Source organism: Robiginitalea sp. (assembly GCF_982776155.1).
Window position 1 is genome coordinate 1 of sequence record NZ_CEXZKX010000005.1, and the last position, 56793, is coordinate 56793.

General features: G+C 57.4%; 48 protein-coding genes (1 of these 48 only partly in view). 18 read left to right on the forward strand and 30 right to left on the reverse strand.

Translation table 11 applies throughout. From position 1 onward, the window contains the following. On the forward strand, positions 1–1113 hold a 1113-nt coding region (locus AC3DKS_RS09600; RefSeq protein ID WP_488072726.1), incomplete at its 5' end, for a TonB-dependent receptor domain-containing protein. A 29-nt stretch (positions 1114–1142) separates the two neighbouring features. Here AC3DKS_RS09600 and AC3DKS_RS09605 read toward each other — a convergent pair. After that, complete coding sequence (locus AC3DKS_RS09605) at positions 1143–2693, reverse strand: glycine--tRNA ligase (RefSeq protein WP_015753569.1); 1551 nt, start codon at positions 2691–2693, stop codon at positions 1143–1145. 39 nt (positions 2694–2732) lie between these two features. After that, positions 2733–3629, reverse strand: coding sequence for a hypothetical protein (locus AC3DKS_RS09610; RefSeq protein ID WP_015753568.1), 897 nt, complete (start codon positions 3627–3629; stop codon positions 2733–2735). 167 nt (positions 3630–3796) lie between these two features. On the opposite strand from AC3DKS_RS09610, the gene AC3DKS_RS09615 reads away from it, so the two are divergent. Together AC3DKS_RS09615 and AC3DKS_RS09620 are read left to right on the forward strand one after the other, a co-directional pair. After that, positions 3797–4372 carry a ComF family protein gene (locus AC3DKS_RS09615; protein WP_474732204.1) on the forward strand — a complete coding sequence of 192 codons (576 nt, stop codon included), beginning with the start codon at positions 3797–3799 and terminating at the stop codon, positions 4370–4372. Positions 4373–4423: 51 nt separating this feature from the next. Next, positions 4424–6043, forward strand: coding sequence for an Ig-like domain-containing protein (locus AC3DKS_RS09620; RefSeq protein ID WP_474732207.1), 1620 nt, complete (start codon positions 4424–4426; stop codon positions 6041–6043). Here AC3DKS_RS09620 and AC3DKS_RS09625 read toward each other — a convergent pair. Genes AC3DKS_RS09625 through AC3DKS_RS09640 form a run of 4 tightly spaced genes read right to left on the reverse strand, consistent with a single transcriptional unit; the run spans position 6027 to position 11553 of the window. Next, positions 6027–6797, reverse strand: a complete 771-nt coding sequence (locus tag AC3DKS_RS09625) for a nitrilase family protein (protein WP_474732210.1) — start codon at positions 6795–6797, stop codon at positions 6027–6029. The genes AC3DKS_RS09620 and AC3DKS_RS09625 overlap by 17 nt on opposite strands. A 10-nt stretch (positions 6798–6807) precedes the next feature. Continuing rightward, complete coding sequence (locus AC3DKS_RS09630; protein ID WP_015753564.1) at positions 6808–7284, reverse strand: ankyrin repeat domain-containing protein; 477 nt, start codon at positions 7282–7284, stop codon at positions 6808–6810. 49 nt (positions 7285–7333) lie between these two features. Further along, positions 7334–8755 carry a DUF5689 domain-containing protein gene (locus AC3DKS_RS09635; protein ID WP_474732213.1) on the reverse strand — a complete coding sequence of 474 codons (1422 nt, stop codon included), beginning with the start codon at positions 8753–8755 and terminating at the stop codon, positions 7334–7336. Between the two features lie 29 nt (positions 8756–8784). Continuing rightward, complete coding sequence (locus AC3DKS_RS09640; RefSeq protein WP_474732215.1) at positions 8785–11553, reverse strand: TonB-dependent receptor; 2769 nt, start codon at positions 11551–11553, stop codon at positions 8785–8787. 88 nt (positions 11554–11641) lie between these two features. Here AC3DKS_RS09640 and AC3DKS_RS09645 point away from each other — a divergent pair, with 88 nt between their 5' ends. Beyond that, positions 11642–12805: an endonuclease/exonuclease/phosphatase family protein gene (locus AC3DKS_RS09645; RefSeq protein ID WP_015753561.1), complete on the forward strand. Its 1164-nt coding sequence runs from the start codon at positions 11642–11644 to the stop codon at positions 12803–12805. 56 nt (positions 12806–12861) lie between these two features. On the opposite strand, the gene AC3DKS_RS09650 is transcribed toward AC3DKS_RS09645, so the two are convergent. From AC3DKS_RS09650 to uvrC, 10 genes are all read right to left on the reverse strand, one after another. Then, complete coding sequence (locus AC3DKS_RS09650) at positions 12862–13452, reverse strand: 3-keto-disaccharide hydrolase (protein ID WP_474732217.1); 591 nt, start codon at positions 13450–13452, stop codon at positions 12862–12864. A 44-nt stretch (positions 13453–13496) separates the two neighbouring features. Beyond that, positions 13497–13934, reverse strand: coding sequence for a hypothetical protein (locus AC3DKS_RS09655; RefSeq protein ID WP_015753559.1), 438 nt, complete (start codon positions 13932–13934; stop codon positions 13497–13499). 113 nt (positions 13935–14047) lie between these two features. After that, the gene (locus tag AC3DKS_RS09660; RefSeq protein ID WP_420592840.1) at positions 14048–16759 is read right to left on the reverse strand and encodes a TonB-dependent receptor; all 2712 of its coding nucleotides are present in this window, start codon (positions 16757–16759) and stop codon (positions 14048–14050) included. Positions 16760–16929: 170 nt separating this feature from the next. Further along, positions 16930–18567, reverse strand: coding sequence for a glucose-6-phosphate isomerase (pgi, locus tag AC3DKS_RS09665; protein ID WP_474732221.1), 1638 nt, complete (start codon positions 18565–18567; stop codon positions 16930–16932). Beyond that, entirely contained in the window at positions 18548–19864 is a 1317-nt protein-coding gene (locus AC3DKS_RS09670) for a peptidoglycan DD-metalloendopeptidase family protein (protein ID WP_015753556.1), read from the reverse strand. The genes pgi and AC3DKS_RS09670 overlap by 20 nt, the downstream gene beginning before the upstream one ends. Positions 19865–19869: 5 nt before the next feature. Continuing rightward, complete coding sequence (locus AC3DKS_RS09675; RefSeq protein ID WP_015753555.1) at positions 19870–20835, reverse strand: tryptophan 2,3-dioxygenase family protein; 966 nt, start codon at positions 20833–20835, stop codon at positions 19870–19872. A gap of 9 nt (positions 20836–20844) precedes the next feature. Continuing rightward, positions 20845–21696 (reverse strand): DUF3108 domain-containing protein, encoded by an 852-nt coding sequence (locus tag AC3DKS_RS09680; RefSeq protein WP_474732224.1) that lies wholly within the window; start codon positions 21694–21696, stop codon positions 20845–20847. A 481-nt stretch (positions 21697–22177) separates the two neighbouring features. Then, a complete protein-coding gene (gene hppD / locus AC3DKS_RS09685; RefSeq protein ID WP_015753552.1) occupies positions 22178–23320 on the reverse strand; it encodes a 4-hydroxyphenylpyruvate dioxygenase in 1143 nt (380 codons plus the stop codon). A gap of 189 nt (positions 23321–23509) precedes the next feature. After that, positions 23510–25789 carry a patatin-like phospholipase family protein gene (locus tag AC3DKS_RS09690; protein WP_420592837.1) on the reverse strand — a complete coding sequence of 760 codons (2280 nt, stop codon included), beginning with the start codon at positions 25787–25789 and terminating at the stop codon, positions 23510–23512. Then, positions 25786–27576: an excinuclease ABC subunit UvrC gene (gene uvrC / locus AC3DKS_RS09695; RefSeq protein WP_474732230.1), complete on the reverse strand. Its 1791-nt coding sequence runs from the start codon at positions 27574–27576 to the stop codon at positions 25786–25788. Before uvrC ends, AC3DKS_RS09690 begins: the two co-directional genes overlap by 4 nt. Positions 27577–28090: 514 nt before the next feature. Between uvrC and AC3DKS_RS09700 the strand changes: the two genes are divergently transcribed. After that, on the forward strand, positions 28091–28651 hold the full coding sequence (locus AC3DKS_RS09700; RefSeq protein WP_474732233.1) for a 5-formyltetrahydrofolate cyclo-ligase: 561 nt from the start codon (positions 28091–28093) through the stop codon (positions 28649–28651). A gap of 89 nt (positions 28652–28740) precedes the next feature. Here the strand turns inward: AC3DKS_RS09700 and AC3DKS_RS09705 are convergent, their stop codons facing one another. The 4 genes from AC3DKS_RS09705 to ileS form a co-directional block, all read right to left on the reverse strand. After that, positions 28741–29382 (reverse strand): lipoprotein signal peptidase, encoded by a 642-nt coding sequence (locus tag AC3DKS_RS09705; protein WP_015753547.1) that lies wholly within the window; start codon positions 29380–29382, stop codon positions 28741–28743. A gap of 66 nt (positions 29383–29448) precedes the next feature. Beyond that, positions 29449–30144, reverse strand: coding sequence for a hypothetical protein (locus tag AC3DKS_RS09710; RefSeq protein WP_474732236.1), 696 nt, complete (start codon positions 30142–30144; stop codon positions 29449–29451). Beyond that, positions 30104–30490, reverse strand: a complete 387-nt coding sequence (locus tag AC3DKS_RS09715; RefSeq protein WP_015753545.1) for a TraR/DksA family transcriptional regulator — start codon at positions 30488–30490, stop codon at positions 30104–30106. Before AC3DKS_RS09715 ends, AC3DKS_RS09710 begins: the two co-directional genes overlap by 41 nt. Positions 30491–30494: 4 nt before the next feature. After that, entirely contained in the window at positions 30495–33899 is a 3405-nt protein-coding gene (gene ileS / locus AC3DKS_RS09720; RefSeq protein ID WP_474732239.1) for an isoleucine--tRNA ligase, read from the reverse strand. A gap of 171 nt (positions 33900–34070) precedes the next feature. On the opposite strand from ileS, the gene AC3DKS_RS09725 reads away from it, so the two are divergent. Then, positions 34071–34394, forward strand: a complete 324-nt coding sequence (locus AC3DKS_RS09725) for a hypothetical protein (protein ID WP_272607016.1) — start codon at positions 34071–34073, stop codon at positions 34392–34394. 64 nt (positions 34395–34458) lie between these two features. Here AC3DKS_RS09725 and AC3DKS_RS09730 read toward each other — a convergent pair whose 3' ends face one another. The 4 genes from AC3DKS_RS09730 to AC3DKS_RS09745 all read right to left on the reverse strand — a co-directional run bounded on the left by AC3DKS_RS09730 (position 34459) and on the right by AC3DKS_RS09745 (position 40346). Continuing rightward, positions 34459–36888 (reverse strand): TonB-dependent receptor plug domain-containing protein, encoded by a 2430-nt coding sequence (locus tag AC3DKS_RS09730; protein ID WP_430930913.1) that lies wholly within the window; start codon positions 36886–36888, stop codon positions 34459–34461. Then, positions 36872–37591: a DNA repair protein RecO gene (recO, locus tag AC3DKS_RS09735; RefSeq protein ID WP_272607015.1), complete on the reverse strand. Its 720-nt coding sequence runs from the start codon at positions 37589–37591 to the stop codon at positions 36872–36874. Before recO ends, AC3DKS_RS09730 begins: the two co-directional genes overlap by 17 nt. A gap of 106 nt (positions 37592–37697) precedes the next feature. Further along, positions 37698–39050 carry an NADP-specific glutamate dehydrogenase gene (gdhA, locus tag AC3DKS_RS09740; protein ID WP_272607014.1) on the reverse strand — a complete coding sequence of 451 codons (1353 nt, stop codon included), beginning with the start codon at positions 39048–39050 and terminating at the stop codon, positions 37698–37700. 129 nt (positions 39051–39179) lie between these two features. Continuing rightward, a complete protein-coding gene (locus AC3DKS_RS09745) occupies positions 39180–40346 on the reverse strand; it encodes a cystathionine gamma-synthase (protein ID WP_272607013.1) in 1167 nt (388 codons plus the stop codon). Between the two features lie 122 nt (positions 40347–40468). On the opposite strand from AC3DKS_RS09745, the gene AC3DKS_RS09750 reads away from it, so the two are divergent. Genes AC3DKS_RS09750 through AC3DKS_RS09760 form a run of 3 tightly spaced genes read left to right on the forward strand, consistent with a single transcriptional unit; the run spans position 40469 to position 42567 of the window. Further along, positions 40469–41269 carry a DUF3298 and DUF4163 domain-containing protein gene (locus AC3DKS_RS09750; protein WP_272607012.1) on the forward strand — a complete coding sequence of 267 codons (801 nt, stop codon included), beginning with the start codon at positions 40469–40471 and terminating at the stop codon, positions 41267–41269. Between the two features lie 54 nt (positions 41270–41323). Next, positions 41324–41677 carry an arsenate reductase family protein gene (locus AC3DKS_RS09755; RefSeq protein ID WP_272607011.1) on the forward strand — a complete coding sequence of 118 codons (354 nt, stop codon included), beginning with the start codon at positions 41324–41326 and terminating at the stop codon, positions 41675–41677. Next, entirely contained in the window at positions 41674–42567 is an 894-nt protein-coding gene (locus tag AC3DKS_RS09760; RefSeq protein WP_272607010.1) for a DMT family transporter, read from the forward strand. The genes AC3DKS_RS09755 and AC3DKS_RS09760 overlap by 4 nt, the downstream gene beginning before the upstream one ends. On the opposite strand, the gene AC3DKS_RS09765 is transcribed toward AC3DKS_RS09760, so the two are convergent. Beyond that, a complete protein-coding gene (locus AC3DKS_RS09765; RefSeq protein ID WP_041326986.1) occupies positions 42551–43027 on the reverse strand; it encodes an acyl-CoA thioesterase in 477 nt (158 codons plus the stop codon). The genes AC3DKS_RS09760 and AC3DKS_RS09765 overlap by 17 nt on opposite strands. Positions 43028–43183: 156 nt before the next feature. On the opposite strand from AC3DKS_RS09765, the gene AC3DKS_RS09770 reads away from it, so the two are divergent. Genes AC3DKS_RS09770 through AC3DKS_RS09780 form a run of 3 tightly spaced genes read left to right on the forward strand, consistent with a single transcriptional unit; the run spans position 43184 to position 45675 of the window. Continuing rightward, positions 43184–44164 (forward strand): NAD(P)H-dependent flavin oxidoreductase, encoded by a 981-nt coding sequence (locus AC3DKS_RS09770; protein WP_015753534.1) that lies wholly within the window; start codon positions 43184–43186, stop codon positions 44162–44164. A gap of 3 nt (positions 44165–44167) precedes the next feature. After that, positions 44168–45145 (forward strand): YheT family hydrolase, encoded by a 978-nt coding sequence (locus tag AC3DKS_RS09775; protein WP_272607009.1) that lies wholly within the window; start codon positions 44168–44170, stop codon positions 45143–45145. A gap of 41 nt (positions 45146–45186) precedes the next feature. Next, positions 45187–45675 carry a c-type cytochrome gene (locus tag AC3DKS_RS09780; protein ID WP_015753532.1) on the forward strand — a complete coding sequence of 163 codons (489 nt, stop codon included), beginning with the start codon at positions 45187–45189 and terminating at the stop codon, positions 45673–45675. Between the two features lie 30 nt (positions 45676–45705). Here the strand turns inward: AC3DKS_RS09780 and AC3DKS_RS09785 are convergent, their stop codons facing one another. Further along, positions 45706–47235, reverse strand: a complete 1530-nt coding sequence (locus AC3DKS_RS09785) for a SulP family inorganic anion transporter (protein WP_272607008.1) — start codon at positions 47233–47235, stop codon at positions 45706–45708. Between the two features lie 243 nt (positions 47236–47478). Continuing rightward, positions 47479–48405 carry a nicotinic acid mononucleotide adenyltransferase gene (locus AC3DKS_RS09790; protein WP_272607007.1) on the reverse strand — a complete coding sequence of 309 codons (927 nt, stop codon included), beginning with the start codon at positions 48403–48405 and terminating at the stop codon, positions 47479–47481. 141 nt (positions 48406–48546) lie between these two features. On the opposite strand from AC3DKS_RS09790, the gene AC3DKS_RS09795 reads away from it, so the two are divergent. Beyond that, complete coding sequence (locus tag AC3DKS_RS09795; RefSeq protein WP_041326983.1) at positions 48547–49548, forward strand: NAD(P)H-dependent glycerol-3-phosphate dehydrogenase; 1002 nt, start codon at positions 48547–48549, stop codon at positions 49546–49548. Positions 49549–49568: 20 nt separating this feature from the next. Here AC3DKS_RS09795 and AC3DKS_RS09800 read toward each other — a convergent pair whose 3' ends face one another. From AC3DKS_RS09800 to AC3DKS_RS09810, 3 genes are all read right to left on the reverse strand, one after another. Next, complete coding sequence (locus AC3DKS_RS09800) at positions 49569–51233, reverse strand: glycerol-3-phosphate dehydrogenase/oxidase (RefSeq protein WP_272607006.1); 1665 nt, start codon at positions 51231–51233, stop codon at positions 49569–49571. 179 nt (positions 51234–51412) lie between these two features. Then, complete coding sequence (locus AC3DKS_RS09805; protein ID WP_272607005.1) at positions 51413–51736, reverse strand: antibiotic biosynthesis monooxygenase family protein; 324 nt, start codon at positions 51734–51736, stop codon at positions 51413–51415. After that, positions 51733–52089 (reverse strand): hypothetical protein, encoded by a 357-nt coding sequence (locus AC3DKS_RS09810; RefSeq protein ID WP_015753526.1) that lies wholly within the window; start codon positions 52087–52089, stop codon positions 51733–51735. Before AC3DKS_RS09810 ends, AC3DKS_RS09805 begins: the two co-directional genes overlap by 4 nt. Before the next feature lie 76 nt (positions 52090–52165). On the opposite strand from AC3DKS_RS09810, the gene AC3DKS_RS09815 reads away from it, so the two are divergent. The 5 genes from AC3DKS_RS09815 to AC3DKS_RS09835 all read left to right on the forward strand — a co-directional run. Next, a complete protein-coding gene (locus AC3DKS_RS09815; RefSeq protein WP_272607004.1) occupies positions 52166–52681 on the forward strand; it encodes a CvpA family protein in 516 nt (171 codons plus the stop codon). Between the two features lie 254 nt (positions 52682–52935). Next, positions 52936–53340, forward strand: a complete 405-nt coding sequence (locus tag AC3DKS_RS09820; protein WP_272607003.1) for a CAP domain-containing protein — start codon at positions 52936–52938, stop codon at positions 53338–53340. A gap of 95 nt (positions 53341–53435) precedes the next feature. Further along, on the forward strand, positions 53436–53981 hold the full coding sequence (locus tag AC3DKS_RS09825) for a 3-hydroxyanthranilate 3,4-dioxygenase (RefSeq protein ID WP_015753523.1): 546 nt from the start codon (positions 53436–53438) through the stop codon (positions 53979–53981). 131 nt (positions 53982–54112) lie between these two features. Next, positions 54113–55666 (forward strand): L-piperidine-6-carboxylate dehydrogenase, encoded by a 1554-nt coding sequence (gene amaB / locus AC3DKS_RS09830; RefSeq protein ID WP_272607002.1) that lies wholly within the window; start codon positions 54113–54115, stop codon positions 55664–55666. Between the two features lie 651 nt (positions 55667–56317). Beyond that, on the forward strand, positions 56318–56793 hold the 5' portion of the coding sequence (locus AC3DKS_RS09835) for an NADH-quinone oxidoreductase subunit E (RefSeq protein WP_272607001.1). The gene runs 31 nt beyond the window's last position; only the first 476 of its 507 coding nucleotides appear in the window; it begins with the start codon at positions 56318–56320; its stop codon lies off the right edge, out of view.

Here is a 56793-nt window from a genome sequence, read left to right on the forward strand (position 1 = left end):
GTCCTTGAGACGGGTTTCCGCCTGGGCGGGGGGCCGGTTCGGGCGCGCATCGGGGGGGAACTCTATCGGGACGAGTACTCCTGGGGGACCTACGAAAACCGCTATGAGGAAAACAACGGGCAGGGCAGCCTGCAGGGCGAGCAACTCAGCGACAACAAGGAATTCCGCCGTCAGGACTTCCTGTTCGGCAGCCTGGACTGGCAGGCTACCGGGGCCCTGGGGATCCGGGTGGGCCTGGGCCTGAACGATACGCGGTACGATTTCCGGGACCTGTCCGGGGAGGGTCCCGACAACCGTTCGGCTGCCCGCGACTTCCACCCCGTATTGCTGCCCAGTTTGGACCTCAGGTATTCGTGGCGGGAGGCGTTCTTCACCTACCTGAACGTGAGCCGGGGCTTCAGCAACCCAAGCCTGGAGGAATCCCTCAGCCCGGAAGGGCAGATCAACCCGGATATCGGGCAGGAAAAAGGGTGGAATTACGAAGCGGGGGTGCATTGGACCTCCCGGGACACCCGTATGCAGCTGACGGCGGCCGCCTATACGATGGACATCCGGGACCTGCTGGTTGCACAGCGCGTGGGCCAGGACCAGTACATTGGGAGGAATGCGGGGAGTACCCGGCACAACGGCCTGGAAGTGAGTTGGGAGTACCGTGTCCGACCGGGGGCCGGCTACTCGGTAACCCCTTTTCTTTCCTACACGCTGAATGCGCATAATTTCCGGGATTTTACGGACCAGGATGAGGATTATTCGGGAAACCGCCTGACGGGAGTCCCCAGAAACCGGGTATACGCCGGGGTGCGTCTGGCCGGGGATGCCGGCTGGTATGTAAACGGGAGCTACCAGTATGTGGATCCCATCCCGCTGACGGATAGCAATTCGCTTTTCAGCGATCCCTATGGGCTGGTCAATTTGCAGACGGGGTACACGCTGCCCCTGGGGCGGCAAATCCGGGCGGGCCTGGAATTCGGGGTGAACAACCTGACCAACACCCGCTATGCGAGTTCCGTCCTGATCAACGCCACGGGCTTCGGGGGGTCCGCCCCCCGCTACTACTACCCCGGGAACGACCGCAACTACTATATGGGGATATTGCTCGCCGCCAGTTTGTGAATTATGTGCAACCCCGGGTTTTCAGCGCCCTATGCCCCGGATAGCTTCCGGAGCCACTCCTTCATATCTACTTCCCGTCCGATAAGCGATCCGAGTTGGTCGATGGGCACGCGCTCCTGTTCCATGGAGTCGCGGTGCCGGAGCGTGACCGTCCGGTCTTCGAGCGACTGGTGGTCTACCGTGATGCAAATGGGCGTGCCGGCGGCGTCCTGGCGCCGATAGCGCCGCCCAACCGCATCCTTTTCGTCGTATTGCACGTTGAAATCCCATTTCAGATCGTCCAGGATTTCCCGGGCGAGTTCCGGCAGGCCGTCCCGTTTGATCAACGGCAGGATGGCCGCCTTGGTTGGCGCCAACACCCCCGGGAGCCTCAAGACCGTCCGCGTATTCCCGTCCCCGAGGTCTTCCTCCTGGAGGCAGTGCGAAAATACGGCCAGGAACATCCGGTCCAGGCCGATGGAGGTTTCCACCACGTAGGGCGTATAGTGTTCGTTCAGCTCCGGATCAAAGTACTGGAGCTTCTTTCCCGAATATTTTTCGTGGTTGGCCAGGTCAAAATCCGTGCGGGAGTGGATCCCTTCGAGCTCCTTGAAACCAAAGGGGAACCGGAATTCGATATCGGCGGCCGCGTCGGCGTAGTGGGCCAGTTTCTCGTGATCGTGGAAGCGGTAATTCTCCTCACCCAGCCCCAGGGAAAGGTGCCACTGCATCCGGGCCGCCTTCCAGTGCTCGTACCATTTCTTCTGCTCGCCCGGCCGGATAAAGAATTGCATCTCCATCTGTTCGAATTCCCGCATGCGGAAGATAAACTGCCGGGCGACGATTTCATTTCGGAAGGCCTTCCCCACCTGGGCGATCCCGAAGGGAATTTTCATCCGCCCGGATTTCTGGACATTCAGGAAATTGACAAAAATCCCCTGCGCGGTTTCCGGGCGGAGGTACAGGTCCATGGCGGAATCCGCGCTGGCCCCGAGCTTTGTGCCAAACATCAGGTTGAACTGCTTGACGTCCGTCCAGTTGCGGGAGCCGGATACCGGGCAGGTGATTTCGAGTTCCTCGATCAGCGCCTTTACATCCGCCAGGTCTTCCTGCTCCAGGGAACGCGCCATCCGCTTGATTATCGTATCGGCCTGTTCCAGGTACTTCACTACCCGGGGGTGCGTGGAGACGAATTGTTCCCGGTCGAAGGCGTCTCCAAACCGTTTAGCGGCCTTATCCACCTCCTTTTCCACTTTCGCTTCCAGTTTGGCCACATAATCTTCGATCAGGACATCGGCCCGGTAGCGTTTCTTGGAATCCTTGTTGTCTATGAGCGGGTCATTGAACGCATCCACGTGCCCGGAGGCCTTCCAGGTAGTGGGGTGCATAAAGATGGCCGCGTCGATGCCCACGATATTCTCGTGCAGCTGCACCATGGCCCGCCACCAGTATTCCCGGATGTTCTTCTTGAGTTCGGCCCCGTTCTGCGCATAGTCGTATACGGCGCTGAGCCCGTCGTATATTTCACTCGACTGGACCACGTACCCATACTCCTTGGCATGGGAAATGACCCGTTTAAAGTCGTCTTCTTGTTTTGCCATTGGGCAAAAATAGAATATTCAGGGGAAAATGCGGCCGAATTACTTCAGCTGAAATTCGGTAGTGCTGAGCAGTTTCTCGTCTTCAAAGACATTGAGGGTGTAGATGCCCTCCCGAAGGGACCCCTCGGGCACGGTGATGAAGTCGCAAACATTCAATTCCTCCCCCACGTAAATCAGCTCCACCCGCTTGCTGTAGATATTCCCGTTGACGGAAACGATATTGGCGTTGTCTTCAATAACCCCCATGTCCGGCCCCAGGAACTGGAAGTAGAGGACTTTCTCCTCGGCCCCGGCATTCGGGTCGGCCACAATGGTGACGCAGCCCCGCAATTTCTCGATGGTGGAGGCCTTGTTCGTTTTGATGGGGCGGTTGTTCCGCAGGCGGAACCCGCTGCCTTCCGGGTTTTCCAGAACCAGGTAACTCTTGCGGCGGAGCTCCTGGCTGAGTTGCCGGTTTCGCTCCCGCAAGAGGGCTTCCGCTTCGGCCAGGCTGCTGCTGCGCCCGCGGAGCTCTTCGATCTGCCTCCGGGTTTCCTCGTATTTTTCGGTTATCTGCAGGTTGGTATACTGCAGGTAGTTGTTGCGCAATTTGATGCTGTCAAAACGTGCTTCCAGATTGCGGAGTTCCTTGCGATATTCGCGAAGCTTGGCGATGTCGTAATTCAGGCGACCCACCGAGTCCAGAAGGGTCTGTACGCGTGCGCGGCTGTCCGACAGCTCAATTTCATTGACCTCGTTCAGGGCGGAAAGCCGGTCTACCTCCGTCTGCATGAGCGTCAGGTCCTTAACCAGGAGGTTTTTCTCCTGTTCCAGGTAGTTGATTTCGGTCTGGGATTGCGCATAGCTGTAGTAGAACGCGATCAGGATCCCGACAATAACGGCCACAAGGGCCGCGAATATGATTTTGTAGTTAAATGTCTTCTCCTGGAGGTTCATTCAGAGCGGGCTACAGTAGGTTAACGTTTGACCGGGTTAAAATGTTTGCCAAAGTATCAAAAATAGTAAATGACCTAGAGACCTTCCTGGTACCCTGCCGGTGTTTTGGATGTAATGCGCACTTATATCGGGGAGAGTCCCACCTGTGTGCATTTTGTCGGGATGAATTGCCGCTGACCGAGTACGATTTCCAGTCCGAAAACCCCGTAGACCGGCTATTTTTCGGACAAAGAACCGTTGAAAAAACCTCGGCTTTCCTGTTTTACAGCCCGGGCGGGCTCGTCCAAAAACTCATCCACCAGCTCAAATACCAGGGGAGGGAACAACTCGGGGACCTGTTCGGGGACTGGTACGGGATGCAACTCCGGGCGGAACCGGCCCTGCAACACCTGGATTTTGTCATGCCTGTCCCGCTTCACCCGAGAAAACGACGCCAACGGGGCTACAACCAATGTTCCCGGTTTGCCCGCCGGATTGCCGCCCACCTGGGGGCCCGGTACTCGGAGGGACACCTGGTCCGAACAGCCCATTCCCGGACACAGACCGCCCGGAACCGATGGAATCGCTGGGAGGGAATCCGGGGGGCTTTCTCCCTGCGAAATCCGGAGGAGCTGGAAGGGCACCGCATCCTGCTGGTAGACGATGTAATCACTACGGGGTCTACACTGGAAGCCTGTGCGGAAGCCTTTGCCCCCCTATCCCGGACAACCCTGCTGCTCGCCGCCCTGGCCACGGTTCCCTAGTTTCCCGTTTCGGCATTAAGTTGTTTCTTTGTGGCTGAATAACCCCTGTTTATGGAGATGCTCCGTCGCCTTTCGGCAGCCCTTTTCGCCCTATTCCTGGTCCTGGCGCTTATTCAGTGCGGCCGGCGCGGCACCCCCAGCGGCGGGCCCAAGGACGTTACCCCCCCGGTGCTGGAGCGGGCCGACCCCCCAAACCGCACCACGAATTTTGACGCGGAACGCATCCGGCTGTATTTTGACGAGTATATCCGCGTGGTAGACCTCGATAAACAGCTGATTATCTCCCCTCCCCTGAAATACCCGCCGGAGATTACCCCCCTGGGGAATACGGCCAAATACCTGCAGGTGAAGATCACCGATACGCTCCTGCCCAACACCACCTACACGCTGAACTTTGGCCAAAGCGTGGTGGACAACAACGAACAGAACCCCTACAACCTGCTCACCTATGTGTTTTCCACCGGCGATTACATCGACTCCCTGAGCCTGACCGGGGTGGTGAGCGATGCCTACAATCTGGAGCCGGATCCGTTTATCAGCGTGATGCTCTATGAACTGGACAGCGCCTACACAGATTCCACCATTTATAAAAAACCCCCGTACTACCTCACCAATACGCTGGACAGCGCGGTAATCTTCCGCCTGGAAAACCTCAAGGCGGGCCGGTACAAATTGTTTGCCATCCGAGACGAAGCCAAGAACAATGTCTTTAACCCGAATGCGGATAAAATCGGCTTTGTGGAAGACACCATCACCCTGCCCACGGATTCCACCTATGTGCTGACGCTCTTTCGGGAAACCCCGGCCTACAGCGCCCGGAAACCCACCTATGCAGCAGACAACCGCATCCTGTTCCCCTATACGGGCGGGGAGGCCCCGGAACTCCGGCTGCTGACCCCCGTGCCGGACAGTGTGCGCACGCTCCTTGCCCGGGTACCCGACAAGGACAGCCTGAATTTCTGGTTTACCCCCTGGGAACCGGATTCCATGGTCTTTACCCTGCGCCACCCGCGCCTGGAGGAGCGCATCGACACCTTTTCCGTAAAACCCCTGGACGTCCCCCGGGATTCCCTGCGGGTATCCTGGTCCGGGCGGGGTCAGCTGACCCCGCTGGACTCGGTGTACCTGGAATCCAACCTGCCCTTGGTGGCCACCGATACAAGCCGGCTGGAGCTGGTAGATCAGGACACCGTACCCGTGCCGTTCAGCGCCCGGCTGGACACCGTATACAACCGGCTGTACCTGGCCTTTGAAAAACAACGGGAAAAGACCTACAGCATCCGGGCAAACCCCGGGGCGCTTACAGACTTTTTCGGGGACACGAACGATACGCTGGTGAACCGGTATACCATGGGCAGCCCAACGGAATTCGGGACGCTTCGCCTCCAGCTTGCCGGGGCCACCGCCTACCCGATGCTCGTGGAGATTACCGACAGGTCCGGGAATGTCATCCGCAGCCGGGCGGTGCAGGAAGCGGGGGAGTTGAGCTTCCCCTGGCTCCGGCCGGACACCTACCGGATTCGCGTGGTCTTTGATACGAATGGCAATGGGAAATGGGATACGGGCAGTTACCTGGAACGACGGCAGCCGGAGCGCGTTGCGCACTATCCCGCCCCAGTGGAACTGCGTGCAAACTGGGAAAAAGTAGAAACTTTCACCATCCGGGAGTAAAGGAATCCCGGTCTGCCAGGAAACGCAGTTGCTTCCGGGAAGCCACGAGTTCCTCCCGGTCTATGCGGACCCTGACGATTTCTTCACGCTCCGAGTAGGCCAGCTGCTTGCCAAGCGGATCGTAAGCGACCGAATGCCCCACATAGCTCAGGCCGTTCGGGTCCGAGCCCACCCGGTTTACCCCGATTACAAAGGCCATGTTTTCGATGGCTCGGGCCCTGAGCAGGGTATCCCAGGCGGCTATGCGCGCCTCGGGCCAGTTGGCTACATAGACCAGCATGTCGTAGTCGTCCGTATTGCGGCTCCACACAGGGAAACGCAGGTCGTAACACACCTGGGGCCGGATGGCAAACCCGCGGTAGGAAATTCGGATATTTTTCGTACCCCGTGCGTAGACCTTGTCTTCCCCGGCGAGGGTGAACGTGTGGCGTTTGTCGTAGGTGTGGTACTTCCCATCGGGCTCCACGAAAATGAACCGGTTGGTAAACCGGTCTTCCTGCGGCCATACCAGACTGCCGCACAGGGCGGCCCCGGCTGCGGCAGCTTCTTCCCGCATCCAGTCCAGGGTTTTTGCCGCCTCGCCTTCCTCCATGTGCCTGGGATCCATCGTAAAGCCGCTGCTGAACATTTCGGGCAGGACAATCAGGTCTGTGTTTCCCCTTAAGGGAAGGAGCAACTCCCCGAGCCGTGCCCGGTTCCCGGGCGGGTCTTCCCAGAGGAGGGAGGTTTGTACCAGGGCGATGTCCAATTCCATTTCCGGCAAATCAGCTGTGGGATTCCAGGAATTCCACCAGGCCTTCCCGGCCCTGGTTCCGGGCGTGGTCCAAAGCGGATTCGCCCCGGGCGTCGATGGCGTTGACATCCGCCCCGTTTTCCACCAAAAGGCGTGCAATCCCCTCCTGGTTGAAGGTCACAGCAAAGATCAGGCAGGTCATCCCCATACCGTTGCGCGCATTCACGTCTGCCCCCGAATCTATAAGCAGTTTAGCCGTGTCCGTATAACCCTTGAAACAAACCCCCATCAGGGCCGTATTCCCCGAGCCGTCTTTTTCGTCTATGGGAGCCCCCTTTTCCAGCAGGCAAGCCACCACCTCGTTCTGGTTGTAGTAGGCCGCAAGGACCAGGGGCGTGGAACCCCGCTGGTCCCGGGCGTTGAGCAACTGTGGGTCGGCAGCCAGGGCGCTTTTGACCTCATCGAGGTTGCCCTCCCGGATTTTTTCAAAGAATTGCGTCGTGTCCATAGCTTCAAAAATACAGAATATTGGATAGCCTGATACGCGCTTTCAGGCATTATTCCCAAATCGCAGCTACTGCCCGATTGCATCGTTTTACGTCCTTGGGTAGATCCCCGTGAAGTTTCCCTCCTCGGTTCAGGTTGTGGGAACCGGGTGTGAAGTCTTCCGGTGCCTGCAGTGGCCTCTTTTCCGTGCCATGGCCGCCGCTGTCGTTGTATATCTCCCATTCCCCCGGATTGAACTCCGGATTGGCCCGAAATACCTCGCCCCGGCGGAATGCCCCACCATCCTCGAATTCGTGGGATGTCCCGGACCCGTCCTCCCCCGGGACTCCAAAAATATCCACCCGGTTGCCGAACGGGTCAATAAGGACCAGGTTATCGTCCCCGTTGGAATCGGCAGGTCCATTGGAAGATAACACCGCGTCGGCCGAAAAGCCGTACACGGCCTCAAAAGTTTCGGGATCCGCCGTGCATACAAGCGTGCCCCCGGGTTCTATCCTGAAACCGTCCAGGTTGAACGGGTTCCCGGGTTCCGGATTGGAATTCGTGTACCGCTGCAGGCTCCAGCCCTTGAGGTCGATCGGCTGGTCGCCCGCATTGTACAATTCCAGGAACCGGGCACCTGTTTCATTGTCGGGATCTGCAAGCTCGGAGATAAACAGGCGATCCGAGCTCACGGGTGGGTAACGGTCCGGACACGCAGGGGCCTCCATCTCCAGATCGGATGCGAAACGAAGCAACAAACGGTATTCGGGCGCTTCCCCCAGGAGAATCCCCGTCGCCGTCCCGCTACCCGCGGGCAATTCTTCATCGCGAAATTCGGAATACCCGCTATTGACCAGGCCCAGTCGGGACCCTGTGCAGCTCAGCAGTGGGACCAGGGTTTCTTCTTCCGTTTCGGCAAAGGGCCGTGATTTAAACTCCGGATCGACCTCCACGTCCTGGATTCGGACCAGCGTATGGACCAGGGTTGAATCGAGGCTTTCTGCCCGGACCGCAGTGGGTTGGATCCCCTCGAAATCCCCGCAATCGGGGGCCAGGCGTTCTGCAGTTGCCAAAGCCGGTAAACGATCCATGAAGATATTCCCGAAAACTTCCCTGGGGGTCCCCAGGGCATACCCGGAATCCTGAAGCCCGAGATACAGCCCGGGCAACCAGAGCCTCACGCGGGTTCCCGGCGGGAACAGCGCATCGGAACCCACCAGATCCGTCTTCAGGGCAATGCCTGAACGGGGGTTCTCCGCCAGGTCCTGGATATAGATGGTGCCAAAAATATTGCCTTCCCGGTCGGAGGATGCCACCACGCCGGTCAGGTACCCCTCGACGGTAATTTCCGTTGGGGTCCCCGTATACATTCGAAACAGCTCCGGGAAACCGACAGATGCCTCATTCACGTCCTCGCAATCCGACCCTGTCCCCGGATTCGGATCCGAGGGTTCGCAACCTGTGGATTGGACCAGGGCAAAGATTAACACTACCCTTCCCGATAAATTCCAGATTCGATTTAAAAACTCCATGTCACATTTAAATAATACGTTCTACCATACCCATACCAGTAGCGACTCCCGAAAGAAGGGTGGCCGCTTTGGCGGTCTTCTAGATAATCTGCATAAGTAGCCAGGCGACCCTGCTGGTATCCGCCAGTGAGGTGTCTCGTGTCAAAGGCATTGTTTACCCCGACAAATGCCCCGATATAATGCCCTTCGAACAACCAGGACTTTCCCAGGCTGATATTCAGGAGGTAATATCCCGGAAGCGGCCGTTGCTCCCATATTCTCTGTATTACGGGGTCATCTTCCGATAGAGGGGCTGCGACTCCCTCCGGGTCCCGGCGGAAATCCGGTACATACCGCAGCAGAGCCAGGCTTTCGTACTGGCGCCCCAGGTAATTGGCCCGGACGTCCAGCCACCAGTAGCCCGGGTCCCGGTATCGAACCCCCAGTGAACCCGCCACTGTAGGTCCGCCGGAAATCTGCAGGCCTTCCAGCCGGGCGTTCCCCGCATCCCAGACTCCCGCTCCGGGCAGGTTTGTGGGTTCCCGGGGATCCGGGAAATAGTACATCCGCAATCGCGGCCGGCCCGAATAGGTGAAGGTGCCGAATGCTGAGGCGAAAGTTGCCGTTACGGCCGGCCCCAACTGATACTCCAGGCCGGTTTCAACGCCCCGGTGCAGAGCTGCCAAGCCGGCGGTAATTTCCCGGAAAAAGGCCGAACCAAGGGCTGTTTCGGCATAGTAGGACCGGGCAGACCGCTGGTCGGAAAACCGGGAATAATAGGCGGTAACCCGTCCCTTGATCCTGGGGTACCGCATCCAGTACGTTAGGGCTCCCCCCAGGATTTTCCCGGTCGCTTCCGAGGGAAACGGGCGGTTGTTCTCCCTCGGGTCCACATAGGCTTCGGATAAGAATGGCGGGCGGCGGGACAGGCCGAAAACCCCGTGCATCCCATGTCTCCCCGAAAACCGGTAGCCGGCCCCTGCCCGAACGGACAAGGACTTAAAATCCAGGTTATCTCCTCGGCCCAGTGAAGATTGGGGATACCGACCGTTTTGATAAAGGCCTTCGCGGCGGTACCGGGTAGTCCCTCCCTGGATTCCCCCCCAGGCCTCCCAACGGCCCACAGCCGCATGAAACTGGGCAAAGCCCCGAATGGACCGCGCCCCGAGGGAATACGAGTATCCGGCAGTCATTCCCTCTGTTTTTTGTTCCGGCCCCAGGAGGTTGTTCCCCGTACCACTGAAAGGGTCAGAATCCACATGGTATTCCGCCCCCAGCAAATCCACGAGCCGCTGGCCAAAGTGCAGGTTGGCGTCGGAATATTCCAGGCCGGCGCCCGCCCGGAGATTCCGGCTGATCCGGAAAGTTCCCCGGCTCCCGATATACAAACGGCCGCCCTGCCGGAAATCCCCTGTGACGGCATAGCGGGCACGGCCCTGGTGCTCCGGGTTTCGGTTCGCCGCATAGACGGCATCCCAATTGAGCTGCGGGTTAGAAACGAAAGCTTTCCGGGCAAGATTCGAATTCGAATAATTCGCCCCGATGGGGCTGTTGTAATAAAAAGACGGAAGGTTTCGATAATACACAGGGTCCGGGTTTGCTGCATCGAAATAACTCAACCGTGTTCGGGTTTGATTCTGAACCTGGTAACCGATAGCGGTCTCCCACCGGGTGCCCCTGGCCCGAAATTCGTGGTTGAAAAATATCAGGGGCTCGGATTCCAGGCGCTGGCGCGCGTTTCGGATGACTCCCCCGGACAGGCCCCACCCCGGGTTGTAGCGAGTTCCCATCAGGCCGGCTACCTCAGGGGTCAGGGCCGTGGAAAGACCCCTGCGCGTATTTGCATACACCCCCCCCAGACGGAAGGCATGCTGCGCGTTCGGCGTCCAGTTCATACAGGCATAGACCGCATGGGAATGATAGGGCGTTCCGCGAACGTAACCGGAGGCCCCGTACCTCCACCCGGCGGAAACCATATAGGATAGGCCTGCCTTGCCCGGATGGGAAACGTAGGTAGCCATCAGGCGGTATCGATAGCTCCGGTTACTCGAGGATGCCGTCAACCGCATCCCTTTACGGAGATGGGGGGGATATGCCCGGATATCCGTGAGTCCGAGGGTCCGGCCAAAACCGGCCGGATTGTAATTCCGCCCGGCACTCGACACCCGGTTCCGCGCAATATCCGTAAGCCCTCCCAGGCTGCTCCATGCCGGCCGACCGTCGTATACAGCGTTTAAAGGGACCCCGTTGAACCTCAGGGACACTTCCCGGTTGTCCATCCCGCGCAACCGGAAGAAACCCGCACTAAAATCGAAGGAAGCGCGATTCAGGAACACATCCTGCCGGGCGTGCAGCAGGGGGCTGGAAACCGCTGCGTCCTCCGGGGCGTCCAACTGTTCCCGGGACAGGAGCACCACCTCCGCCTCGTCATCCCAGGTAATTTCCGGCCGCATATACAGGATGCCAAGGTCCGTAATTCCCTGGTCACGGACAGAAACGGTAATTTCCCGGGCGACATAGCCCGCGCAAACCAGGGAAATAATCAAACTGTCCCGGACGGTTTTCAGGGTAAAACGACCGTCTGTCCCGCTCCATACCGCCCGGACGGATCCGCTCGTCCCGGAAGGTTCCACTACCTCAACCCGAACATCCGGCAGGGCTTCCCGGCTCCGGTCGTCCCGCACCTGCCCCCGAACGAGATACTCCTGGGCGCACAAGGCCCGGGGGGCTGCCACCCATAAAAGGAATAGAATATAAACGCCCGCTACTTTTCGCATTTTCCCTGCCGGTTCTGGTTCCGGGATGCAATAGTAGCACGGGGGCCTGCAGGTTCCCTGCGTGGCCGCGTAGTACATTTGTCCGCAGATGAATTGGTATAACGCCAGAAGAGGGATTGCCTGTGTTTTACTGGGCCTGCTGCTCCGGGGATGTTTCCCGCCGGGCCTTCCCGCGCCGGAATCCGACCCTGCACCAGGTTTATCCCCTGGGAATGCTAGGGAGCAAGAGGGATTAACCCCCGGGCACTACCGCATCCGGACCCTTGCTTTTTACAATGTGGAAAACCTCTTCGACACGCGGGACGATTCGCTTACGGCAGATGATTCCAGGACCCCGGAAGGGGAGGATCGATGGACTGAGGAGCGGTATCGGGTGAAACTCCGCCGTATTGCAGGGGTATTGTCGGACATCGGACGGGAAACAGCCATGCGTTCGCCGGATTTGATCGGTTTGTGCGAAGTGGAGAACCGGGCGGTGCTGGAAGACCTCCTGGGGCAAGAAGCCCTGCGCACCAAAGGATACGGGGTCGTTCATTACGATTCCCCGGACCGGAGAGGGATTGACGTGGCTTTTCTGTATAAAAAAGCCTGTTTTACCCCCATCGAAAGTGCCAGTCGGCGACTGTTGCTATACGATACCCGGAACCGGCGCCGGTTTACGCGCGATCAATTGCTGGTGTACGGGGTGTTGGACGGAGAGCCCGTCTATCTGTCGGTAAACCACTGGCCCTCCCGCAGTGGCGGGGTTGCGGCGACGGAAGCTTACCGCAGGGCAGCGGCATCGCTGCAGCGGGACATCCTGGATTCCGTCCTCCGGCTGGATCCGAATGCCCGCTTCGTCTCGATGGGAGATTATAACGACGACCCCACGGATGCCAGCATCCGGTTCACCCTGGGTTCCGGCAGCAGCCGGGACAGCCTGGCATCGCGGGAATTTTTCAATCCCATGGAACCGCTCTTCCTGGCAGGCAGCGGCTCCCTCGCCTACGGGGATCGCTGGAATTTATTCGACCAGCTCATGTTTAACGGAAACTGGTTCCGGGATACAACCGGGTATCGTTTCTGGAAAGCGCGGGTTTTCCGCCCGGACTACCTGCTCACCTCCTCGGGCCCCTACAAGGGCTATCCGTTCCGCACCTATGCAGGCGGTTCCTACCAGGGCGGTTACAGCGACCACCTGCCGGTCTATGCCTTCCTGATACGTAAAGAAATAGCGGCAAACTCCGGTGGGGTCCCGGAAAATCCCGAATAACGGAACCCCGCAGATGAATCAATACGGGGTAACTACGGCCTACTTCGAGCTTGTGCCTACTGCGGCTCGGTAACGACGATGTTCCGCCATTTTACCTTGATGCCGCCCCCGTCGTGGATCTGCAGGGCAATGGAGCCTTCGCCCTGGCCGATTTTCTCGTCGGTGAGCGTAATCATTTCCGTGCCGTTCAGCCAGGAGGTGATGGTGTCTCCGGAGACCATGATTTTCATCGTGTTCCACTCGCCCATCTTTACATCGGGTTTCCCCGCCTCGGGCTTGATGAGCCAGCCGCGGCCATAAGATTCGTAGACCCCGCCCGTATCGTGCCCCGGGGGTGCCACCTCCACCTGCCAGCCGGACACCTTGGTGCCGTCTACTGTGGAGCGGATAAAGACCCCGCTGTTGCCGTCGGACTCCTGCAGGAATTCCAGGGTCAGCACAAAATCCTTGTAGTGCTTATCCGTGGCCAGGTAGCCGTACCCTTTGTCCGGGCCGCTCTCGCACAGCAACAACCCGTCTTCCACATACCACTTTTCGGTGCCGTAGACCGTCCAGCCGGACAGGTCCTCGCCATTGAACAATTCCGTTTCCTGGGCCGCCAGGGGCGCGCATACCAGGGCCAGTATCAGGCAATACATGTATTTCATCACAAGTTGTTTTAAATGGGTTATAGTTGTTTGCAGAAGGAGAATCAGTTAAACCAGTTGGCCCAGGGGATGCGGCTGAGGATCAAAAGGAGCCCCAGGCCGTAAAAGATGGCAATACTCTTGAATTTGCCCTTCCCGTCCAGGAACTTTTTATGGCGCGACCAGCCCACGGTGACCAGAGCAATGGCAACAATATTGATCAGGGGGTGTTCCACGGCCAGTAACCGGGCCGCCGCATTCATCCCGCCCATGCCGAGTTCGCTCAGGGCTTTGTAGCCATTGGTGGACACAAAGTAGAGCACGAGCCCCACCAGGAGCTGGATATGGCAGATAATCAATGTAAATAGGCTCAGCCGCAAGTCCTTCTCCATGGTGAATATCCTGTTTTTAGCCAGGCCTGTGAGGGCATTGGCAACGGCCAGGAACAAAAGTGCCAGGGCCACATAGGCCAGGTAGGAGTGGACAGTTTGTAAGATTTCCATGCAGTCGGTTTTCCCGTAAAGGTATTACTTTTTGGCATAAAAAAACCCCGGCGATACCGCCGGGGTTTTCCCTTGAAATCCGGGAGGGTTGACCTCCCGGAAATTCCCGATTATTAAAAGTTGAAGCGCAGGCTGGCGTTCCAGGTACGGCCGAAGCCAAAGAATACCCGGTTGGCCGTGTTGATCCCCTGAAAGGTATCGTCGCCCGGCTCGGCAAAAATGTTTGTATCCGCTTCGGCGATGTACACTTTGTCAAAGACGTTGTTGACGTTCAGCCGGAAACTCATGGTCTTCTCCAGGAAAGGCATGCTGAAGGTCAGGCCGGCATCCATCAGGCCAAAGGACGGCAGTTTCAGGGCGCCTTCCTCCCCGACGTCCGTGGCGTCAAACTGGGCGTACAGGTTGTCGGCATAGCGGTAGCCGGCGTCCACGCTCAGGTTGTCGAGGATGTTGTAGTCGGCCCCGATAAAGGCGGTGAACTGGGCGGCATCGCCCACCTTAACACCATCGAGCGGCAGGATCTCCTGCTGCTCTACCCCGTCGATGACGATCGGGTTGTTCTCCGCGTCGAAGTACGTGGCACTTACATCGTCCTGATATTGCCAGTTTCCGACAGAAAGCATCCCGGTGAGGGTCAGGGCGTCGGCAACCCGCAGTTGCGCATCCACCTCTACCCCGGTGTGTACCTGGGTAATCCCGAGCAGGTTGGCGCTGCCTCGGATCTCATCCGGCTCCCCGGCATTGAACGTGGCGGAAACAGACTCAAAGCGGTCTTTCCAGCTGGTGCGGTACAGGTTCACGTTCGCGCGGAACATGGAGCTGCGGTAACCGTACCCGAGTTCAAACCCAGTAATCTTCTCGTTGGTGAGGTTCGGGTTGAGCGTGTTGGAGAAGTTGATGTAAACCGCGTCGAACAACGGCTGCTTGCTGTAATAGCCCGCATTGGCGAAGATGTTGTGGTTCGCGTCGATGTTCCAGTTAACACCCCCCTTGACGTTTCCGCCGAGGATGTTCTCGTAATCGGTTTGCTCCGGAGGTACCTCGTTGAAGAATTCCTCCCGGGCAAAGCCCTGGTTGGAAAGCGATCCCTGGACAAAGCCCACGATGTCTTCCGTAAAGCGGTACTCCGCCTGTCCGAAAACACCCATCCAGTTTACGAGGCCCGTATTGTAGTAGTCAATTTTCTCCTCCTCGTCGATATCTCCGAATACCCACCACGGCTGGTTGGCATTGTAGGTTTCAAAGAACAGCGGGTTCGGGTCGTTGTTCTGGTTATCGGTTTGCAGGTAGGCATCCCCCCCGAGCAAGTTGTTCACCCGGCGGTAGTGGTATCCGGTGTAGCGACGCAGGTCGATACCGAAATCGACGGTCAGCTGGTCTGAGAACTGGTTGGTCAGGTTGGCAAGCACCCCGTACCAGTTGTGGGAGTTGATGGAAGCCCGACGGGAAATCCCGTTCGCATCCGAGCGGTCGCCGCTTCCCTGGTTCACATACAGGCCGTTGGTTTGCTCGCGCTGTACGATGGAGCCGTCGAACATGACGGGTGCCCCGCTGTTGTACGCGAAGATCCGGTCTACGTCTACGAGCCCGTTGGCGGTTTTCCAGCGGCCGTCAAATTGGCGGGCACCGGCAGAACGCCCGATCTCCCCGGTTCCACCACCCCGGCCGAAAGAGGCGTAGGTGGAAGTTTCCAGCGTGGAGACCTCGTTGATGTCCCAGGTCCAGTTCAGGCTGATCACCGGCTTGTGGTAGAAGTTCCGGCGGAAGCTGAACTCCTTTCCGTTCAGGTAGCCCCAGTCGCTGTTGTAGCGGCGGTCCGGGTCTACCCCGTTGTCGCTGTACTGGATGTAATCGGCAATCGAGGGGGCAAAGCTCCGCTGGTGGTGCCATTGGGGCGCGCCGGTTACCATGAATTCCAGGTTGTGGTCCCCGGAAGTGTACCCGAGGCCGAGGAAAAAGTTATAGCCTTCAAACTGGGTCCCGTCGGCATACATGCTGCCCGCCGTGCGGCTCAGCAGCAGGGAGGCGGAAAACCCGTTCTCCAGAATCCCGGAAGAATAGGAAGCGATGGATTTAAAGTATTCGTTGTTCCCTACGGTGGCGCCGAAGGACCCGCCCTCGGTTTGCTTGGAACTCTTGGTGATTACGTTGATCGTACCCCCGACAGAGGAAATAGCGAGTTTGGAAGAACCCAGACCCCGCTGTACCTGGATGGCCGAAGTCACGTCCGAAAGTCCGGCCCAGTTACTCCAGTATACCTGCCCGTTTTCCATGTCGTTGACCGGGATACCGTTGATCATCACGGCCGAGTTGTTGGTGTCAAAACCCCGGATGTTCACCCGGGCGTCCCCGAATCCACCTCCGCTCTTGGTAGCGTAGATAGAAGGGGTTGTGTTTAGGATTTCCGGGAATTCCTGGGATCCCAACTTAAGCTGGATCTCCTCGGCCCGTACGGTGGAAACTGCCACCGGTGTTTCCCGGTCCCTGGCGATATCCTGTACCCCGGTTACGATTACGCCTTCCAGCACTTCCACATTGGGCATCAGCTGGATGGTTCCCAGGCTTGCAGACCCGGAGAAAGAAACCTCCTGGGGCATAAACCCGATATAGGTGACCACGAGCACCCCGCTATCCGTACTGGCTTCAAGGGTAAAGTTTCCGTCAAAATCGGTAGTTGTTCCGTTGGTTGTCCCTTTAACGACAACCGAAGCTCCGGGCAGCGGACCACCCATCTCCCCGTCGGTGACGGTCCCGGTCAGCGTCGCCTGAGCATGGCTGGCCATAGCTGCAAAAACCAGGATAAAGGTTAAGGCTAATTTTTTCATGTTCTGTGTTATTTTGGTTTTGAAATGTGGTGCAAAAGTGGCGCAGATTGCGCACTTAAGCATTAAGGGAATGTTAAATTCCCCGGGGCAAATTTAACACAAAATTTGTCTAAACTATGCTGATCCGCAACAAGTTATCCAATACCGTTAACAGTTGCGACTTCGGTAAGTTAACTCTTAAAATATTGCAAAAGTTGCAATGTGGAGGTGTCGTGATTGCCAACTTGCCCGCTGGTGAGTTCCGAGAGGATCGTCGAGGCCAGCTGCTTGCCGAGCTCCACCCCCCACTGATCGTAACTGAAGATGTTCCAGATAACCCCCTGGACAAAGATTTTGTGCTCGTAGAGCGCTACCAGGGCGCCCAGGCTTTCCGGGCTCAGCCGGTCTATCAGGATCGTGTTGGTGGGCTTGTTCCCTTCAAACACCTTAAAGGGCAGCAGGTTTTCCAGGGCGTCGTCACCGAGGCCCTGACCGCTGAGTTCGTCGCGCACTGCTTCCGGGGTCTTCCCGTTCATCAGCGCCTCGGTCTGTGCAAAGAAATTAGCCATCAGTTTCAGATGGTGCTCCCTGTCTCCGTGGAGGGAATGCCGGAAACCGATAAAATCGGCCGGGATGAGCTTGGTGCCCTGGTGGATGAGCTGGAAAAAGGCGTGTTGGGAATTGGTGCCCGGCTCCCCCCAGATAATTGTCCCGGTTTGGTAGGCCACGGGTACGCCGTTGCGGTCCACGCTTTTGCCGTTGCTTTCCATAATCCCCTGCTGCAGGTAGGCAGGCAGCCGGTGGAGGTACTGCGAATAGGGGATCACCGCTTCGGTTTCCGCCCCGTGGAAATTGTTGTACCAGATACTCAGCAGGCCCAGGATCACCGGGATATTCTCCTTCCAGGGCGCTTCCCGGAAATGCCGGTCCATCGACCGGGCCCCGGAAAGCAGGGCTTCAAACTGGTCAAAGCCTATGGAAAGCGCTATGGACAACCCCACGGCGCTCCAGAGCGAAAACCGGCCGCCCACCCAGTCCCACATGGGAAAGACGTTCGCATCCGCGATGCCGAATTCCTCAATTTTTGCGGTGTTGGTCGATACGGCGGCAAAGTGTTTGGCAATGTCGGCCTGCGTGGCGTACTCCAGGAACCATTTCTTTATCGTCAGGGCATTGCTGAGGGTCTCCTGGGTGGTAAAGCTCTTGGAGACGATGACAAACAGGGTGGTTTCCGGATTGAGCTTCCGGAGCGTTTCGTGTACGTGGTCCCCGTCTACATTGCTCACAAAATGCGTGCGGAGGTGGTTGCTGTAAAACTGCAGGGCCTCGGTTACCATCACCGGGCCCAAATCCGACCCGCCAATCCCGACGTTTACCACGTCGGTAAAAGGTTTTCCGGTATATCCTTTTTTGTCCCCGCTAATCACGGCCTCACAGAAAGCCCGCATGTGTTCCCTTACCCTGCCGACTTCCTTTTCCACCGGTTCCCCGTCAATTTCCAGGCCGGAATCCGATCCGTTCCTCAGGGCCGTATGCAAAACAGCACGGCCCTCGGTCTGGTTGATGGCCTCTCCGCCGAAATAGGCATCCATGGCCTTCTCCAGATCGCAAGCCTCGGCCAGGGACAACAGCAGTTCCAGGGTTTCGTCATCAACGCGGTTCTTGGAGTAATCCACGAAAAAATCATTCCACCGGAGGCTCATCCGGGAGGCGCGCTCCGGGTCCGAGGTAAAAAGTTCTTTAATGTGGCGGTTGTGTGTTCTCTCGTAATGGGCTCTGAGCTGGTTCCATGCCTGGGTGGTACTCGGATTAATTTTCGGAAAGGGCATGTTCGGGTTGGTTGAAAGTTAGGAGTTCATCGGAATCAGGAGCCGGCTCGTGCAGTTCCAGGGGGATACAGTCGAGCTGTTCCTTCAGCGGGTTGATATAATCGAAATATTCGGGCTGCCTGGCCTCAGCGAGCGGTTCGGCTTTTGGCAGTTCCTCCCGCAGGGGGTCTACCTGGCGGCCATTTTTCCAGAAGCGGTAGCAAACGTGCGGGCCTCCCGTATTCCCGGTCATCCCGATCCAGCCAATCACGTCGCCCTGTCGCACATAATCGCCCCGCTTTACATTCTGGGCCTTCATGTGCAGGTATTGCGTGCTGTAAGTGCCGTTGTGGCGAATCTTCACGTATTTGCCGTTCCCGCCCCGACGGGTGGATTCCGTAACGACGCCGTCAGCTGTCGCCAGGATGGGCGTGCCAATCGGTGCCGCATAGTCGGTACCCCGGTGGGGCCGTACCTTGTATCCGTAATACCGGATCCGTCGCTTGAGGTTATACCGGGACGACAGCCTGCCAAACCGGATGGGCATGCTCAGGAAGGTCCGCCGCAGGTTTTCGGCCTGGTCGTCGTAGTATTCCATTATGTCCAGGGAATCATTGTGGTAGGCAAAGGCGTATAGCGGTTTCCCCCCGTGCTCAAAATACGCCGCCTTGATGGGCCCGGCCCCGGCATAGAGGCTGTCCTGTATATATTTTTCATCAAAGATGATCCGGAATTTATCCCCGGCATCCAGTTTCGAAAAGTCTACCGTCCAGGCATAGACCTGCGACAGGTCCAGGGTCACCTGGTAATCCACCCCCAGCTGGTCGATGACCAGGGACAGCGAACCCCCTTCCGGGATTACCCCGGCTACTTCCCGTTCCCTGAAGGAAACCGGGCGTTTTTCCTTATAGGCTACCGCCGAGTCCCGAAAATCCACCACGGTGTAATTGACCCGGTCGTTCTGATAGATAAAAACCTGGGCGGCCTGGGCGGTGTCTTTGGATTTAAGGATCATGTAGGGCTTCCCGACCCGTATCTTCCGCACGTCGAAGGTGTCGCGGTATTTCTCGGATATCTGTGCGATTTTCGGATAATCCACCTTGTTGGCGAGCATCAGCTCCCCAAAGCTGTCCCCGCGGCGGATCGTATCCTGGACCACCTCGAATTCCCTGAGGTCGAAACCGTATTCGAGCCTCGGGGCCAGTTCGGCAACCAAAGGCTCTTCAGGTTTCGATTCGGGTAAGGCCGTTTCGGACGGCCGGTCCTTGCAGGAAGCCAGCACCAGCGCCAGCCCCAGAATGCCCCAGAATATTCGCATACGTTTCAGGTCTGTTTTTCAGGGTTCAGGTGGTGCTCCACCCACTCTTTACCCCAGTTTTCCAATGTTTTCTCGTCGTGGGCTTCCGGAAAGAAGACAATCTTCTGGAAACTCGGAGGCAGAAAGGTCTTCCAGTTGGTCCCCCCCGTAGCCTCGATGGTCTCCTTTTCCTTATTTAGGTACCGGTAAGCGGACCCCATGTGCATCAACGGCCAGTTAACGTTTGCGTTGATGTCCATTTGTTGTAACGCACGGGTGAGCCCTTTATTATTCCGAAGCCCCGTGGGCAAATTTAAGTATTTATGATAAATGGTATTCCCTTTCACCTCGTTGGCGATCCGGATAAAGCGCGGCGTGTACCGGTATTCGAATTGTTTGAGGGTCAGGGTCTTCTCTCCGGTATCCTTGTCTGTGGCCCCTTTTTTCCAGTAAATTTTCTCGTATAGCTCCTCGATCTCCGCATCCGGGTCCAGGCCTTCCCGCTGGGAATGGTGTACCAGGTTCTCCAGGGGGGTCGCATACAATTCAATCATCCGGTACTGGGCAGACTGAAACCCGCTGGCCGGCAACAGCGCCATCCGGTAGCGGAGGAACTGCTCCCGCTCCATCCCGCGAATCATGATGCTGAATGAGGAAATCAGCGCTTTGTAATAATTGTTAATCCGGTTGACCTTTTCGGTGAAGAATCCGATATCCTGGGATTTGTCGTCCACGATCTGCCGCTCTTCGTGCAGGATGAGCTTAAAGTACAACTCGGTAATCTGGTGGTACATGATGAAAATCTCCTCGTCCGGGAAGTGGGTACGGGGAACCTGCAGGCTCAGCAGCGTATCCAGGTGGATGTAGTCCCAGTAGGTCAGGTACCGCTGGTATAACAGGCCGTCGAGGTAGGAGGAGAGGTCCTGGCCGGAATCCCTGTACTTGGCTTCCAGTTTCCGGATCTGGGATTCGGTGCGCTCTTTGTTCTCCATGGATGGGCCTTAATCCATAATGATCCGGAACTGGTTCCTCAGGGCATTGTACCCGTCGAGGTCCGCCTTGATTGAGCCCACCGCCAGGTCTGCTTCAATCCGGATCGGGATCTTGTTCCGGTCGTCGGACACCCACAAAGATAAGCTTTCCTGTTCTTTAAACACACGACCGGACTGTACATAAGGCCGGAACTTCAGGCAGCGGACCTTGCCGAATTTCGTTTTCACGGTCTCCCGCCCGAGGAATTTCAACCGGAAGGGGAAGATCCCGTCGTCGTCGTAAAGCATGTTGAGCTCAATGCTCTCCCCCACCACCAGGCTTTTGGAATCGTAGTTGTTCCTCAGGTAATAAAAGGCCGAAATCAGGTCCTGGATGGAGGTGCCGATATCGAACTTAAACTTCTTTTCGTTCTTCTTGTCATGGAGGAGCGCGGTGCCTTTGCGGTAGTCGAAGTTGATCTCCATGTCCTTGGTATACCCCCCTTCATCCACCTTGCGGATAAACCGGTAGGGCCGGCCGTCCTCTTGCCCGAAATAGCTTTCGTACGTGTCGTCCACCTTGAAGAAAATACTGGCAAAACCTGTGGTCCGGCCCCGTCCCACCACGTGGTAGACCGGGATGCCGCGAATGGTGTCGGTAGTGATGTGCAGGGTGGCGTAACTGGCGTTGAGGAAACCGTAGTGGATGCGGAATTTCAACCACTCCCCGGCCTTGAAGGCGGGGTACTCCAGAGGTGCCGGCCGGACATCGCCCAGATAGGAGGTGCCCGCGTCTGTCTGCGTCCCGGCCGCGTCTGCCTGGGACCTGCCGGCATCCGCACAGAAGAATATCAGGAGGACTATGAGAGTCAGGGATTTCATCAGGGCAAATTTCATTAAAAATACAATACCATGGGCGGTTCATTCCGCCACATAACACTTATATAAACAAGATTTGTTCCAAAGTATTGCGGGAAATTTCCAGCCGGATTCCCGGGAAGTGCTGCCTTTCCGCCGTAAGAAGCGCTGCCTTTCCGCCGTAAGAAGGGCTGCCTCACGCCAAAATGGGCTGCATTGGCGCCGAAAAAGGCACGCATAAAAAAAGCCCCAATCGAGCGATCGGGGCTTTTCCTAAATAACCAACCAAACTTTAAATTATGAAAAACCAATACTTAAAGTTTATAAGGGAACCACCCCTTATGCCACCAAAAATACAATATGGAGCAGACCCCGCCGACATATTTAACGCTCTTTAACTCGGAACTTAACAATACTTTATAAGTTTCGTCCCGAATTTTAAGAAATCAGGGGCCTGGCGCCTGATTTTCCCGGCTCCGGGAACCGGTTTCAGGCGTAGGGCGAATTACAGGGTCCCCCGGGATTCCTGCTCGCGTTCAATGGCCTCAAAAAGCGCCTTGAAGTTGCCTTTCCCGAAGGAACGTGCGCCCTTGCGCTGGATGATTTCAATAAATAGCGTTGGCCGGTCCAGGATGGGCTTCGTAAAGATCTGCAACAGGTAACCCTCCTCATCCCGGTCGATCAGGATGCCCAGGTCTCGCAGCGGCTCCAGTTTCTCGTCGATCTCCCCCACCCGGTCCAGTACGTCTTCGTAGTAGGTGGCCGGGACCCGGAGGAATTCCACCCCCCGGTCGCGCAGGTCGGATACCGTCTTGATGATGTTGTCCGTGGCCAGGGCCATATGCTGCACCCCGGCCCCGTTGTAAAATTCGATGTACTCCTCGATCTGGGATTTCTTCCGGCCTTCGGCGGGCTCGTTGATCGGGAATTTGATCCGGCCGTTCCCGTTGCTCATCACCTTGCTCATCAGGGCGGTGTACTCCGTGGAAATATCTTTGTCGTCAAAGGAGATCAGCTGGGCAAACCCCATCACTTTGGCGTAGAATTCACACCACTTGTTCATCTCGTTCCAACCGACATTCCCCACCATGTGGTCGATGTATTTCAGGCCGGTGGGTTCCGCCCGGTAATGCGGCTCCCAGGCCCGGTATCCGGGCATGAAGGGGCCGTCGTAACCCGAGCGCTCCACAAAGATATGCACGGTCTCCCCGTAGGTATGGATACCGGAAAGCGTCACTTTCCCGTTGTCATCTTCGCGGATTTCAGGCTCCAAATAGGGTTCAGCCCCGCGTTTGACGGTTTCCTCAAAGCTCTTGCGAGCATCGTCCACCCACAGGGCAATGGCCTTGACCCCATCCCCGTGGCGTTCGATATGCCGGTTGATATCGCCACCCGGTTTCAGGGGCGAAGTAAGCACCAGCCGGATCTTGTCCTGCCGGAGCACGTAGGAGACCCGGTCTTTGAGGCCGGTTTCCAGGCCTGCATAGGCTTCCGGCTGGAATCCCCAGGCAGACATATAGTAATGGGCCGCCTGTTTGGCATTCCCGACATAGAGTTCGACGTGGTCCGTACCCAACAGGGGCAGGAAATCCTCTGCCTCGGGATTTTCCACCGGCAGATTCAGGGAAGTATTATCTTTTGTTGACATGGTATTTTGGTATAAGATTAGCACTTGCGGGCCGGGCGGCCCATCAGGATCGCAGGGTAGGCAGTTCCATCACCACATGGCCCGCAGGTGGGAGCTGATATCGATCCGTTTGCCCTTCATTTTGTGCTTTTTGCAAATATCGTAAAAAAGACGCTGCGTTTCAACCGCACGGCTGGCCGGCCACCGGATTCAGAACCAGTAACCGATGCTCACAAAGAACAAATTGTCCTTGCCTTCCGGCGACCAGGAATAAAGCACCTGCACCGGGCCGAAAAAAGATTCCCAGGCATACCCGAGGCCGTAACCCGAATAATCCGGTGCCGTAAACCAATCGCCCGTGCGGAAGAGGTCGTCGGCTACGTTCGAGTAGTTGGCGGCAAACAGCAGGTGGTTTTTCTGTGTGAATTCCCAGTCGGCGCGTGCATAGGCCTTCACGTAGCTGTTGCCCGGCAGGCTCAGAAAGTCATAGCCCAGAAAGGGTGTGAAATTGTTGATCAGGCTGCTCCCGTATCCCCCGAGGACAAAATCGAAGGTAGAAACATTGGAGGTCCCCAGTTTAAAGCCGCCTTCGGTCTCCAGGTTCAGGCTCAGGTTCCCCGCCAGCGGAAAGGCCGTTCCCATCCGGGCCTTGGCGATGGAAAACTCCTTGAAATTGCCCGTAAAGTCCGAAGAGAGGATATAGAAGTGGAAATCCCCGTCAAAGTACAGGCCGCGTGTGGGGAAATACCGGTCGTCGTAGGTGTCCAGGGTCAGTTTGCCGTAGGTGCTGAAATAATTGCTGTTTTCAAAATAAACCCGCCCGCCGCGAGGCGCCGGGGGGTTCTCCCCGGGCTCCTGAACCCGGTTCAGGGTCTCCGTGGAATATTTTAAAAGCTTGTGCTCCAACCCCAGGCTAAAGGCAAATTCCTCCCGCAGCACCGTTTGCAGGTACAACTGGTTGGTCAGGTCGACCACCTCCAGGTTGATGTTGTTGATGTTCTCGTCGTCCGGCACGTCAAAGTTGCTGCGGATCAGGTCGTAGTTGATCTCCTGGTCGAACCCGTTAAAGCGGGAGTTCAGCCCGAAGCTCCAGTAGGTGCCCTTGTCCACGTAGTACTCGGCGTTGTACCGGATGTTGTCTCCCAGGATCACGTCCAGGGAACCCACGTCATCATCCAACAGGAAGCTCTTCCGGGTCAGGTTGATCAGGGCAGCGCTCTGGTAGAGGTCGTCGTAGTGCGCCCCGATACGGATAAAGGTCTTGGTCGGGTTTTCCTGCAACTGCAGGATCAGGTCCTGGCCCAGGCCGTTGGACACCAGTTTGTAGCGGATCGTCTTGAAGTTTCCGGTGGCGGAAAGGTTGCTGATCCCCTGTTGCAGTTTCTCAAAGGGGATGGGCTCGGCCAGGTCAAAGCGGAGTTTTCCCTTGACGTATCCCCTGGTGTAGTTGTTGTTCCCCGTAATGAGCAGGCGGTTGATGACGATGGAATCCGCAACAGGCAGGTTCGGGCGGCGACTGGGTTTCCGGGTTTGGCGGGCCGCCACCCGGCGGAGTTCGTCGAATTGTTTCTTGGCGGCTTTTACCCCGGAGGCGATGATCGTGTCGCGCAGGCCGAAATCGATTACGGAATACGACTGGATATCCGGCTTGATGTAGATGTCCGTGCGCGCCCTTTTTTCCTCCATGTTCCCGACCGTCCGGTAATTGTTGATTTGCAGGAGGATCTCCGTGGCCGACAAAAGCGCCTCCCGGTCGCGGAGCCCGTGTTGCACATCCACCCCGATTACCACCTGGGCCCCACGTTCCCGGACCTCGTCCACCGGGTAGTTGTTGAGCACGCCCCCATCGATTAAGATCCGCCCGTCTACCTCCGTAGGTTCAAAGAGGGAGGGAAAGGTGCCGCTGGCCATGATCGCTTCCGGCAGGTAACCGCTGTCCAGCAGGATTTCCTCCCCGGTTTCCACGTCGGTGGCGATGCAAAAGAAGGGGATCGGCAGGCGGCTGAAATCCTCCACGTCCTTTACGTGATAGAGCGCCTGCACCAATTCGTTGTAGATGTTCTGACCCCCCGAAATCGCCGGAGGAAAAGACACTTTAAAGCCCGTGAATGGCAGGGTGAGGGCGTACCGCTCCGTATCCTCTTTTTCGTAAAAGGATTTGGCGCTTCGCGGCAGGTTGTCCTGGATGAGGTTGGTAAAATCCGTATTTGTGAAAAGGGAGTCCAGTTCCCGGGCCGAGTACCCGGAGGCATATAGCGCCCCGACAATCGCCCCCATGCTCGTACCGCCGATATAGTCAATCCGGACACCCGCCTCCTCGATCATCCGCAGCGCCCCGATATGGGCGAGCCCCTTGGCCCCGCCCCCGCTGAGGACCAACCCGACCTTCAGGTCTCCATCCAGAGTATTTTCCTGGGCGTATCCGGTGACCAAACCCAGCAGTAAGAGGCAGATAATAGGCAGAGGGCGCATGGTGTGAAGGTACTTCATTCGCGCAAACTTTCATAGATTTTCCGGGCTTTTGAAGGCCCTACTTCGGCTGCGAGTTCCGCCTCGGAAGCCGCCCGTATCCGCTTTACGGATTTGAATTTTCTCAGGAGCTGCCGGGCCGTTTTTTCGCCCACCCCGTCAATCTGTTCAAGGGCCGAGCTGATGGCCGCCTTACTGCGCTTCTTGCGGTGGTGGGTGATCCCGAACCGGTGCGCCTCGTTGCGCAGTTGCTGGATAACGCGGAGGGTTTCCGATTTTTTGTCCAGATAGAGCGGGATCGGATCCTTCGGGAAATAGATCTCCTCGAGCCGTTTGGCGATCCCGATGATGGCAATGGTCCCCCGCAACCCGAGTACGTCGAGGCTCTTCAGCGCGGCGGACAGCTGGCCCTTTCCCCCGTCGACCACGATGAGTTGCGGCAGGGTGTCCCCCTGGTCGAGCATCCGCCGGTACCGGCGATGGACCACTTCAGTCATCGATGCGAAATCGTCCGGTCCCTCCACGGTCCGGATATTGAAGTGCCGGTATTCCTTTTTCGAGGGCTTTCCGTCCCGGAACACCACGCAGGCCGCCACGGGATTGCTCCCCTGGATATTCGAGTTGTCGAAACACTCAATATGCCGGGGCTCCTCCGATAGGCGCAGGTCCTTCTTCATCTGTTCCATCAGCCGGTTCACGTGCCGGTCCGGGTCCGTAATCCGGATCTGCTTAAAGCGTTCCTGCCGGAAGAACTTCGCGTTGCGCAGGGATAGCTCCACGATCTTGCGCTTGTCGCCCCGGCTGGGCACCGTAATCCGCACCGGGCCGGCCACCGGCACTTCAAAGGGCAGGTAGACTTCCCCGGAATCCGAACCGAAGCGCTCCCGGAGTGTGACGATTGCAAGGGCCAGCAGGTCCTCGTCGGACTCCTCGAGCTTTTTCTTTATCTCGATGGTGTGGGATCGGACCACCAGGCCGTGGGCGATTTGCATGTAGTTCACATAGGCATGGGTGGGGTCCGACACAATCGAAAACACATCGACATCCGTGATCTTGGGGTGGACCACCGTGGACTTTGACTGGTAATTCTCCAGGATTTCCACCTTCTCCTTGATCTGCTGGGCCTCTTCAAACCGCGTCTCCCCGGCCAGCTGCTTCATCCTGCGCCGGAAATACTGAAGGGACGAACCGAAATTCCCCCGGATAATCTGCCGGATATCGTCTACCTGCCGCATGTAGGAGGCCTCGTCCTGCAACCCTTCGCAGGGTCCCAGGCAATTCCCCAGGTGGTATTCCAGGCATACCTTGTATTTTCCGTCCCGGATCTTCTCCGCGGCCAGGTCGTAGTTGCAGGTGCGCAGGGGGTAGACGCTCCGGATGAGCTCCAGGAGTGCCCGCACCGTTTTCATGGAAGTATACGGCCCGAAATATTCAGACCCGTCTTCGATCCGGTTCCGCGTTGGGAAAATCCTGGGGAAGCGTTCGTTTTTGATACAGAGCCAGGGATAGGACTTATCATCCCGGAGGAGCACGTTGTACCGGGGCTGGTGTTCCTTGATCAGGTTGTTTTCGAGCAGCAGCGCATCCGATTCGGTGGGCACAACGATATGCCGGATCGAACGGATTTTTTTCACGAGTACCCGGGTCTTCCCGCTGTCGTGCTTCTTGGTAAAGTAGGAGCCGACCCGTTTCTTCAGGTTCTTGGCTTTCCCGACGTAGAGCATTCGCTGGTTTGCGTCATAGAATTGATACACCCCCGGGCTTTCGGGCAGCGTTTTCAATTGGATTTCCAGCGGGGTTTGGCTCATTGCTCGGCTTTCCTTACAAAGATACGCTTCCGGCAATTTTAGATGGATACGGTTCGGCCAATTCACAGCTCCTTAGGTTTCGCCGGGATACCGGGGCCTGGAATCGGGCTGGCGGAAATTCCGGCCCCGCATTCCCGGGCAGGGGCATGGGAAGGTCTGCATGGAGTTTGCACAGGGCATGAATATATTCAGGATAAACAGCCGGTATGGCTTCAGGATCAGAGAATTGAATGGCGCACGGCCTTAAAAGTGTTGTTTTACACACATAAAAGTTAAAATAATGACAAAATTGTGCATTTCATCGATAAATTATTACCGTTTAAAGTTTCCCTGATGATTTTTTTACTTATTTTTAAAGCGTCAAAATCGGGCATTTATATGGATAATTACCTCGTTACGCTGGGGATGTACCTCATATTGATGCTGTTTTTCAAGATCTACCTTGCGGTTTCCGCTAAGGACTAGTTGTATTAAATGCTCCCCCACCCCACAACAGGCGTTTAATCGACGGGCGATGTTGAAAAATGAGCTTCGATTGAACTTTTTGCAACTCCGGCAAAATCTAGCAGACACTACCTATCAAGCCGCCAGCAAGGCAATTGCTGAGCGGGTTTTTCATTTGCCTGTCTCCGGGAAAACCCGGTTTCACCTCTTCCTGCCGATCCGGTCGAAAAAGGAAATCGACACGACTTACCTGCAAGCGGAACTCCGGAAACGGGGCAAGGAGATCGTCATCCCCCGGGTTGTCGGCAAGGGGGAACTCAAGCACTACCTGACCACCCCGGAAACCCGCTTTATAACGAGCCCCTGGGGGATTCCGGAACCCGAAGGCGCGGAAGAAGTTCCTCCGGAGTCCCTGGACGTGGTTTTTATCCCCCTGCTCGCATTTGACGCCGGCGGGCATCGGGTGGGTTACGGCGGGGGATACTACGACCGTTTCCTGCAGCATTGCCGGGAAGATGCCCTGCGGATCGGCTTGTCGTTCTTTGGCCCGGTACCTGCCATCGAAGACCTGCACGACGGCGACCTGCAGATGCACTATGCCGTTACCCCGGAAACTATTTATGAATTCTGATTGCGCGGGCTGAAGCAGGTTCGAATCTCGGCTTTCTTACGATTAGATCGATTCCTGCCGTTTCATACGCTTCCTCTTAACCCCCCGCCTTATTGCACCTCCCGGGCCGTAGCATCCCCGGCAGGGGAAAACGCTTTTTTGTTGAAGACAAGCAGGATGCCGACACCGGTGCTGATGGCTGTATCGGCGATATTGAACACAGGGGCAAAAAAGCGGAAGGAATCGCCGCCCAGCCAGGGGACCCATTCGGGCCACCGGCTGTCGATGATCGGGAAATAAAGCATGTCCACCACCTTGCCGTAGAACAGGCTGTCGTAGTTATCCTCTGCCAGAAAGGTGGCCACCTGCCCGTAGCTGTGGTCGAAGAGCACCCCGTAGAAAACCGAATCGATGATATTGCCCACGGCCCCGGCGAAAATAAGGCTGACGGCCAGGACCAGGGTCCGGTTGGCCTGCTTCTTCAGGAGGTCCCACAACCAGTAGCCAATTCCCGCGATGGCCAGTAAGCGGAATAGTGTCAGGAAGAGTTTGGCTTTCCGTTCGGAAACGGGGAATATGTCACTGAGTTTGGTCCCCCAGGCGGCTCCCTCGTTTTCGATGAAGTAAATTTTGAACCACGAAAACACCTCCACGGATTCTTCCAGGTGGAAATGGGTTTTTACGTAGATTTTGCTGATCTGATCGACGATCAGGACCGCCGCGACCAGGAAGAGGGATTTTTTCAGGTGCATCCTGCCTAATTGATAGGGGCAAAAATAGGGATTAAATGGAAACCCCGGGGAATTTGGCAGGAAGGTTTACCCGCCGGCATGCACCCGGATATCCCCGAGGTGGCTCTTTAAGTCATAGCTCGGGATGCCATCGGGGATCGTGTCCATGCGGACCCTGCCGTGGCGGGATTCCGCTGAGACTTCTCCTTCGTCGATCCGGGCAGTGATCGGGGCCGAGACCGTCAGTACCCGGGTAGTCGTGGCCCGGTGGTCCATACGGCACCCCCCCGACTCGATATGCACGTCGAGCAATTCGTACCTGCCGGAGGCCTCCACCTGGCACCTGCCGGCGGAAAGCCGTACCCGCTGTCCTTCGGGCAGGACCACCCGGAGGCGTACGGAGAGCACCTTATGGGCGCCGAGTTTGTCGTTGGGGTAGTCAAAACCGGGGGTGAAACCCGTCCGGATCATCAGCGTGCTCCCGGCATTTTCCGTCTGGACAACTACCTCGCTCTGGTACTCCCCCTCCATGCTCGCCTCCACGGTGACCCGGTCGGTGCGGGCGGTTTCCAGGGAGATGGCAAAACACTGGCTGCCGTCTATTGCGATGTCCCGGATTTCCGGTTCCAGGAGCGTTTTAATTACGCGTTTCTGTGCCAGGGCACCCGGCATCCCGGCTCCCCCCAGCAGGATCAAAACCAGGAGCAGGTAGCCAAAAAAACGCCCCAGAGGGCGTTTGCGGTTATTTCTGCATGTTCTTCGCTTCGATACTGAGCGTGGCATGGGGTACGAGTTTTAGCCGTTCCTTATTGATGAGCTTGCCCGTAACCCGGCAAATGCCATAGGTCTTGTTCTCGATGCGCAACAGGGCGTTTTTCAGGTCCCGGATAAATTTCTCCTGCCGGATGGCTAGCTGGGTGTTGGCTTCCTTGCTCATGGTTTCCGACCCTTCCTCAAACGCCTTGAAGGTGGGCGACGTATCGTCCGTCCCGTTGTTGCCGTCATTCATATAGGAACTCCTGAGGAGCTCCAGGTGGCTCTTGGCCTTTTCGATCTTTTGCTCAATGAGCACGCGGAATTCCTCCAGGTCCTTATCCGAGTAGCGAACTTTGATATCTTCTTGTGCCATAATCTCAGTGTTTTTGGATGTGCAATTTCGTGTTGATTTCATCAAAGGCAATCGCCGTACCCTCATCCAGCTGTTCCTCGAACTGCAGGTGGGCAGTGAGGGTCTCGGATTTGATGTACTGCAGGTTGCTCCTTACGGCATTCTCAACGGTTTCGTCTTTTAAAATTTTTATGTCAATCCGGTCCGTCACCTCAAAGCCGGACTCTTTCCGGAGGTTCTGGATCCGGTTGACCAGCTCCCTCGCAATACCTTCCTTCCGGAGTTGTTCGTCGATGGTGATATCGAGGGCCACCGTAATCGGGCCCGAGGAGGCCACAAGCCAGCCTTCGATATCCTGGGAACTGATCTCAACATCTTGTAACTGTAATATAATGTTTTTATTTTCCAGTTCAAGCACAATTTCGCCTTCCCGTTCAATTTTCTGGATATCCTCCTGCCCGAGACGGGATACCGCCCCGGCGATGGCTTTCATGTCCTTGCCGAACCGGGGGCCCAGGGTTTTAAAGTTCGGTTTGATCCGTTTCACCAGGATTCCCGAGGCGTCGTCCAGCAATTCTACTTCCTTGACATTTACCTCGGACCGGATCAGGTCGGATACGGCCTCGATGGCCTGGCGCTGCGCCTGATCCAACACGGGGATCATCACTTTCTGAAGCGGTTGCCGCACCTTGATCTTCTCCTTCTGCCGGATAGAAAGCACCAGGGAGGAAATGGTCTGGGCCTTCTCCATCCGGTCTTCCAGGGCCTTGTCGATCAGGCCGGTATCCGCCTCGGGGAATCGGGCCAGGTGGACGCTTTCCGCCGCCTCCCGGGAGGTTCCCCCGGTAAGGTCCTGGTAGAGCCGGTCCGAGTAGAACGGGGCAATGGGGGCCATCAGGGCCGCGACAGTTTCCAGGCAGGTATACAGGGTCTGGTAGGCGGAAATCTTATCCGGGCCGTATTCCCCCTTCCAGAACCTGCGCCGGCAGAGGCGAACGTACCAGTTACTGAGGTTTTCCTGGACAAAGTCCGAAATGGCCCGGGCTGCCCGGGTGGGTTCGTACTGGGAGTAAGCCTCGTCAACCTTCAGGATAAGCGAGTTGAGTTCCGAGAGGATCCAGCGGTCGATTTCCGGGCGTTCCACGTAGGGCACCTCGGGTTCCCCGTAGGTAAACCGGTCGATGTTTGCATAGAGCGCAAAGAAGGAATACGTGTTGTAGAGCGTCCCGAAAAACTTGCGTTTTACCTCCAGGATGCCGTCCATGTCGAATTTCAGGTTGTCCCAGGGGTTCGCATTGGCAATCATGTACCAACGGGTCGCATCCGGCCCGTGGTCGTCCATGGTTTGGAACGGGTCTACGGCATTGCCGAGGCGTTTGGACATTTTCTTGCCTTCTTTGTCCAGGACCAGGCCGTTGGACAGCACGTTCCGATAAGCGATGGAATCGAATACGAGCGTGCCGATAGCGTGGAGCGTGTAAAACCAGCCGCGGGTCTGGTCTACGCCCTCGGCGATAAAGTCCGCCGGGAAGCAGGCCCCCTGGTCGATCAGGTCGGCGTTCTCAAACGGGTAATGCCACTGGGCATAGGGCATGGAGCCGCTGTCGAACCACACGTCGATCAGGTCCGCTTCGCGCCGCATGGGTTTCCCGGAGGAGGACACCAGCACAATCGGATCTACCTTGTTCTTGTGCAGGTCGATGTGTTCGTAATTCTCCTCGGACAAGTCCCCGGGGGTAAAATCCGGGAAGGGGTCGGCCTCCATAATACCGGCTGCCACAGCCTCCCCGATCGCTTCCTTCAGCTCGGCCGCCGAGCCGATGATGCGCTGCTCTTTCCCGTCTTCCGTCCGCCAGATGGGCAGCGGAATCCCCCAGTACCGGGAGCGGGACAGGTTCCAGTCGTTGGCGGATGCCAGCCAGTTGCCAAACCGGCCTTCCCCGGTGGCCCGGGGTTTCCAGTTGATTTCCTGGTTCAGTTCGTACATCCGGTCGCGAACCTCGGTGATCCGGATAAACCAGGAGTCCAGCGGGTAATAGAGTATCGGCTTGTCCGTACGCCAGCAATTCGGGTAGCTGTGCGTGTATTTTTCCACCTTGAAGGCCTTGTTCTCCTCCTTCAGGCGGATGGCGATTTCCACGTCCACAGAGCGGTCCGGGGCCTCCCCGTCGTCGTAGTATTCGTTTTTTACGTATTTCCCGGCAAGGTCCCCCATCTCCGGGCGGAACCGCCCCTGTAGGTCCACAAGCGGCACCGGGTTCCCCTGCTCGTCCAACACGAGCATCGGGGGAATGGGCGGATTCGCTTCGCGGGCCACCTGCATGTCGTCTGCCCCAAAAGTCGGGGCCGTATGGACGATCCCCGTTCCGTCCTCGGTAGTGACAAAGTCCCCGCTGATCACCCGGAAAGCATCTTCCGGGTTCTGATAGGGCTGGGCGTAGTCGAGCAATTGCTCGTAACGGATTCCCAACAGCTCCTTCCCCTTGAACGACTTCAACACCCTGTACGGGACTTTTTTTGAGCTGCCGTCGTAAGCGGGCAGGTCTTCCCCGGCCTCCTGCGCCTCGAATTTCGGTCCAAACTGCTTGCTTACCAGGGCTTCTGCCAACACCACCCGCGTCGGCTCAAAGGTGTACTGGTTGTACGTGTCCACCAGGACGTAATCGATATCGGCGCCCACGGTGAGGGCCGTATTCGAAGGCAACGTCCACGGGGTAGTGGTCCAGGCCAGCAGATAAACCGGTTTCCCCGCTTCCTTAAGGAAATCCGGCAGGGTTTCGGGTACCGTCAGGAACTGTGCCGTCACCGTGGTATCCGTCACATCCTGGTAGGTCCCCGGCTGGTTCAGTTCGTGCGAACTCAGGCCCGTTCCGGCCTTGGGGGAATACGGCTGGATGGTGTAGCCTTTGTAGATCAGCCCCTTATCGTAGATTTGCTTTAGCAGCCACCATACGGTTTCCATGTATTTGGACTTGTAGGTGACATAGGGATCTTCCATGTCCACCCAGTAGCCGAGCTGCTCGGTCAGGTTATTCCAGACATCCGTATACCGCATCACGGCCTTTTTACAGGCTTCGTTATATGCCTCAACGGAGATTTTGGTGCCGATATCCTCCTTGGTGATGCCCAGCTCCTTCTCCACGCCCAGTTCCACCGGGAGGCCGTGCGTATCCCAGCCGGCCTTCCGCTTTACCTGGAAACCCTTCATGGTTTTATACCGCGGGAAGATATCCTTGATGGTCCGCGCCATCACATGGTGGATTCCCGGCATCCCGTTGGCGGAAGGGGGGCCCTCGTAGAAAATAAACGGTTTCCCATTGGCCCGGGTGGACACGCTTTTTTCAAAGATGTCGTGTTGCTTCCAGAAGCGGCGGATTTCCGCGGCTTCCCGGGGCAGGTCCAGTTGTTTGTGCTCGTTGAACTTCTTCATATCCGGAGCGCTGTATCGTGCGGTTAAAGTGCGCAAAATTAGTGAATTTAGCCGTAAGGACGGCTCCTGCACCGGCTGAAAATGGATGCGGGCCGGGGCCGGGCAACCACAGCGCATCCAAATACGGGCCCGGAACCGTATATAGTAGCAGGAACCATAAACACTAAAATCATGAAAAAGTTACTGATACCATTTGCGATAGTTGCCCTGGCCGGGGGTCTGATGACCGGTTGCCGCGACACCCCCGAGAAGGCAGGGGAAGCTGCCGAGTCCGTGGGTGAATCCCTGGAAGAAGCCGGCAAAAACCTCAAGGAGAACAGCGATGAAATCCGCGAAGGCCTGGAGAACACCATGGATACCATGGAAAAAGCCGGCGAAGAGCTGAAAGAAGGCGCCGAGGAGGTTGGTGAAGGCATGAAGGAGGGCGCCCAAAAAGTAGGCGAAGGCATCCGGAAAGCCGGCGAGGAACTGGAAGACGCGGTGGACGACAACTAATTGTATGTCGGCCGAAGCCAACGCCATTTAAATACCCCGGGAACCTTCAGGTCCCGGGTTTTTTTTAGAACCGCATGGACAACCCGGCAATGACGTTGATGCCGGCCGCTGCGATCCCGGAGGAATACGGCCGGTAGCGCTGGTCTGTGATGTTTTCTACCGCGAGGGTCAGGCGGTAATCGCCCGGAAAGGTATAGGAAGACCGGAAATTCAGCGTATACCAGGCCGGGCTGAAGGGATTGCCCCCGGCATCCGACGCGTAAATAAAGGTTTTGCTGCGTTCGGAAAAGGCCAGGTCCTCGAAGGGTACTTCCCCGTTGTAATTCAGGAAGAAGGACGCCTTAAGCGGGTATTTGCTATAGACCAGGTGCAAGTCTGCAAAATCCGGGGCTGCATGCCGCGCGGGCGACTCGCTGCCGTCCTCCTCTTCCTCAACCCCTTCGGTAATCGTGTAGTTGCCCAGCAGGCTCCAGTGTTCCGCCAGGGAGGCGTCGAAACCGAGTTCCACCCCGTATACATAGGCTTTGGCCGCATTCTGGATGGCCTGTACATTACTGGGTTCCCCGTTGTAGGGGATGGTGCGTTCCCCGTTAAAGGTGAAATCCCGCCGTACCAGCGCGTCTACCAGATAAGTGTAGTAAACCGAGCCTTTGACAACCAGCCGGTCCCGGATATTCTGCCGCACCCCCAATTCGGCGTTGTAGGCGTACTCGGGTTCCAGGTCCGGGTTCGGCACTACAACCGAACCGGGCTCCGAATCGAATATCTTCCCGATATCGTCGATGTTCGGCGCCCGGAAACCCGTAGAACCGTTCAGGGTGACCTGGGTATTCCTCCCGGGGAACCAACTGATTCCCAGGCTGCCGGTGAGCGCCCCGTTGTCCAGGTTTGCATCCTCAAAAGGGAAGTCGTAATAGGTCGGGTCAAATTCCGCATCGATCCAGACGTGACTGTAACGCATCCCAGCCAGCAGCGTCAGGTTGGGCTTGAACCGGTACGACCCGTTGACGTAGGCCGCCACCGTTTGCCAGGAGGAACCATCCGGGTAGCGGGAAGCACCGCCATCCCGCACACCGGACTGCACGTTGGTCTCCGATCCGTCGGACCGGACGGAATTCCCGATATACTCGGCCCCGTAGTACAACCGCAGGTCGCCGACCTTACGGGTTTCAAAATCCAGGTTCAGGGAGTAGGCCCCCACGCGTTCCCGGGTGGAATACAGGATGTCTTCCCCGAAATCCCGGTCGTTGCGGCTCTCTTCAAAAAACTGGTAGGCCGCGCTGAGTTTCATGCCTTCGTAAAACTTGTTCCCCCCCGTATGGGCCATGCGGATATTCCCCATAAACCATTTCTGGGGGCCGTAATACCACTCGGCAGACCGGAGGCCGTCCCCGTCGGAATCCGGGCGGATCAGGCGGTCGTACCGGGCATAGTCCGAGGTTTCGCTATAGTGCACCCCCAGGTTCAAGTCCCATTGGCGGGCCGGCTTATACCGGAATTTTTGCATCAGGCTTACCTGATCGTATCCGCTGGGTACCTGGCGAAGCGGGTTCGGGTTGTCTTCCAGGCGATCCGTACCCCCTTCCGTAACCACGTAGCGGCGCCTCAGGTAAGAATCCGGCCCGTGGCTGCCCATCCGCAGGTCGCCGAAATGGTTGTATGTAAGGCTTGTGAGCATCCCCCAGTTTTCGAACCCGAGGTTGACCCGGCCATGGGCCGTATGTTCGCCGGAGGCCGTGGCGGTCCGGTATTCCAGGCTGCCGGCCACCATCAGGGAATCCCCCGGGGAAAGCAGCGCATCCCGGGTGTAGAAATTCATGACGCCCCCAATTGCATCGCTGCCGTAAATCACCGACCCCGGTCCAAACAGCACCTCGGTTTTCCGAACCGCGAAGGGGTCGATGGACAGGACATTCTGGAGGTTGCCCCCGCGAAAAATCGCATTGTTCATGCGCACCCCGTCCACGGCAAGCAGCACCCGGTTGGTGGCAAACCCCCGGATCATGGGGCTCCCGCCCCCGTACTGGCTTTTCTGGACGAATATTTTACCGGATTGCTGCAACAGGTCTGCAGCGGTCTGGGGGTTCCCGAAAGCGACGTCTGCCGCCCCGATCGTTTCGATTTTCTGGGGGACTTCCCGCTTCTGCTGCTGCCATTTGGAAACGGACATGACCACTTCCTGTAACTGTTCGGCCTGTATTTCCAGATACACCCGGTTCCCCTGGTTCTCGATTGCCCTCCGGGTAAGGTTCAGGGGCTGGTAGCCGATATGCCTGAAAAAGATGCGTTCCCGCATCCCGAATCCCGAAATCGGCACCTGCCCGGAGGCATCCGAGATGGCAGACGTGCTGCGCTGGGCGTTAAACACCGCAACATCCGCAACCGGTTCGCCGGTTTCGCGATCCAGGATGGTAATTTGCTGGGCGCCCATAAACAGGGGTGCCCAAAGAAAAAGGAGCCAGATTGGAATGGGTCGGTTAGGAAAAAACTTCATCGAGTACCGTTAACGAACGTGGTTTTTTGAATCCCTGAAGGTGAATCTCATAGTACAGGATCAGTGAATTCAGCAATTCGCGCCGCTCCGCCTGTGTCAATTCAACCGTGTGAATTGCATCAAAATTTGTGCCTAAAATATTCCGGAATGCTTCCAGGTTCCGGTCTGCCAGAACGGGGTTCAGGCCGGGCTTGCTGCAGTAGGCTCCTTCTGAGAGGTCAAAATACGGGGCATGGCTGTCCGTCTGGTCCGGATAGAACCCGAGGTACCGCGTCAGGCCCATCAGAAAACGGATGTGGAAATTGGCTATACGTTGGTGCTGGTCGAGCCACTGGAGCGTGTGTTCCAGATAGCTGAAGAGCTCCGGGTTGGTCTCCTCTTCCCGGATGCATTCGGAGAGTACTTCGGAAAGGAAAAGGGCTATGGCCCCTTTGCGGATGTCGCTGTGGACTGTGGCATACGGGTAGGCGATCAACGCCTCCCGGAGGTAGCCCAGCCTGCCGGGACGCACCGTTCCCGACACGATTTCCAGTTGGGTCAGCGGTTGGAAAAACCCGGGTCGCAACCCGCCCTTGCGCCGCTTGAGGATCCCCTTCAGCATATAGGTTTGCCGGCCGGAGGCCTCCGTATACATCCTGACGATCAGGCTGGATTCCCCGTACTTCAGGGAACTCAGGACGATGGCTTTGGTCGAGGTTGGCATGGGTATCGCTATGGAGGCGTAAATATAGGGACCCCCTTCCAGAGAAAAAACGCCTTCCCGGCACTGGGCCGGAAAGGCGTTTGTGAGTTCCGTTTTCCAGGTCCGGTCAGATTACCCCCTGGGCGAGCATGGCATCGGCAACTTTGACAAAGCCGGCGATATTGGCCCCTTTCACATAGTTGCAGTATCCGTCGTCTTCTCTGCCGTATTCAATGCAGGAGTCGTGGATATCCGACATGATCCCTTTCAGGCGCTGGTCCACCTCTTCACGCGTCCAACTGATGCGGAGGGAGTTCTGACTCATTTCCAGACCGGACGTTGCCACCCCGCCGGCATTCGAAGCCTTCCCGGGTGCAAAGAGGATACGGGCGTCGTGGAAAGCGTGGATCGCTTCCGGGGTCGAGGGCATGTTGGCGCCCTCTGCCACGCAGATACATCCGTTTTCAATCAGCGTTTTGGCGTCCTCCCCGTTCAGCTCATTCTGTGTGGCACACGGCAGGGCTACCTGGCAGGCTACATGCCAGGGTGCCTTCCCTTTGTGGTAGCTTGCCCCCGGATATTGTTTTACATATTCGGAGATGCGGCCGCGCCGGTTGTTCTTCAAATCCATCACCCAGGCGAGTTTCTCCGCATCGATCCCGTCCGGATCGTGGATGTGCCCCCCGGAATCCGAAAGGGTTACCACCTTGCCGCCGAGTTGCAATACCTTCTCGGCTGCGTATTGCGCCACATTCCCGGAGCCCGAAACCGCAACCGTTTTACCCTCGATGCTGTCGTTTCGGGTTTCGAGCATGTTTTGTGCAAAATACACCGTGCCGTAGCCCGTGGCTTCCGGCCGGATCTTGGAGCCGCCCCAGGAGAGCCCTTTCCCGGTGAGGACACCGGTAAATTCGTTGCGGATTTTCTTATACATTCCAAACAGGAAGCCGATTTCCCGCGCACCTACCCCGATATCCCCCGCGGGGACGTCAGTATTCGGGCCGATGTGCCGGCAAAGCTCCGTCATGAAGGCGTGGCAGAAGCGCATCACCTCATCGTCCGACTTGCCTTTGGGGTCAAAATCCGAGCCCCCCTTGCCCCCGCCCATCGGGAGCGTGGTGAGACTGTTCTTGAATACCTGTTCAAAGGCGAGGAATTTCAGGATGCTGGCGTTAACGGAAGGGTGGAAACGCAGGCCCCCCTTATACGGGCCAATGGCCGAGTTCATCTGGATCCGGTAGCCGCGGTTCACGTGGATTTCCCCGTCGTCGTCCACCCAGGCTACCCGGAAGGAAATCAACCGCTCGGGTTCCACCATGCGCAGCAGGATGTTCTTCCCGCTGTAAATTTCCTGTTCGGCGATGTAGGGAATAACCGTTTCGGCTACTTCCTGAACGGCCTGGATGAATTCCGGCTCGTGCCCGTTCCGGGAGGTAACCTCCTCCATAAAGGCATCAATTTTGTCTTTATAATCAGCCATATGATTAATTTCTGAGATTGTTGAATCAAAAATATACGCGCAAAATTATGGGTTTTTCATAATCTGACCCATATATTTTTACAAAATCGTCAATCGAAGCGCGTCACAGCGGCTTCAATTACAAATCTTTCAATCCCGATTCATGGCCGCCAGCGCCCTTTCCAGATCTTCCGTCAGGTCGGCCGCATCCTCGATCCCCACACTGAGCCGGATCAGCGAATCGGTTACCCCGCTTTTCTCGCGTTCCTCCTTGGGGATGCTGGCGTGCGTCATGCTGGCCGGATGACCCGCCAGGCTCTCCACTCCGCCCAGCGACTCCGCCAGGGTGAAAACCCGGAGGTTTTCGACAATCCGGACCGCATCCTCAAAACGGGCTCCCCGTGGCACAAAGGAAATCATCCCGCCAAACCCGGTCATCTGTTTTGCGGCAATATCGTGATTCGGGTGGTCGGGGAAACCCGGCCAGTAGACCCGTTCCACCCCGGGGTGTCCCGCCAGGAATTCGGCCACGGCCCGGCCGTTCTCGCAGTGGCGCTGCATCCGCACATGCAGGGTCTTGATCCCCCGTAACACCAGGAAGCTGTCCATCGGACCGCAGACGGCCCCGCTGGCATTCTGGATAAAATACAACCGGTCTGCCAGTTCTTTGTCTTTAACCACCAGGCCGCCGGCCACCACATCGCTGTGCCCCCCCAGATATTTGGTCGCGGAATGCATGACAATGTCCGCCCCGAGCTCCAGCGGGCGCTGTAAATAGGGGGTGGCAAAGGTATTGTCCACCGCCAGAAGAACGCCCCGGGAACGGCAGCTTTCCGCCACGGCCGCGATATCGATCACCTGCATCATCGGATTGGTCGGGGTTTCCACCCAAACCAAACGGGTTTCAGGCCCAATTGCCGAAGCGACGGCTTCGGCATCCTGCATGCCCAGGAAGCGGAAACGGATGCCCAGGGGCTCGAAGACTTTGCGGAACAACCGGTAACTGCCGCCGTACAAATCATTTGTCGCCAGGACTTCGTCGCCCGGCTTTAAGAGTTTCACCACGGCATCCATGGCCGCCAGCCCACTGGCAAAAGCCAGCCCGAACCGGCCGTTTTCAATACTCGCCAGGGATTCCTCCAGGGCATGGCGCGTTGGGTTGCCGCTGCGGGAGTACTCGTAGCCCTGGTGCTGTCCGGGGGACGATTGGGCATAGGTGGAAGTCTGGTAAATGGGTGGCATTACCGCACCGTAAGCTTTGTCCGGATGCTGTCCGCCGTGGATGGTTCGCGAATTGAAACGAAGGTCTTTTTTCATGAATTTCTGGCTCTTGAGGCAAAGCTAGCACTTCCTGCCAGCGAAAACAACTGCGTCAGGCGGCGAATGGCACGTTAACGATGGGGAAATCGTATTTTTGTGGGAACAACCGGATAACCGATATGAAAACAACCCTCGCCCCAATACGGGAAAGGCCTGTCCGCCTGCTTGCCCGGGTATTTACAGCCCTCTTACTGATCCTCGTCCCCGCCGGTTGCCAGGAGCCGGAAACACTCGGGTTTACCCCCCGGGAATACCTCGGGCAGGTGTGCGCCGACTGTCCTTCGGTCCGGGTGTACGTGCCGGAGGCATCGGAGGATAAAGCCCTGGGCCGGGCCGTTAACCGGAGCGTTCGGGAAGAGGTTATCGAATGGCTGGACTACGACGAGGTATCCGGGGCCAGCGATATCCCGGAAGCCATCCGCGCTTTCGGGGCCGGTTACCGAAATCTCAGGGAACAATTCCCGGACGAGGCTATCGGGTGGGAGGCAACCGTGGAAGGCGTCGTGGCCCTGGAAAGCGACGAATTGCTGAGCCTGAAACTCGACGGTTACATCTTTACCGGGGGTGCCCACGGGTTTACCCGCACCCGGTACCTGAATTTTGACAAGAAGTCCGCCCGGGAGCTCGACAACCGCGATTTGTTCCGGGACCTGCCGGGTTTGGAGGCCCTGGCGGAGGCTGCCTTCCGGGATTCCCAGGGAATCGCATCCGATGCGGAGATCAATAGTACGGGTTTTATGTTCGAAGACAACCAGTTCCGCCTGCCGGATACTATCGGCTTTGAAGCGGAGGGGCTCGTGCTGCTGTACAACCCCTATGAAGTAGCCTCCTATGCAGACGGGCCGGTTCGGGTGGTGATCCCCTATGCAGATGCGAACCCCTATCTGGCCCTGTCGGCCGGCATGCAGCCACCTGCCTGACCGGGGCGCCCTATGATATAGAATTGCCGAAGCAATCCATTACAACAAGCACCGATGATTAAAATCTACTACCTGAGCACCTGCGATACCTGCAAAAAGATCCTCCGACAGCTCGACCCGCCGGAAACTGCGGTTTTGCAGGACATCAAAACCGAACCGATTACCGCATCGCAACTCGAAGAACTCCGCCGGGCCGCCGGCAGCTACGAAGCGCTTTTCAGCAAACGCGCCCGCCTTTACCGGGAGCGCAACCTGAAGGAAGCCGCGCTTGGCGAAACGGATTTCCGCGACCTGATCCTGGAACACTATACCTTCCTGAAGCGGCCCGTTATCCTGGCCGGCGGCCGGGTATTTATCGGCAACGCCGCCAAAACCACAGCGGCAGCCGCACAAGCCCTCCATCCTTGAGCCAGCGGACGCTGGCCATATGGGCGGCCATAGGGGCCACAACCATCTACGCCCTGAACCACACCATCGCAAAGGGTGTCATGCCGCATTATGTACAACCTTTTGCATTTATCCTGCTGCGGGTAACCGGGGCCGCCGCGCTGTTCTGGATGATCTCCTTTGCCGGCCCCCGCCAGTCTGTCGAGAAACGGGACTGGGGGCGGCTGTTGCTCTGCGCCCTCCTCGGCATGGTAATCAACATGCTGTCGTTCTTCAAGGGGCTCGAACTTTCCACGCCCGTCAACAGTTCCGTCCTGGTTACGGTGACCCCGATCATCGTCGCGATCTTTTCGTATTTCCTCATCCGCGAACGGCTGACACGCCTCCGGGGCCTGGGGATTCTGTTGGGGCTTGCCGGCGCCCTGGCCCTGATTTTCCTGAATGAAACCACCGGGATGAACGCCCCGAACATCCCCCTCGGGAATTTCCTGTTCATCGTCAATGCGAGCAGTTACGGGCTCTACCTGATCCTTGTCAAAAAACTCATCGAGAAGTACCACCCGTTTGTTTTGATGCGCTGGTTGTTTACCCTGGCGGTTTTCATCAACCTGCCCATCACGCTGCCGGAATTCCTGGAAATCGACTGGCCGTCCATCCCGGCCTGGGGGCTGGCCTCGATCGCATTTGTGGTTATCGGCACCACGTTCCTCACCTACTTGTTCAACGTGTTTGCCCTGACCCAGCTCAAAGCCTCCACGGTAAGCGCCTTTATCTACGGGCAACCCGTAATCGGTATAGGGTTTGCCCTCCTCACCGGCAAGGATACCCTGAGCGCTTTGGACGTGCTGGCCATGCTGCTGGTAATGAGCGGCGTGTACCTGGTGAGCAGGCGTACTATTCCAGGTCCCTGACGGGCACGGCGTGGCGGCGTGTGTCTGCCCGGGTGAGTTCCTTGAAACCTTCGGCCTTTTCCGTGCGGCTGAGCGCATCCAGGTATTTTTGAGGCAGCCCGGTGAGCTTCCGTCGGTGCAGATCGATCCAACCTCCCATCATCTTGCAATGTGCCAGGTGCTTCCCCCGGTGGTCGTAGAAGTTGTGGTGGAATTCAAAAAACATCCCATCCCGGCTCAGGCCGGCTACCTCCACCGAGACCCTCACCCCGGTTCCCGGCAGTACTTCCCTGAGGTAGTGCATGTGCTCGAAAAAGACCACCGGGCCCAGGTTTTGCTCCACCATTTCCGGGAGGTCCAGGCCGGATTCGATCAGGAAGGACATACGGGCGTGGCTCATAAAATTCGTGTAGGCGCTGTTTGCCAGGTGCCGGTTGGCATCCAGGTCGCTCCAACGGACTTCGAACGCTTTCATGTACATAAATTGACGAGTTTTGGGTTACATGTCGGGGTTTTCAGTTTGAGTTGCTGCCAACCCGGTTGCAAAATTAACGGATTTCCTCCCCGCTTCCCGGAGCCCTGCATTTTTATCGTACTTTTAACTTAGAACTTTTCTTTTATCCATCAACCTGTTCCAATGCCCGAAAAAGCGCGTTTTATCGATAGCCTTTGCCTGCCGGTTGTGGCGGCACCCATGTTTCTGATTTCCAACCCCGAGCTTGTCATCGCCTGCTGCAAACGAGGCATCGTCGGCACATTCCCGGCCCTCAACCAGCGCAGCAGCGAAGGTTTCGAAGAGTGGCTCAGGGAAATCACCGGGGCCCTGGAGGCCTATGAAAGGGAAACCGGCAAGAAGCCCGCCCCGTTTGGGGTCAACCTGATTGTTCACCCGACAAACCCGAGGCTGCGTGCCGACCTGGAACTCTGTGTCCGCTACCGCGTCCCATTGGTAATCACCTCCCTGGGCGCCGTCTCCGATGTGGTGGATGCCGTTCACAGTTATGGAGGCCTCGTATTCCACGACATCATCAAGAAACGCCATGCCGAGAAGGCAGCGGAAGCCGGGGTAGACGGACTGATCCTGGTTGCCGCGGGCGCCGGGGGGCATGCCGGAACGCTCAACCCGATGTCCCTGATTGCCGAGGTCCGGAAGGTCTTTGACAAAACGCTGCTGCTCTCCGGTTGTATCAGCACGGGACGGGACGTGGCAGCCGCGCTGCAAATGGGGGCCGACCTGGCCTATATGGGGACGCGTTTTATCAATACGGAAGAAAGCCGGGCCCCGGAGGCCTACCGGCAGATGATCGTGAAGGCCGGCGCATCCGATATTGTCTATACAGCAGCCGTGTCCGGAGTGCCCGCAAATTTCCTGGGGCCCAGCCTGGAGGCCGCCGGCCTCACCGAAGAAGACCTGAAACGGGATACGAAGATCGACTTTGGCAAAGAATTGGATACGGAGGCCAAGGCCTGGAAGACCATCTGGTCGGCCGGGCAAGGGGTTACCAGTATCGGGGACGTCCTCCCGGTTTCCGAACTGATCGACCGGCTCCGCCTGGAATTCCGGGAAGCCCTGACCGAACAAGCCGAATTGCTGGACCGCTATTGCCACGGCGTCTGACCGATGCCCCTGGAACCGTCTGCATATCATCCCCCGGCGTACTGGCGCAACGGCCACCTGTCCACCATCTATTCCGCCCTCTTCCGGCGGGTCCCCAACCCGGGCTACCGTCGGGAACGCCTGGAACTCCCGGACGGGGATTTCCTGGACCTGGACTGGCTGGGACGCAATGGTGAGAACAAAGCGAAGCACCCGGGTAAGATAGTGGTCCTGGTTCACGGCCTGGAAGGCGATACGCGCCGCCCGTATATGGTCGGGAGCGCCGTTGCATTTGCCGGGGAAGGCTACGCAGTCTGTGCGGTGAACCTACGGGGGTGCAGCGGGGAGCCCAACCGGCTGTTCCGCTCCTACCATTCCGGGGCTACGGAAGACCTGCAGGCCGTGGTTCAACACCTGACAACCGCACAACCGGAAGCCCGCATCTACCTCAAGGGGTTCAGCCTGGGCGGGAACCTGATCCTGAAATACCTCGGGGAAGACCCCGGCAGGGCCCGGAGCATCCAGGCTGCAGCGGCCATTTCCGTCCCTGTAGACCTGCGCGATTCCCTCATGCAGCTCCAGCAACCGAGGAACCGTTTGTATTCCCGGCGATTCCTCAGGAACCTCCGGGAGAAAATGCGTCAGAAACACCGCCTTTTCCCGGACCGGATACCCCTGGAAACCCTCCGGGCTATCCGGACCCTCAAGGATTTCGACGACCTGTATACCAGCCGGGCGCACGGGTTCCGGGACGCCCTGGATTACTACGCCCGGTGCAGCAGCCTGCCGGTTTTGGAAAACATCCGGGTCCCCACCCTCCTGCTCAATGCCCGCAACGACAGTTTCCTGGGGCCCGCCTGCTATCCCGGGGCACTCAGTGAGCGGCATCCCCGCTTGTTTTACGAATCCCCGGCCTATGGCGGGCATGTCGGGTTTATCTTGCCGGGCGGCACCTACTACAACGAACTCCGCGCAATTCGATTTTTCAGGCAGCATTCATAAGCACCGAATTTGTATATTAGTCGCTCATAAGAATCTGTATCATGAAAAAATTCTTGGCTATATGCACCGTTGCAGCTTTTGTGACGGGTTGCGGCGAAAAAAAGGAGGAGAAAAAAGACGACGGTTTTGAAATGAGTCGTACCAAGCAGGAAGCCCCGGCTGCCGAAAAAGCCGATTCGGGAGGCGTCCCCGTAGACCTTTCCAACAAAGGCGTGGGACCCGTGGAATCCCTGGATCTTCCCGATGAAATCGACCAGGAACTCGCCGCAACCGGAGAAGCCAAATTCAACCAGATCTGCGTCGCCTGCCACCAGGTGGAAAAACGCATGATCGGCCCGGCCATGGCGGGCGTAATGGAGCGCCGCAGCCCGGAATGGGTGATGAATATGATGTTGAACCCCGACGGGATGCTCAAGGAAGACCCCATTGCCAAGGCGTTGCTCAAGGAGTACAACAACATGATCATGACCAACCAGAACCTGTCCGAAGAAGACGCGCGGGCACTGCTGGAATACCTGAGGACCCTATAGGCATTCCGCCTACCGGGACCCTCCCACCCTTCAGATCTTGTCGGTAAGCACCTTGTAGGTCGGATCTTCCAACACGTTGATCTCGATGATGTCGTCGGCATCTTTGAGCAGGCGGCGGCAGTCCCTGCTCAGGTGCTTTAAGTGGACCTTTTTGCCCACCCGTTCGTAGCGTTCGGTGAGTTTGTTAAGCGCTTCGATGGCGGACATGTCCACCACGCGGCTCTCCCTGAAGTCGATTACGATTTCTTCCGGGTCGCCCATTACATCGAACTTTTCGTTGAACAATGTCGTCGATCCGAAAAAGAGCGGGCCGTAGATTTCATAGTACTTGACCCCTTCTGAGTCGATGTGCTTCCTGGCCCGGATGCGCTTGGCATTGTCCCAGGCAAAAACCAGGGCGGAGATGATCACCCCCACGAGTACGGCCAGGGCCAGGTTGTGCAGGAAGACCGTTACCAGTGTAACCAGCACCATGACCAGGACGTCCGATTTGGGCATCCGGCGAAAAGTCCGCAGACTCGCCCATTCAAAGGTGCCCAGGGCCACCATAATCATCAGCCCGGTAAGAGCCGCCATCGGCACGCGCTCAATCAACCCGGAGCCGTAAACCACGAACACCAGGAGCATCAGGGATGCCACAATCCCCGAAAGCCGGGCCCGGGCACCGTTGGAGGTATTGATCAGGCTCTGGCCGATCATCGCACACCCGCCCATCCCGGAAAACAAGCCGGAGAGGATATTCCCGGCCCCCTGGGCCACTGCCTCCTTGTTGCCACGGCCGCGGGTTTCCGTGATTTCATCGACGATATTCAGGGTCAGCAGGCTTTCGATAAGCCCCACCCCGGCCACGATGGCGGCATAGGGGAAGATGATGCGCAGTGTTTCCAGGGTCCACGGCAGTTCCGGGATATGGAATGGCGGGAAGCCCCCGCTGATGGAGGCAATATCCCCGATGCTGCGGGTGGGGATATCCAGTGCCAGGACCAGGCCAAAGATGACCAGGATGGCCACCAGGGAGGCGGGCACGGCCTTGCTCAGCCTGGGCAGGCCCCAGATAATAGCCATGGTAAGAAGAACGAGCCCGCTAAAGGTCCAAAGGGCCGGACCCTGCATCCAATCCCCTTCCGGGGTCTTGAATTGGGCGAGTTGCGACATAAAGATGATGATGGCCAGGCCGTTTACAAACCCGAAGATCACGGGGTGGGGCACCAGCCGCATGAATTTACCGAGGCGGAACACCCCGGCCGTTACCTGCAGCAGGCCGGCTAAAATTACCGTGGCAAAGACATATTCCACTCCGTAGTCGGCTACCAGGGAAACGATGACCACCGCTACGGCCCCGGTGGCCCCGGAGATCATGCCCGGCCTTCCGCCAAGGACGGAGGTTACCAGACCCAATACAAAGGCTGCATAGAGCCCGGTGAGCGGGGACAACCCGGCAATCAGGGCAAATGCAATCGCCTCGGGCACAAGTGCCAGGGCTACGGTAAGCCCGGAAAGGATCTCCGTGCGGTAATTGACTTCCTGTGAAAAATCGAATAGGTTCAGATACTTCTTCAAAATCCTGATTTAAGCCGGCAAAATTACCCAATATTTCCGAGTGGCCCGGCCTGGAGGAAGGAATTCGGGAATCTTCAGAATTCGCGGGGATCTCTCAGGATTTTGCAACAATTCCGGGGAGTCATTGAGGTACCCGCAATGGCCCCTTGCTGCCGGGCCCCGTCCCCTAAAAAGAGAAACCGCCCGGGATCTTACAGGATCCGGACGGTTTCCAACTAACCAACCAACCAAAATTTTAAAGGCTTACCCCGGGCGCTTCCTGCTCACGTGCATGTCCGGGAGCGTTTCCGCCCGGCGTTTGCGCAGGTCTGTGCCCGCATCCTTGAGGAATTGCCGGTAGCCCCGGCCCGAGAACTCGTACAACGTCCCGCTGTCCGGGTGGTAGAGTTCAATCGTTCCGTCATCAATAACGTATAATTCAAAATAGTCATTGCCCATAAATTCATAATCCAGTGTTAAAGTTTTCAGGCTGGGGTCGCCGGGCACATTGTACACGGTATACCGTCCCTGGTAATCCCATACTAGCGCCTGGATGGGCGTGCCCGGAAGGTCTTCGGACGAACGGAATTCATCCCGGTTGCCCAGGGCCGGGAATGACAGGAAGTGTTCCCGGTCAAAATCGTTCAGGGCCCCGGCATCGCTGGCAAACGTTTTTTCCCAGGCGCTGTATTCCTGCAGGAAATAATGGATGTTATCGTAAAACAGCCCGTCGTAATCGAACTGGCCGCGCTGGTAGCCGTGGAGAAAATACGAGGTATCCGTTTGCGGGTCGTAGAGTTCCACCCGGGCATTGCCCAGGACATAGACATCCAGGTCCCAGAGCCCGTCGATGTCGTGGTCGATGGCCACAATCCCGCCGGCTGTATCGTACCAGCCCACCTGGATGCCCAGGCCGTTCCCCGTCTTCCCGATCCCCACCAGGTTGTTGTTTGCGAGCAGGGCACCCCGGTCAAAAGAGACCGTAAAGGCGTGCTGCAGGAATGGGACCTCACCGCTGCCCCGGGTGGCGTGGATATCCACATACCAGAGGTCATAGGCTTCCAGCACCTGCCGGGCGCTGACCGGGACGTCTGCTACCGGGGCGGGTTCCTCCACCCACAATTCGGTGTAACAGGAATGGAGCAGAAAAGTGAGCAGCAGAAGCGGAAGGATCGTAATTTTCGTTCTCATATCGCGTGACTTTGATTCCGATTACCAAGTTGCAATCGGCGTGCCAAAGTTTCTTGGCGCTGATAGTCAACGTTTTAATGGGTTTTATCCGCATTTCCGACCGAATTAATTTTAAGTAATTTTGGACGAAAGAACACAGGAGTGAAAGCAAATATGCGGTTTGCCGTACTGGGCGGCGGGAGTTGGGCTACAGCCATCGTAAAAATGTTGTGCGAGAACCTGGACCAGGTAACCTGGTACATGCGGAATCCGGACGCCATCGAACACATTCGCAGGGAAGGGCATAACCCGAATTACCTGAGCTCCGTGGAGTTCAACACGGACCAACTCCGTTTGACGGACACCATCGACGAGGCGGTCCGGGACGCAGACCTGTTGATTTTTGCCATCCCGTCTGCCTTCCTGGTCCGCGAGCTCAAACAGCTCAGCGTCCCCCTCGGCGGCAAAACCCTTTTCTCGGCCATTAAGGGGATCGTGCCCGAGACGGGTAAAATCGTCGGGGAACACCTGCACGAAACCTACGACATTGCCTATGACGACATCGGCGTGATCACCGGCCCCTGCCACGCAGAAGAGGTGGCCCTGGAGCGGCTGTCCTACCTGACCATCGCCTGTTCCGATAAAAAGAAGGCGCGGATGGTGGCCCGGGCCCTGAGCAGTAGTTATATCAAGACGAAGGTTACCAAAGACATCATCGGCACGGAATACGCGGCCATGTTGAAGAACATCTACGCGATTGCCGCGGGGATTGCCCATGGGCTGGGATATGGCGACAATTTTCAATCCGTGCTCATGAGCAATGCCATCCGGGAGATGAAGCGCTACACGAAGCGCCTGTACAACATCGACCGGAATATCAACCATTCGGCCTACCTGGGCGACCTGCTGGTAACCGGGTATTCCACCTTCAGCCGGAACCGGATGTTCGGGAACATGATCGGGAAAGGGTACACGGTAAAAAGCGCCATGATGGAGATGAGTATGGTGGCTGAAGGCTATTACGCTGTGAAAAGCGCCCACGCCATCAAGGAGGACTTCCCCAAGAAGGTCAAGACCCCGATCATCGACGCCGTTTACAAAGTGTTGTACGAACAAAAGAATGCCAAGAAAACCTTCGCTGCCCTGGCCGACCGGATGAGTTGATCCCGGGGTACCCCGGGACGCTATACCGGTTCCAGGCTGAACGTGCTGTGCAGGTGGATTTCCCGTTCGAGGGTTTCCTTCCAGGCCTCGGCCTTCCGGGCATCCGCCCCCAGCAACCGGGCGCACTCGGCAACGGCCTCCTCAAGGTATTCCCGTACCGAATCGATATCGAAGTAAAGCCGGCCGGTACGCCGGATGAAAAAGTCCATGGGGCTCTGCACCATCTCATAGGCCACGCCAAACTGCAATTCGGCCTGCATCAGGCGCCACTTGGGGTCCTTCCCCTCAGAGGCCTCAAAACCCGACAGGATCGTTTCCGTCTGGTCCCCGTAGGTGGTGACCAATTGCCAGGCCACATGCCGGTCCAGTCCGTGAGGCTTCAGGCGGCGGGCTATTTGGTCGATGTACTCCCGCACCGCTTTGGAATTCTTAAAGCCGTTCCCGCAGAGCGGCAGCTTCTCGGTCCGGCAGGGCCCCAGCTCCTTCCCGGCTTCCTCCAGGCGATGCGCTACCCGGTTGACAGCCCGTTCGGCCATTTTCCGGTACCCGGTCAGCTTGCCCCCGGCCATGCTGATCAGGCCGCTCTCCGAAGTAAAAATCTCATCCTTGCGCGATAATTCGGAGGCGGATTTGCCTTCCTCGTGGATCAGTGGCCGCAGTCCTGCCCAGGACGATTCGATATCTGCCATTTCCAGCTCGATGGACGGAAACATATTGTTCACCGCGGAAATCAGGTAGATGGCGTCGGCCAAATCCGTGCGCACGTCATCCTTGTCCCCGTTGAAATTCGTATCCGTAGTGCCCACGTAGGTGACCTTCCCCCTGGGAATCGCAAAAATCATCCGCCCGTCCGGCACGTCGAAGTAAACGGACTGCCGAACCGGGAGTTTCTCATGGGGGAAAACCAGGTGGACCCCCTTGGTCAGGTGCAGCCGTTTGCCCTGCCGGCTGCGGTTTACGCCCCGCAACTCATCTACCCAGGGGCCCGCCGCATTGATGATATGGTCGGCGCGGACTTCCATCTTGCCGCCCCCCAGGAGGTCTTCGGCCACCACGCCGTCCACGCGGCCTTCCTCGTAAAGGAAGTCGTCCACCCGCATGTAGTTCAGGGCCTTGGTCCCGAATTCCAGGCTGCTCTTGATGATTTCGAGTGTCAGTCGGGCGTCGTCGGTGCGGTATTCCGCGTAATATCCGGCACCTTTTAATTTCTTTTTCGGCAGGAGCGGCTCTTTCTTCAGCGCCTGTTTCTTTTCCAGCATCTTCCGCTTGTCGTCCCCTCCTACCTGGGCGAGGATATCGTATACCTTCAGGCCGATGGATGTGAGCCATTTTCCGTACGACCCCCCTTCGATGAGCGGCAAGAGCATTTTCTCGGGCAGGACCAGGTGCGGGGCCAGTTTGTGTACGATGGCGCGCTCCGAACCGACCTCCTTCACCAGCCAGAAGTCGAACTGTTTCAGGTACCGCAAGCCCCCGTGGATGAGTTTGGTGGATTTGCTGCTGGTCCCGGAGGCAAAGTCCCCCTTTTCCAGCAAGACGGTGCGAAGCCCGCGGGATGCGGCGTCCAGGGCAATCCCCGCCCCGGTGATTCCCCCGCCGATAACCAGCAGGTCGGCTCGGGAGGCTTGCAGTTCCCTGAGGTCGGATGACCGGCTCTTCGTGGTAAATGGGTTCGGTTTTTTCATAGCAATTGGGGTTTGGTGCAGGGTATCGCGGCCGGGTTGCGACGTGAGCGTTATTCCGGGACCGCGATGGTATGCGATAAAAATACGAGGAATTTCAGGTTTCGCCAATGGGCACGCGGGGTTTCAGTTCCCCGGAAGGAGCTTCAACGAGGAGGGTTGCCGTTCCCCTGCTGGGGGCGTCATTCAGCAGATCCTTCCCGGTTAAACCCGTATTCCTTCTCCACCCGGCAAATCCGAATCCGGTACTCGCTGTACCATTTTTCGCGTCCGTACCGCTGGGCCAGTGCGTGGTCGGCCTGGGCCTTCCAGCCCGCGATAGCCTCCAGGGATTCCCAGTAACTGACGGTTATCCCGACTTCTTCCCGGGCGTGGTCCACCCCCAGATAACCCGGCTGGCGTGCGGCCAGCTCCATCATACGAGCCGAAGTTTCCGCATACCCGGCCTGCTCTTCGGTCCGGCGGGAAGTGAAAATCACGGCGTAATAGGGGAATTTTGCCTTCATAGCGGATAATCGTTTTCCAGGAAATAGGTAACGATGGCTTCCTTCATCAGGACGGATTGCTCCCCGGCCTTCAGCACCGGCAGCGGTTCCAGCAGCCGGTAATGCGGCCATCCCTCATCGTCAAAATATTCGAACTCGTAATACCCATAAGGCTCCAGCAGGCGGCAGATGCCGATATGCATCAGGTCGAGTTTTTCGTCTTTTTTAAACCGGCGGTGGAACTGCCCGAGTTCCTGGACGCCGATCAGGTAGATAATCGCGTCCAGATCCAGGGTGTCCCCGTCGGCGAACCGTTCGGAAAGGTCTGCCTGCAGCTTCTCCCAACGCGCTTTCAATTCTGTATCTCTTGCCATAAGCCAGCCGGATCGGGGCGCCATTTAACGCGCCTTAAAGGTACGAATCAATGCGCTATATTTGCGGGTAACCGCCATGGGATTTATCGATGTCATTCTGGGATTATTACTCGTTTACGGACTCTATAAGGGGTTTCGCAACGGGCTGATCCTTGAGATTGCCTCCATCGCCGCGCTGATAGCAGGGATCTACGGGGCCATCCACTTTTCATACATCGCGGCCGGCTACCTGAGTCAGCGCCTGGACTGGAGTCCCTACTACCTGAAACTAACCGCATTCCTGATCACCTTCCTGGCCATCGTCATTGCTGTGCACCTGTTGGGCAAGCTGCTTACCCGCGTGGCGGAAATGACCCTGGTGGGCTTCCTAAACCGGCTGGGGGGCGCCGTTTTCGGGGTGGTTAAAGTAGCCGTTATCCTCGGGGCCGTGCTGATCTTTTTTGAACGGGCCAACCGGACCCTGGGCGTGGGCGACTCGGATGCAGTCCGCGAGTCCGTACTCTACGGGCCGGTACGGGAAGTCGGCGCCTTTGTTTTCAGCCGGGTCCTGGAGCCGGCACCCCGGGAAACCGAAGTTCCCGCCTCCCGTTAACCGCCCGAAGAATTAGAAGCTGTTTGCCGGTGTACGAGGATTCCCGACACTTTATCGAAATTTAAGCCCCTCCCGGGCGGTTCGCCGGAAAAATGTGTATTATTATCCTCCGGCCCCGCGCCGGGTATGAAAAGAACCCCCATTCTTTCTACTGGCCTACTTACAGAATAGAACACTGTATGAAAATGAGAATGCAAAGTGCATTCTTGGTTTTCTTCGCGCTGGCAATCGCTTCCTGCTCCAAGGATTCAACAATGCCTGCTAACCCGATAGAAGCCGAGAATGTCCAGGCTGTAGAGGGTGCCATACTCGAACTTGTCAACCAGCACCGGCAGGCCATAGGGGCCGACCCCCTGGCCTTTAGCGAATTGGCGTATTCCTACGCCAACCAGCACACGGATTATATGATTGCCACCGGGAACACGAGTCACGACGACTTCAATGCCCGCGCTTCCAAAATCGCGGAGGCCACGGACGCCAAGTCCGTAGCCGAGAATGTCGCCAGGAATTACGACACCGCCCAGGAAGCCTTTGATGCCTGGATGGGGAGCGCCTCCCACAAGAGTACCCTGGAGGGCAGCTTCAGCCACACGGCCGTCAGCGTCAAACGCGCTCCCGACGGGAAATTGTACTTCACCCAGTTGTTTTACCTGCAATAGCACACGTGCCGGCCTGAACTCCGGACCGGCCCGATATCGCTTCCATTTTCGTATCTTTCGGGGACGCTACATGCGATAAACGAAACAATACGAAAATGGCAATCGCCCCCCCTTTCAATCTGACGCAATGGCTCGAAAACCACCGGGAAGAACTCAAGCCCCCGGTGGGAAACAGGAACCTCTACAAGGAGGCCGGGGACTATATTGTCATGGTGGTGGCCGGGCCCAATGCGCGTAAGGATTACCACTACAACGAAACCGAAGAACTCTTTTACCAGCTCGAAGGGACGATCGAGGTGCACGTACAGGAGGACGGGGAGAAAAAAACCTTCACCCTCGGCCCGGGGGACATGTACCTGCACCCGGCCAGGGTGCCCCATTCGCCGGTCAGGCACCCGGATTCCATCGGCCTGGTGGTGGAGCGCAAGCGCAGCGATACGGATGCCCGGGACGGGCTGCTCTGGTACTGCGACAATTGCAACAACAAGCTCTACGAAGCCTATTTCAAATTAGAGGATATCGAAAAAGACTTCCTGGCGCATTTTAAGGTGTTCTACGGGTCGGAGGCCCTGCGGACCTGCGATCAATGCGGGACCGTGATGGAAGCCGATCCCCGCTTTGTCGGGGATTCGTCCGACTAGGCCCCTGCCGGTGCCCCCCCCGACAAATCCGGGAACTCACGCTGATAAAGTTGGCCGGCCGGTCATGGAAATGCCCCGGGAATTTGTAGTTTTGTCATAAATATAACATCTCAGCATAAAAAAGTTACAAAATGACGGAAGTTGCCCTGGATTTTGGTATAGAAAAAGCCCTGAAAGCATTGGGAGTCGAAGACGTAAACCCCGGAAGCTCCACCGGGATGGAACACTTTGGTTCCGGGGAGGAAATCGCCTCCGTATCGCCGGTTGACGGCGCAACCATTGCCAGGGTCCGGGCCACCACCCAGGACGATTACCGGCGTGTTGCGGAAACCGCAGCCAGCGCCTTTACCTCCTGGCGCATGGTACCCGCCCCCCAGCGCGGGGAAATCGTCCGGCAGTTTTCGGACCGGCTCCGGGAGCTCAAAGAACCCCTGGGCAAGCTCGTATCTTATGAAATGGGCAAGTCCTACCAGGAAGGCCTGGGCGAAGTGCAGGAGATGATCGATATCTGCGATTTTGCCGTGGGCCTCTCCCGCCAGCTTCACGGCCTGACCATGCATTCCGAACGACCGGGACACCGCATGTACGAACAATATCACCCGTTGGGTGTGGTGGGGATCATCTCCGCCTTTAACTTCCCGGTGGCCGTTTGGGCATGGAATACGGCCCTGGCCTGGGTTTGCGGCGATGTGTGTATCTGGAAGCCCTCCGAAAAAACGCCGCTCTGCGGTATCGCCTGCCAGAAGATCGCCGCCGAGGTATTCCACCGCAACGGGATGCCGGAAGGAATAACCTGCCTGATCAACGGGGATTACCGGGTGGGTGAAATGTTGACCGGTGACACCGGCGTACCGCTTGTCTCGGCAACCGGTTCCATCCGGATGGGCAAAATCGTCGCGCAGGCAGTTGCCGCCCGGCTCGGACGGTCGTTGCTCGAACTCGGCGGGAACAACGCCATCATCGTCACCCCGGACGCAGACATAAAAATGACTGTTATCGGCGCAGTCTTCGGAGCCGTCGGTACCTGTGGCCAGCGCTGCACCTCCACCCGGAGGCTGATCGTCCACGAAGACGTATATGACGAGGTAAAATCGGCCCTGAAACAGGCCTATGGACAACTCCGAATCGGCAACCCGCTGGACGAGGAAAACCACGTTGGCCCGCTGATTGACCGGGAGGCTGTGGATATGTACCGGAAAGCCCTGGAGCAGGTGGTTGCCGAAGGGGGCGAGATACTGGTGCCCGGGGGCGTCCTGGACGGCCCGGGGTATGAGAGCGGCTGTTATGTGAAGCCGGCTATTGCCGAGGCCGAAAACCACTTTGAAATTGTACAGGAAGAAACTTTTGCACCCGTATTGTACCTGATCCGGTACTCCGGGGACGTCCACGATGCGATTGCACTTCAAAACGGCGTCAAGCAAGGGCTTTCATCGGCCATTATGACGACCAACCTGCGGGAATCGGAAGCCTTCCTCTCCGCCGCGGGGAGCGATTGCGGAATCGCCAACGTAAACATCGGCACCTCCGGCGCCGAAATAGGCGGCGCCTTTGGGGGTGAAAAAGAAACCGGCGGCGGCCGGGAGTCCGGCTCGGACGCCTGGAAAATCTATATGAGGCGGCAGACAAACACCATTAACTACAGCGACAATCTCCCCCTGGCGCAGGGGATTCGATTTGACCTTTGACGGTTTGCCGGACCATCCGGATGCACCCATGGGTGTTGGCGGATCCCGAGGGCCCCGGCCACATTTGGGCCTTCAGGCCGTTTTTGGGAAAACAGACGGCCTGAGGGCATCATACACTTAACCCGTATTGGGGGTGTCGGACCGCCATGCGCCTTCGAGCAGGTGCTGGATACTGAGGAGCAGTACCATGGCTACCCATCGGGCGGCCGCGCGGAGCCGGCGGTATGCGCTTTTCATTTTCATCGGATCTCGAACAAATATTACCCCGGGAACCGCAATTACCCTTCAGCGGAAGCTGTTCCCGGATACTCACAGGCGGCAGGGGGCCTGTACCCAAAGAAAAAAACCCGCCCCGACGGCTTAGCACGTACGAAACGGATTTTTAACTAACCAAACTAATCCAAAACAAGTAACTCAAATGTCGGCCCAGAGGTGGCCGCATTCCGATCCCTGGGATGTGCGGTCTGCGGTTTCGGGGCATCGACATCAAGCCTGAAACTAAAATAAGGAGACTTCCCGCCCCGCGGTACCGGATTTGTATGACTGGCACAAAATGTTGTATGATTTGCATCCGGCGATGCTACGGGTATTTTTAGTACCTTGTATACGAGCGGGATTGCCTCCCGGCCACATACGATGGAACCTGAAACGATGAAAAGCCTGTTTTGGATCATTCCGCTGCTGACCGCAGCTATCGGGATGGCCATCGGGTATGTCCTGGGCCGGAAAGCCCGGGAAGCCAGGCACTCCGGAGAAGCCCGGTCCCTTTCGGCATCCTATGCGCGGCTGCAGGAAGAACTGGAAGCCTGCCGGCACCAGCTCGCGACGGCGAATTCGGAGGCTGTACGCCCGGATATTCCCTTCGACTACAAAGCAGCCAAGGCCGATTTCGGGGTCACCGTGCACCAGGACGACCTTAAAATCATCGAGGGCATTGGCCCGAAAATCGAAAGCCTGTTCCACAACTACGATATCAAAACGTGGCGCGCCCTGGCCGGGACCCCGGTGGCCAAATGCCAGGAAGTCCTGGATTCCGGCGGCGACCGGTATAAAATCCACGACCCTTCTTCCTGGCCCATGCAGGCCCGGATGGCTTATGAAAACAAATGGAAGGAACTTCGGCGCTG

What these genes read in the sequence shown, in the direction of transcription:
- AC3DKS_RS09605 (WP_015753569.1), bottom strand. Translation starts at nt 2,693, where the DNA reads ATGGCAAAACAAGAAGACGACTTTAAACGGGTCATTTCCCATGCCAAG.
- AC3DKS_RS09610 (WP_015753568.1), bottom strand. Translation starts at nt 3,629, where the DNA reads ATGAACCTCCAGGAGAAGACATTTAACTACAAAATCATATTCGCGGCC.
- AC3DKS_RS09620 (WP_474732207.1), top strand. Translation starts at nt 4,424, where the DNA reads ATGGAGATGCTCCGTCGCCTTTCGGCAGCCCTTTTCGCCCTATTCCTG.
- AC3DKS_RS09625 (WP_474732210.1), bottom strand. Translation starts at nt 6,797, where the DNA reads ATGGAATTGGACATCGCCCTGGTACAAACCTCCCTCCTCTGGGAAGAC.
- AC3DKS_RS09630 (WP_015753564.1), bottom strand. Translation starts at nt 7,284, where the DNA reads ATGGACACGACGCAATTCTTTGAAAAAATCCGGGAGGGCAACCTCGAT.
- AC3DKS_RS09640 (WP_474732215.1), bottom strand. Translation starts at nt 11,553, where the DNA reads ATGCGAAAAGTAGCGGGCGTTTATATTCTATTCCTTTTATGGGTGGCA.
- AC3DKS_RS09645 (WP_015753561.1), top strand. Translation starts at nt 11,642, where the DNA reads ATGAATTGGTATAACGCCAGAAGAGGGATTGCCTGTGTTTTACTGGGC.
- AC3DKS_RS09650 (WP_474732217.1), bottom strand. Translation starts at nt 13,452, where the DNA reads ATGAAATACATGTATTGCCTGATACTGGCCCTGGTATGCGCGCCCCTG.
- AC3DKS_RS09655 (WP_015753559.1), bottom strand. Translation starts at nt 13,934, where the DNA reads ATGGAAATCTTACAAACTGTCCACTCCTACCTGGCCTATGTGGCCCTG.
- AC3DKS_RS09660 (WP_420592840.1), bottom strand. Translation starts at nt 16,759, where the DNA reads ATGAAAAAATTAGCCTTAACCTTTATCCTGGTTTTTGCAGCTATGGCC.
- pgi (WP_474732221.1), bottom strand. Translation starts at nt 18,567, where the DNA reads ATGCCCTTTCCGAAAATTAATCCGAGTACCACCCAGGCATGGAACCAG.
- AC3DKS_RS09670 (WP_015753556.1), bottom strand. Translation starts at nt 19,864, where the DNA reads ATGCGAATATTCTGGGGCATTCTGGGGCTGGCGCTGGTGCTGGCTTCC.
- AC3DKS_RS09675 (WP_015753555.1), bottom strand. Translation starts at nt 20,835, where the DNA reads ATGGAGAACAAAGAGCGCACCGAATCCCAGATCCGGAAACTGGAAGCC.
- AC3DKS_RS09680 (WP_474732224.1), bottom strand. Translation starts at nt 21,696, where the DNA reads ATGAAATCCCTGACTCTCATAGTCCTCCTGATATTCTTCTGTGCGGAT.
- hppD (WP_015753552.1), bottom strand. Translation starts at nt 23,320, where the DNA reads ATGTCAACAAAAGATAATACTTCCCTGAATCTGCCGGTGGAAAATCCC.
- AC3DKS_RS09690 (WP_420592837.1), bottom strand. Translation starts at nt 25,789, where the DNA reads ATGAAGTACCTTCACACCATGCGCCCTCTGCCTATTATCTGCCTCTTA.
- uvrC (WP_474732230.1), bottom strand. Translation starts at nt 27,576, where the DNA reads ATGAGCCAAACCCCGCTGGAAATCCAATTGAAAACGCTGCCCGAAAGC.
- AC3DKS_RS09700 (WP_474732233.1), top strand. Translation starts at nt 28,091, where the DNA reads ATGTTGAAAAATGAGCTTCGATTGAACTTTTTGCAACTCCGGCAAAAT.
- AC3DKS_RS09705 (WP_015753547.1), bottom strand. Translation starts at nt 29,382, where the DNA reads ATGCACCTGAAAAAATCCCTCTTCCTGGTCGCGGCGGTCCTGATCGTC.
- AC3DKS_RS09710 (WP_474732236.1), bottom strand. Translation starts at nt 30,144, where the DNA reads ATGCCACGCTCAGTATCGAAGCGAAGAACATGCAGAAATAACCGCAAA.
- AC3DKS_RS09715 (WP_015753545.1), bottom strand. Translation starts at nt 30,490, where the DNA reads ATGGCACAAGAAGATATCAAAGTTCGCTACTCGGATAAGGACCTGGAG.
- ileS (WP_474732239.1), bottom strand. Translation starts at nt 33,899, where the DNA reads ATGAAGAAGTTCAACGAGCACAAACAACTGGACCTGCCCCGGGAAGCC.
- AC3DKS_RS09725 (WP_272607016.1), top strand. Translation starts at nt 34,071, where the DNA reads ATGAAAAAGTTACTGATACCATTTGCGATAGTTGCCCTGGCCGGGGGT.
- AC3DKS_RS09730 (WP_430930913.1), bottom strand. Translation starts at nt 36,888, where the DNA reads ATGAAGTTTTTTCCTAACCGACCCATTCCAATCTGGCTCCTTTTTCTT.
- recO (WP_272607015.1), bottom strand. Translation starts at nt 37,591, where the DNA reads ATGCCAACCTCGACCAAAGCCATCGTCCTGAGTTCCCTGAAGTACGGG.
- gdhA (WP_272607014.1), bottom strand. Translation starts at nt 39,050, where the DNA reads ATGGCTGATTATAAAGACAAAATTGATGCCTTTATGGAGGAGGTTACC.
- AC3DKS_RS09745 (WP_272607013.1), bottom strand. Translation starts at nt 40,346, where the DNA reads ATGAAAAAAGACCTTCGTTTCAATTCGCGAACCATCCACGGCGGACAG.
- AC3DKS_RS09750 (WP_272607012.1), top strand. Translation starts at nt 40,469, where the DNA reads ATGAAAACAACCCTCGCCCCAATACGGGAAAGGCCTGTCCGCCTGCTT.
- AC3DKS_RS09755 (WP_272607011.1), top strand. Translation starts at nt 41,324, where the DNA reads ATGATTAAAATCTACTACCTGAGCACCTGCGATACCTGCAAAAAGATC.
- AC3DKS_RS09765 (WP_041326986.1), bottom strand. Translation starts at nt 43,027, where the DNA reads ATGTACATGAAAGCGTTCGAAGTCCGTTGGAGCGACCTGGATGCCAAC.
- AC3DKS_RS09770 (WP_015753534.1), top strand. Translation starts at nt 43,184, where the DNA reads ATGCCCGAAAAAGCGCGTTTTATCGATAGCCTTTGCCTGCCGGTTGTG.
- AC3DKS_RS09775 (WP_272607009.1), top strand. Translation starts at nt 44,168, where the DNA reads ATGCCCCTGGAACCGTCTGCATATCATCCCCCGGCGTACTGGCGCAAC.
- AC3DKS_RS09780 (WP_015753532.1), top strand. Translation starts at nt 45,187, where the DNA reads ATGAAAAAATTCTTGGCTATATGCACCGTTGCAGCTTTTGTGACGGGT.
- AC3DKS_RS09790 (WP_272607007.1), bottom strand. Translation starts at nt 48,405, where the DNA reads ATGAGAACGAAAATTACGATCCTTCCGCTTCTGCTGCTCACTTTTCTG.
- AC3DKS_RS09800 (WP_272607006.1), bottom strand. Translation starts at nt 51,233, where the DNA reads ATGAAAAAACCGAACCCATTTACCACGAAGAGCCGGTCATCCGACCTC.
- AC3DKS_RS09805 (WP_272607005.1), bottom strand. Translation starts at nt 51,736, where the DNA reads ATGAAGGCAAAATTCCCCTATTACGCCGTGATTTTCACTTCCCGCCGG.
- AC3DKS_RS09810 (WP_015753526.1), bottom strand. Translation starts at nt 52,089, where the DNA reads ATGGCAAGAGATACAGAATTGAAAGCGCGTTGGGAGAAGCTGCAGGCA.
- AC3DKS_RS09815 (WP_272607004.1), top strand. Translation starts at nt 52,166, where the DNA reads ATGGGATTTATCGATGTCATTCTGGGATTATTACTCGTTTACGGACTC.
- AC3DKS_RS09820 (WP_272607003.1), top strand. Translation starts at nt 52,936, where the DNA reads ATGCCTGCTAACCCGATAGAAGCCGAGAATGTCCAGGCTGTAGAGGGT.
- AC3DKS_RS09825 (WP_015753523.1), top strand. Translation starts at nt 53,436, where the DNA reads ATGGCAATCGCCCCCCCTTTCAATCTGACGCAATGGCTCGAAAACCAC.
- amaB (WP_272607002.1), top strand. Translation starts at nt 54,113, where the DNA reads ATGACGGAAGTTGCCCTGGATTTTGGTATAGAAAAAGCCCTGAAAGCA.